We start from the raw sequence: 57,671 nt of genomic DNA, 5'->3' as shown, positions 1-57,671 counted from the left end.
GAGCGCCTCGACCATCTGCGAGATCTGCGGCTGACGGTTGATTTTCGCCATCCAATTGATCGATTCGAGCGTATTGTAGAGAAAATGCGGATTGATCTGCGCCTGAAGCGCCTTGAATTCGGTCTCCTTCACCAGCAGCCGGCTCTTGAAATTTTCGGTGATCAGCGCGTTGATGCGCTCGATCATGATGCGGAACGAACGATGCAGCAGCCCGACCTCGTCGCGCGGCACGCTGGCCGTATCCATCGACAGCAGGCTCGCTTCCTCGAAGTTGCCCCGTTCGGCGAGCCGCATGCGGGCGATCAGATCGTCGATCGGTCTGGTCATGCTGCGCGAGAATCGATAGCCCCACGCGATCACGACGACGAGAAGACCGACGAACACGAACACGACGAGCTCCTTGATGAAGATGATGCGCTCGAATATGCGATTGAACGGCGTCAGATTGAAGTACATCCAGCCGGAATTGCCCGATTCGATATGGGACACGAAATACCGCTCGCCGCCGTAGCTTCCTACGAAATATCCGCTTCCGCCGCGGCTGTCCTTTTCGTCCAGGCCGACGTCGGCAAACGCGGGATGAACGGGAAATACGACATCTGAGCCGGAACGAATGAGCAGCTCGCCCTCGGCAGGCGCATTCTCCCGCACGATCCGCTCGATATTAATGCGGATGACGAGCATGCCGAGCCGTTTGAGACTGAAGTCGGTGCCCTCGTACGAACGCACCTTCCTCGCCGTGACGAGCGCGCTGTCGCGCTCGTCCGGATACATCAGCACCTGCTCCCCCCTCGGCCCGGTCGGACCGGCTTAACAGATCCTCGACTTTGGCGTCGCTCAGCGCTTTGACGTTGCCTGCGGCATTCTCGTGACCGAGCGCGTCGTACAGCTGAATCGAGAGCAGGTACGGCTCCGTGCCGGTATAATTGAGCAGCCGGTCGACGAGATCGCGGCGCAGCAGCAGCCGGTCGTAATCGCCGGCCTCGGAGTTCGCGATCTTTTTCAGCAGCGACTGGACCTGCCCGTCCGCCGTCACGTTGTAGGAAATTTGCCGGATACGCTTCAGCTCCGCTTCGATGGCGGAGGAGGACAGATTAAGCACCTGCGACGATTTGGTATAAATCTGGCTGTCGTAGATCGAAAACGCATACTGCTGCACGAGCAGCGTCGCGGAGAAGGAAAGCGCCACGATGAGCGCGATCAGCAGGGACAGCTTGTTGCGTATCCGCATGTTGCGGTAAAAATCGAATCCGAACCGTTTGCGCATCGGGATACGCTCCTTCGCGGGACCGACTCATAAGGGGGGGCTCGCTCGCGATAATAAGAGCATGTCCCGTATCGGCCGTCAGCCTCCATTTTACTACATCCCGCGGCATCTTCGCCCCGCTGCGAATCCGGGGGAAACGTTCAAAATTCAGAGAAAATCCGCCGGCGATGGCGGCATGCGCGAGGATCGGCGTCATTCGCGCAAGGAGGTCGAATGCGAGTCGGACCGAATGTGTTTCTATGCGGGAGCTCCCGGGAGCGCTGGGCGCAACGCAGGCAGAATGTGTTTCTATGCGGGAACTCTTGGGAGAACTGGGCGCTGGGCTATCGAGCGGCATGCAAAAACGGGACGAAGCAGGAAAACGAACCCGCTTCATCCCGTCTTGCTAGGTAAACTTAAAGGTTGCCGACCGGCGCGACGCCGGCGAACGGAATCTCGCCGAACAGCGCGCGCACGAACGCTTCGTGGGACGCCGGCACGTTGCTGTAGGCATTGACGGCGACCGGAGCCATATCGAAATAGTCGGCGATGAGGTACGGCGAGCCGAATGAAGCCACGACCGTCTTATCTCTGCCCGCCGTCAGCGCGCTCCAGCAGGCGGAGGCTTCGTCTGCGCTGAAGGCGAGCGGGCCCATCGGATGGTGATGGCGCAGAATCGGCGCATAGACGATCAGGTCGACCCCGGGCTCCCGTTCGATCAGATCCTCGTACCAGACGTTGCGAATGAGCGTCGTCTCGATACCGCGACGTTCGAACGCTTCCTTGAGCGTGACCAGGTCGTCGTAGTCCGCCGTCGACGGGCTGATGCCGACGATGAGCGCCTTGCGAACCGCGCCCGGCGCCAGCGGCAGCAGGCCTTCCTCGTCGCGGACGAGCGTCAGGCCGCCTTCGGCCACGCTTTGCGCCGTGCGCGCCGCGAAGGCGGCGATATCCGCCTGTCCCGCAGGGGCCTTCACCTCATAGACGTGCCCGCCGCTAGCCGCGGACGCAGGCGCTTCGTCTCCGGCCGCCAGCACGCCGAAGCGACGCTTCATTCGCAGCACGCGCTCGACCGCATCGTCCAGCCGCTCCATCGTCAGCCCGCCCGTCTCGAGCGCCCTTTCGGCCGCCTCGAAGTACGTCAGCTCCGGCCAGAGCAGCATGTCCGTCCCGGCGTTCAGCGTGTGCAGATAGGCCTCGTTGCGCTCGTACCATTTCAGATAGCCGCCCATGATCAGCGCGTCGCTCACGATGACGCCCTTGAAGCCCATCTGCCGCTTCAGCAAGCCGTCGCTCAGCTCCGCCGACAACGTCGCGGGCAGGTAGCGGCCGCCGAGCGCCGTACGCGACTGGAAGGCGGGCAGCGAGATATGTCCCGTCATGATGGACGCGAGCCCTTCGTCGACGAGCGCCTGGAACACCGCCCCGTGCTGCGCGAGCCATTCCTCCCGGGACAGCGCGTTGACCGTCGTCGTCATATGTTGATCGCGATAGTCGACGCCGTCGCCGGGAAAATGCTTGGCCGCAGCCGCCAGCCCGTGATCCTGCATGCCCCGCACGACCGCCTTCAGCAGCGGAATCGCCCAAGAAGGCTTGTCGGAGATCGCCCGGATCGCCGTGATCGGGTTAAAGCGGTTGACGTTCAGGTCCGCGACCGGCGAAAAGGTCCAGTTCACGCCCGCGAGGCCCGCCTCGAGCGCCGTCGCCTTACCGTAGTCGTACGCGAGCTGCTCGCTGCGCGTTGCGCCCAGCGCCATCGGGAACGGCAGCTTCGTGAGGCCGGGAATCATGCTGCCGCAGCCATTCTCCAAATCCGATGCGAAAATGAGCGGGATTCGCGTCGCAGACCGGTACTGCTCGGTCGCTTCCTTCACCTGCTCGAAGCCGTCGCTCGTCATGACGTCCTTGATGATCTCCGCGCCGACGAAGAAGCCGCCGACCGGGTAGCGGTCCAAAAAGGCTTCCAGACTGCCGTGCTTTTCGATCTCCCGGGACCGACTGGACAGCAGGACGACCGTCTGGCCGATTTTCTCCCGAACGGACAAGTCCGCGAGCCGGACGTCGCGAAGCGCCGTATCGTTATTCGTATTCGCATGCATGTTGTTATCCCCTTCCAAGCCAGCAGGCCGGTCGCGCCGGCCGTCTGCGTTTTACTGCGTTCATCGCCAGTATGGTGTCTAGGGAGGGGCGTGCCTACTGTAAAATATCCATTTTGTTGCCTTGCGGACTGTCCATATTTAACTTTACTGTACGGAGGCGGACAGGGCCGTCCTACAGAATGACTCCGTCCTTGAAAATGGCGATCTCGCGGAAGCCGTTCCGCTCGTTGTTCGTCTGCTTCTCTCCCGAAGCCAGGTCGACGATCTGCGCGAGCAATTCGTCCCGCAGGGCATCCATGCTCATGCCTTCGATCAGACGGCCCGCGTTGAAGTCGATCCAGTTTTTCTTGCGATCCGCGAGCTGGGAGTTGGTGGCGATCTTCACGGTCGGCACCGGCCCGCCGAACGGCGTGCCGCGCCCGGTCGTGAACAGCACGACGTGCGCGCCGGCGGCGGACAGGGCGGTGACCGAGACGAGATCGTTGCCCGGCGCCTGCACGAGGTTCAGCCCCGGCTTGCGCGAAGGCTCGCCGTACGCCAGCACGTCGGTGACCGTCGCGTGGCCGCCCTTTTGCGTGCACCCGAGCGACTTCTCCTCGAGCGTCGTGATGCCCCCGTCCTTGTTGCCCGGGGACGGATTCTCGTAGATCTCCTGGCCGTGACGGATGAAGTAGTCCTTGAAGTCGTTGACCAGCTTCACGATGTCCCCCGAATACGGCCTCGTCGGCCGCGCGCTCCATGAGGATCGTCTCCGCGCCGAACATCTCCGGCACCTCGGTCAGCAGCGCCGTGCCGCCGACCGACGTGATGGCGTCGGCGACGCGGCCGACGAGCGGGTTCGCGGTGATGCCGGAGAAGCCGTCGGAGCCGCCGCATTTAAGCCCGATCCGCAGCTTCGACAGCGGCACGTCCGTCCGGACGAAGCGCTCCGCGTAATCGACCAGCTCGCCGATGAGCGACAGCCCTTCCTCGAGCTCGTCTTCGACCTCCTGGGACTTCATGAACTTCACGCGCTCGGGGCTGTAATCGCCGATGACCTTCTTGAACGCGTCGACCTGGTTGTTCTCGCAGCCGAGGCCGATGACGAGCACGCCGGCCGCGTTGCCGTGCCGCACGAGCGCGGCCAGCAGCTTCTGCGTCGCGGTCAGGTCGTCGCCGAGCTGGGAGCAGCCGTACGGATGCGGAAAGTGGAACACGCCGTCGATGCCGCGCCCCTCGAACTGCCGCGTCGCCAGGCGCGCGAGCGTCTCGCACGTCTTGTTGATGCAGCCGACGGTGTTCACGATCCAGATCTCGTTGCGGATGCCGACCTCGCCGTCATCGCGTACGTAGCCCTTAAAGGTCGACTGTCCGCCGGGAAACGACGCCGTCGATGCCGCCTCCGCGCCCGATTCGGCGGATTGCGGCTTGTACGCGTAGTCGAGCACCGCGCCGAGGCCGGTCTTGAGGTTATGCGTATGCACCCAGTCGCCGACCGCGATGTCTTCCTTCGCGATGCCGATCGAATAGCCGAACTTGTTCACGTGCTGGCCGGCCGCGACCGGCCGGATTAGCAGCTTGTGTCCGCGCGGCACGTCCCGCAGCGCTGTTGCCGCGCCTTCGCCGTCCGCGCCGTCCGACCAGTCCACGGTCTCGCCGGCGCGGATGTCGCGCAGCGCGATGGCCACCTGGTCGCGCGGATTCAGCACGACGGTGTCGCTCGCAGCGGCAGCCGCAACCGCCGTGCCGGCTGCCATGGCGCCGTCGACAACCGATCCGGCTGCCGCCGCGGCATCCATTCCGGCCGTCGTCGGCTGCCCCTTATCCCTTTCGCTCATGATCCGCTCGCCTCCATTTTCGTCAGCGCGCCGGTCAATGCCGCGCGCAGCCCTTCGATTTCGCCCAGATTCCGTCCCCACCAGTCGGTGCGTCCGAGGATATCCGCGACGAGCTCTTCCAGCGTCAGCTCTCCAAGCGCCAGCCGCGCCCAAAGTGCGGCCAGCTCCGTCAACGCGGACGCATCGTCCCGCAGCGCGACCGGACTGCCGTCCAGCCGGCTGCCCGCGAACCCGCCGTCCCCCGTCTCCCGCGCGCGGTACAGCCGCAGCAGCGAGGCGAACGCCTCCACGATGCGCGGCGGCAGCTCGCCGGTTCGCTCCGCATAAGCTTCAAGCGTCGGCAGCAGCCGCACTTTGAACTTGGACAGGCTGTTCAAGGCGATGTCGGCCAGCTTGTGGCGGACGTGCGGGTTCGCGAAGCGCTCCAGCACCTCGTCCGCATATCGGCGCATCTCGCCCTCCGGCAGCGGCACCGACGGCACGATCTCGTTCATGATCGCGTCGCGGATCAGCTCGCCGTAGACGGGGTGGCCCACCGCCTCGCCGACCGTCTCCAGCCCGTTCAGCAGACCGACGCTCGCCATCAGCGTGTGCGCGCCGTTCAGGATTCGAACCTTGCGCAGCTGGTACGGCCGCAGATCGTCCGTCCACAGGACGTTCAGCCCCGCTCGCGCCAGCGGCAGCCGCGCGTCCAGCGCGGCCTCACCCTCGATCGCCCACAGATGATACGGCTCCGCCGCATTCAGCAGCCTGTCTTCGGCGCCCTTCGCCCTGAAGACGCGCTCGGCCTCCTCGCCCGGATAACCGGTCACGATCCGGTCGACGAGATTGTTGAGGAAGCGGTTGTGCTCGCGGATCCACGCCTTGAACGCCTCGGGCAGTCCCCAGTCCTCCGCGTGCCGCAGCACGATGTCCCGCAGCTTGCCGCCGTTGTTTTCCACCAGCTCGCAAGGCAGCAGCAGCAGTCCCTTAGAGGGGTCGCCTCCGAACGTCTCGAAACGTCGGTGCAGCAGCGCCGTCAGCTTGCCCGGATACGACAGGATCGGCCGATCCGGCTGCCATTCGGACGCCTGGTAGACCAGGCCCGCCTCCGTCGTGTTCGAAATGACGACTTCAAGCGCCGGCTCCTCCCCGAGCGCCAGGAAGCGATCCCACTCCACGTACGGGTCGACCGTCAGCGCGAACGCCGTCACCAGGTCCAGCTCGTCGACCGGACGGCCGTCCCGCAGACCGCGAATCCATTGATAATACAGGCCGTCCTGCTCCCGCAGCTCGGCCAGCTTCGCCGCGCCCGAAGGACGGGGCTGGCAGACGGCCACGCCGCCTTCGAACAGCCCCTGCCGGTTGCAGCGGTCGATCATCCAGTCGGCGAAGCCCCGCAGGAAATTGCCTTCGCCGATTTGCAGCACCTTGACCGGGTAGGCCTTCATCCGGTCGTAGCGCGCCGCCGCTTCTCCGTCGATCGCCGCCCGGCTTCAGACGCGGCAGCCTCCCGCTGCCCGCGGCCGTGTCCGCCGCCACGCGAGCGCGCTCCGCGCCTGCGCCCCCGCTCATACGCCGCCCGCCGTCCGCGCGATCTCGATCCGCGCGGAATCGGCGCCGAAGCGGAAGTACGCTTCCGCGTTGCGGTAGCAGACGCCCTCGACGATCTCGCCGAGCAGCGCCCGATCGGCCGGCACGAGGCCCGACTCGACCCATTCGCCGAGCAGATTGCACAGAATGCGGCGGAAATACTCGTGCCGCGGATACGACAGGAAGCTTCGGGAGTCGGTCAGCATGCCGACGAAGCGGCTCAGGAGCCCCATGTTCGCGAGCGACTTCATCTGCGCGAGCATGCCGTCGATCGTATCGTTGAACCACCAGGCGGAGCCGAGCTGGATTTTGCCGGGAATGCCGTCGCCCTGGAAGCTGCCGATGATCGAGGCCAGCACGTCGTTGTCGCCGGCGTTCAGCGAATAGAGGATCGTGCGCGGCAGACCGCCCTGCTTCTCGATCCCGTCGAGCAGCTTGACGAGCGGACCCGCCAGCGCGCCCGCGTTGATCGAGTCGAAGCCGGTATCCGGGCCAAGGCGCTCGAACATCGCCGTATTGTTGTTGCGGTGCGCATGGATGTGCAGCTGCATCGTCCACCCGCGTTCGGCGTACTGACGGCCCAGGAACAGCAGCGTGAACGTCTTGTACTGCGCCTCCTCCAGCTCCGACACCGTCTCGCCGCGCAGCGCCTTCGCATAGATCGCCGCCGCCTGCTCCTGCGTCGCGTCGGCATGCATGACGGTATCGATCGCATGGTCGGACAGCAGGCAGCCGGTATCGTGGAAAAACTGCACGCGCTCGCCCAGCGCCGCAAGGAGCAGGCCGTAATCGGACAGCTCGTAGCCGCAAGCCTCGCGAAGGCGCGCCAGCCACGGGAGGAACGTCGCCCGGTTGATCTCCAGCGCCTTGTCCGGGCGGAACGACGGGCGCACCTGGAAGCCGTGGCGGTCCTCTTCGATCAGCTTGCGATGGTATTCGAGCGTGTCAGCCGGATCGTCGGTCGTGCAGACGACGCGGACGTTCGAGCCGCGCACGAGCTCCTGCGGCGTGAACCCGCCGCCCTGGATTTTGGCGTTCGCCTTTTCCCAGATGACCGGCGCGTTCTTCTCGTTGATCAGCTCGTCGATGCCGAACAGCCGCCGCAGCTCCAGATGCGACCAGTGGTAGAGCGGGTTGCCGATCGTCATCGGCACCGTCTTCGCGTAGGCCAGGAAGCGGTCGTAGTCGGAGACGCCTTCGCCGCCGGTGACGTACGGCTCCGGCATGCCGTTGGCGCGCATCGCCCGCCACTTGTAATGGTCCCCGTACAGCCATACCTCGGTCAGGTTCGCGAACGGTTTATTGTCGTAGATCGCCTTCGGATCGAGATGGCAATGGTAGTCGATGATCGGCATCGGCGCGGCGAACTGCTCGTAAAGCATCGCGGCCGTGTCGTTATTCAGCAGGAAGCGGTCGTCCATGAACGCTCTCACAGGTTAATCAACCTCCACTTATTAAAGTGCAATCGCTTTCCATCATGAGAATATCGCAAAAAAGGTTGGAAGTCTCCGCGATTTTTGCTTATATTATAAAAAATCAACTTATTTTGTTCATTGACGAACGATCGAACGCAGCTTGACGCGGAAAGGGGCTAGACGGGGATGTACGACGAAACGGACGCTTTGACCTACGGCGACGAAGAATCGGACTTTTATTACCACCGCATCCGGCGCACCCGCCCCTTCGAGCGGACGAATCACTATCACCGCACGTACGAGATTTATTACCTCGTCTCCGGCGAACGGCTCTACTTTATCAAAGAAGAGACGCACCACGTCGCCGCCGGCTCGCTCGTTTTCATCGACAAGCAGCAGGTGCACAAATCGTCGATGAAGGACTCGCACGCGCACGAGCGCGTCGTCATCAACTTCAGCGACGCTTTTCTCGGCATGGAGCGGCTGCCGCACTACGAGGAGCTGTTCCGCGTGTTCCGCGACGGCTCGCGCGTATTCCGTCTGTCGCCGTACGAGCAGGCCGGCGTGCTCGCGCTGCTGAACCGGATGGGCGCCGAGATCGCGGGCCGCCAGCCGGGCTTCGAGACCGGGCTGCGCCTGCTCCTCGCGGAGCTGCTGCTGCTCGCTTCCCGGCTGCCCGAGCCGGGCGGCGAAGCCGGGCAGGCGACGGCGCATCCGCTTCACAGCAAGATCGCGGACGTCGTCAGGCACCTCAACGCCCGCTACTCGGACAATGTGACCTTGCCGGAGCTGGCCGCCCGCTTTTACATGAGCCCCTCCCATCTCAGCCGCACCTTCAAAGCGGTGACCGGCTTTACGCTGGTCGGCTACCTGAACCTGATCCGCATCCGGGAGGCGCAGGCGCTGCTTCGCGAGACGAACCGCAAGATCATCGACATCGCGGCGGCGTGCGGCTTCGAGAGCGTCACGCACTTCGAGCGCACGTTCAAAAAGACGGCCAGGCTGACCCCGATGCAGTACCGCAAGCTGCACGACCCATCGCACGGCTAGACCTGTCGGAAATCCGCTCTCACCCGCGCCCCGCCTTCGTCCCGCCATATGGCGAAGACGCCTCCCCGCATGACCGGAGAGGCGCTCCTTCAGCACGATCGCTTTTAATAAAACTTCACGAGCTCGTCGACCTTGACCGCCTGTCCCGTACGGATCGACTTGTTCGCCGCGATGCCCGTCAAAATGGAGCGCGCACCGTCGACGTGGTTCGCCGCGCGATGGAATTCGTCCTCCACCGGCACGCCGAAAATGTCGTTCAGCAGCACCGGGTCGCCGCCCCCGTGTCCGCCCTCTCCCATTTCGAATTCGGCTTTGTACGGCTCGCCGAACATCGGGAAGACGAGGATCGTGACGCCCTGCACCGCGCCCTCGAGCGCCTTGTCCCCGCCCGAATTCACGTACGACTGCTCGACGATCTTCATCTCGATGCGGCCCTTCGTGCCGTTGAACGCGATCTGGTAGCCTTCCCAGGGCAAGTAAGCGTTCAGCGAATAAGTGAGCTGCGCTTTGTTCTTGTACTTCACGAGCACGCTCATCGTGTCCTCGATCGAGATGCCGTCGCCGAACACGCTCTGGTCGCGCCGGTAGCCGTCCTCCGGCTCGGCGTCGAGGTACATCGCCTTCAGGTGCGGATTGTCGTCGAGCGTCAGGGCGAACGGATCGCCGGCGGCGTTGGGATTGCCCGTCGCGCGCTCGTAGAACTTGGTGATGCCGCGCTTCTCCGCGTTTTCCCGGCCGTAGAAGAGCAGGTCGCCCATCGCGAACACGGTGTCCGGCTGCGAGCCGATCCAGAAGTTCACCAGGTCGAAGTGATGCGTGGATTTGTGCACGAGCAGGCCCCCCGCTGTTGCGCTTGTCCCGGTGCCAGCGGCGGAAATAGTCCGCGCCGTGCTGCGTATTGAGCAGCCATTCGAAGTGGATCGACGTGACGTCGCCGATGACGCCGCTCGCGATCAGCTCGCGCGCCTTCGTATGGTGAGGCGCGTAGCGGTAGTTAAACGTGACGCGCACGCTCCGTCCGGTCCGCTCCACCGCGTCGAGGATCTCCTGGCACTTCTCCTCGTCGACCGTCATCGGCTTCTCGGTAATGACGTCGCAGCCGAGCTCAAGCGCGCGGATAATATACGTATGGTGCGTCCGGTCCACGCTCGTCACGATGACGGCATCCGGCTTTTCCGTCTCGATCATCCGGTCGAACTCGTCGCTCTTATAGGTGCGCGCCGCCGGATAGTCGTACTTTTCCGTCAGCAGCTTGTTCGCGTAGTCCATGCGGGTCTGATTGATGTCGCAGAAGGCGAGCAGCTCGCTCGTCTCGCGGTAAGACGTGGCGATCGCCGAATAAAAAAACTCCGCTCTCCCCCCCTGCGCCTACCTGTACGTATGTCTTTTTTTGCCATCGCATCCATCTCTCCTCGTCTTAAACATTCCGAATGAAGAAAATGTACCGCAAAATGTGCTTATTCGCTCCGCAATTTATGTTATTATTTTTGAAAACCCGCTTTTCTTGTCCTCTTGGAGGCGATTGGCTTGAACTTGAGCAGCACGCTTCGATACGGAGATCCGCACGATCCTTTTTACGTAGAATACAACCGGAGAAAAGGCCACTATTCGATGGTGTCCGACCACATGCACGGTCAGCACGAGCTTTATTACCTGCTAGGCGGCGAACGCTTCTATTTCATCAAAGACCGCGCGTATCAGGTTCAGCCCGGCGATCTTGTCATCGTCCCCGGAGACGAGGTGCACAAGACGAGCGATACCGGGGTGCCCAACCACGAGCGCGTCGTGCTCTACTATGACGAACGTTACTTCGCGCAGTTTAGCGAGTCGGAGGCCGATCTGCTGCGCTCGCCGTTCCGCGGGACCCGTCGCCTGCTGAGGCTGGACGCGCCAGAGCGCCTGCGGGTCGAACAGCTGCTGTACGGCATGCTGCGCGAGATTCAGCATCGCGAGCCCGGCCGCGATCTGCCGATCCGCCACGCGGCCGCCGAGCTGCTGCTGTTCGCGGCCCGGCATGCGCGCGGCGCGGAGGCCGAAGCCGAAGCCGAGGCGTCGCCGTCGCCTACCGCGGCCAAGATGACCGAGGTCGCGCGGCATATCGCCGCGAATTTTCGCGAACCAATCACGCTGGACGAGCTGGGCGGCCGCTTCTATCTTAGCCCCAGCTATCTGAGCCGCACCTTCAAAAAGTGCACCGGCTTCGGCATCGCCGAATACGTCGGCATCACGCGGGTCAAGGAAGCGCAGCGCCTGCTCCGGGAGACGGACGCGCGCATCACCGAGGTTTCGGAAGAAGCGGGCTTCGATAATTTTTCCCACTTCGAGAAGGTGTTCAAAGCCTTTACCCGCATGACGCCCCGAAGCTACAGGGCCCAGTTCCGGCGTCGCGGATGAACGGGCTGGCGAAGGCAGGCAGCTCTATTCCTATCTTTCTGCAAGAAAGCTATAATTAATCGAAGACAGCGGCATACAAAGCATCAGACATCAGCCTGAACATCCATTGAACGATCATCCAGGCGCAAAGGCGGTCTTTATGAATATCACACAAAAAATTTGGGGCCTCGGCCTTGCGTTTCTGCTGCTCCTCGGAGGCCTGACGGCGATCGCCTCCGTCTATACGCACGGACCGATGCTGGCGCTCTCGATCGCGCTCGGCGCGCTCGGCCTTGCCGCCGGCGCCTACCTGATCGCCACCGTGCACCGCAGCATCTTCACGGGCATGCGGCGCATCTCCCGGATCGTCGACGATATGGCCGCGGGCAGAGCGGACGTTTCCGCGCACGACGATTCGGCGGACGACGAGTTCGGCCAGCTCGCGCGCCGCTTCCGGGAACTGGCCGTCTCGCTGCACCGCAAGACGGAGCAAGAGCGGCAAGCTGCGCGAAGACGCCGAAAACGAGATTTGGGTGAACGCCAACGTCTCCGAAATGGCCATCCTGCTTCAGGGCTCCGTGCAGGTGCAGGAAGCCTCCCGCATTTTCATGGGCAAGCTGGCCGGCGCGCTCGGCGCAAGCTGCGGGGCTTTGTACGTAAGACGCGACGCCGCGCTTCACTTCGCGGCGGGCTATGCGTACGACGATGCCGCTCAAAATCGCAAGCCCATCCCGCTCGGCGTCGGCCTGGTCGGACAGGTCGCGCTCGACAAGCAGCCGGTCGTCATGCGCGATCTGCCGGCGGACTACGTCAAGATCAGCTCGGGGCTTGGCGAGACGCCCCCCTCTTATCTGACGCTCGTGCCGATCCTTTACGAAAACGAAACCGTCGGCGTCGTCGAGCTGGCTTCCCTGCATGCGTTTTCCCAGCGCGAGCGGCAGTTGATCGACCGGGTGTCCGCGAACATGGGCATCCTGTTCAACACGCTCGCCGACATCGCGCGGATCGACGAGCTGCTGCGTCATACTCAACAGCAGAAGGAAGAACTCGAGACGCAGACGGAAGAGCTGCAGTCGCAGACCGAGGAGCTGTCCGCGCAGACCGAAGAGCTTCGCGCGCAGACCGAAGAGCTCGATGCGCAGGCCAGACAGATCAGCGAAGCCAACGAGACGCTTCGCACGGAAGTGCTGCTCACCTCGCGCCAGAAGGAAGAAATCGAGCAGCAAGCCGAGTCGCTCGCGCGGCAAAAGGAGGAGATCGAGCAGCAAGCGAATTCGCTCGCCGACCAGGCGGAGGAGCTCCGGGTGCAGGCGGACGATCTGCGCGCCTCCAACGAGCAGTTGCAGACGGAGATGACGCTTACCTCTCGGCAAAAAGAGGAGATCCAACAGCAGGCCGAAGAAATTATCAGGGCTGCCCAGTACAAGTCCGAATTTCTCGCCAACGTTTCCCACGAGCTGCGCACGCCGCTCAACAGCCTGCTGATCCTTTCGCAGATTCTCGCGGAGAACCGGGCCGGCAACCTTCAGCCCAAGCAGCTCGAATACGTCCATACGATCTTCTCGGCGGGCCGGGACCTGCTTCGCCTGATCGACGAGATTCTCGACCTGGCCAAGCTGGAGGCCGGCAAAATGACGGCCGTCTTCGAGACGGTCCAGGTCCAGGACGTCGTCGATCACGCTTACCGCACGTTCGATCAGGTCGCCCGCGGCAAAGGCGTCGAGCTTCGCATCCGTCTGGATTCCAGACTCCCTGCCTCCTTGCGGACCGACGGCCATCGGCTGCAGCAGATTTTGGCGAATCTGCTTTCGAACGCCTTCAAGTTCACGGAGAAGGGCGAGGTCTCGCTCACGGTCGGTCGAAGCGATGCGCATCCGGAAGGCATCTTCTTCGAGGTAAGGGATACCGGCATCGGCATCTCCAAAGAAAAGCTCGAAGGCATCTTCGAGGCGTTCCAGCAGGCGGACGGCACGACCAGCCGCAAATACGGCGGCACGGGGCTGGGCCTCAGCATCTGCCGCCAGCTCGCCTCGCTCTTGGGAGGACGAATCGAAGTCTCTTCGGAGCCCGGCAAAGGCAGCGTCTTCACCCTCCTCCTGTCCGAAACGGCAGAAACGGGGGCCTTCGCTCCCGAAGCGGAGCAGCCCTTCGAGCCGAAGGCTTCTGCTGCCGCTTCCGCCCAAGAGGAAGCTGCAGCCCCGACGCCGCGGCCCGAGACTGCGGCTACGGCACCTCCGGAACCTGCGCGGGAATCGGCATTCCCGCGAACGGAACCCGTCGCGTTCAAGACTTCTCAGCGTCCCGGCGCCGACATGGCCGATTTTTACGAATCGTTCGTGCCCGACATCTCGATCTCCAATCCGAAGCTGCTTCTGCAAGCCGTGATGGACGACGACCGGAACGACCTCCAGCCGGGAGACACGACGCTGCTCATCATCGAGGAGGAGGCATCGTTCGCGGCCATCTTGCTCGAGCTTGCGCGCAAGCGCGGCTTCAAGGCGATCGTCTCGCTGCAGGGCGACCAGGGGCTCGCGCTCGCCCACGCCTACAAGCCGGACGCGATCATCGTCGACGCGGACCTGCCCGTCCTCAACGGCTGGGCGATCATCAGCAGGCTTAAGAGCCGGCCCGAGCTGCGCCACATCCCCGTGCACGTCGTGTCCACGGCCGACGACAGCAAGCAGGGGCTGTCGATGGGCGCGCTGGACTTCTGGAAAAAGCCGACGGACCGCTCGGAGCTTGAGGCCGCGTTCCTCCGGATCGAATCGTACATTCGGCGTCCGGTCAAAAACCTGCTGATCGTCGAAGACAATGACGCGCTGCGTGCCAGCCTCGTCGCTTTTATCGCGCACCCCGACGTAAACGTGACCGCTGCCGCCTCGGGCAAGGAGGCGCTCGATCAACTGAACGCCCAGCACTTCGACTGCATGGTGCTCGATCTCGGCCTCGCCGATATCTCGGGCTTCGAGCTGCTGGAGCAGGTCAAGACGAACCGCAAGCTGCAGACGCTGCCGGTCATCATCTATACGGGCCGCGACCTGAGCAAGGAGGAAGAGCAGCGGCTGCGCCACTACGCGGAAAGCATCGTGCTCAAAAACGTCCAGTCGATGGAGCGTCTCTACGACGAGACCGCGCTGTACTTGCACCGCAAGCATGCCGACCTGCCGCCGGACAAGCAGCTTCTCATCGAGAAGCTGCATAATCCGGAAGCCGCCTTCGAGGGCAAGCAGATTCTGCTCGTGGACGACGACATGCGCAACATCTATGCGCTCTCCAGCGTGCTGGAGGGCTACAATATGGAGATCAGCTTCGCGCAAAACGGCAAGGAAGCGCTGCAGCACCTGAGCGTCCATCCCGGCGTCGACCTCGTATTCATGGATATCATGATGCCCGAAATGGACGGCTACGAGACGATGCGGCGCATCCGCCAGATGCCGCAGTTCGAGAACCTGGTCATCATCGCCCTGACGGCCAGAGCGATGGAGGGCGACCGCGTGAAGTGCCTGCGCGCCGGCGCGTCCGATTACATCGCCAAGCCGATCAACACGACCCAGCTCGTCACGCTGCTCAAAGCATGGCTCATCAAGTAGACCGCCGGAAGGAATGATTGCTGCATGGGACCTGACGTTCACATCCTTCTTGTCGACGACCGGCCGGACGAGTTTTTGTCCGCGCAAGCGATTTTGGCCGACTCTCCCTACACGCTCGTGTCCGCTTCATCGGGTGCGGAAGCGCTCAAGTGCTTGCTCAAAAACGACTTCGCCCTCATCATCATGGACGTGCTGATGCCGGACATGGACGGCTTCGAGACGGCGCGCCGCATCAAAACGCGTAAAAAAATCGCAGGATATCCCGATTATTTTCCTCACTTCGCTAACGTCCGAGCTGGACAACTATATGCAGGCCTATTCGTCGGGCGCGATCGACTTCATGACCAAACCCGTCCATCCTGAGGTGCTGAAAAGCAAAATCGACGGTTTCGTGCGACTCTATCTGACGCGGCTCGAGCTCGAGCGGCAGACCAACGAATTGGCCGCCAAAACGCAGGAGCTCGAGGCGAAGACGCAGGAGCTGGAAGCCAAAACGATCGAGCTCGAGTCCCAGGCGCGGCAGATGGAGGAAGCGAACCGCGAGCTGACGAAGATGAAGGAAACGGCGGAGACCGCCTCCCGGATCAAGTCGGGCTTTCTCGCGACGATGAGTCATGAGCTGCGCACGCCGCTGAACGGCATCATCGCGATGTCGGAGCTTCTCATGGAGTCGGAGCTTCCGCCGGCGGACCGCGACATGGTCGATATCATCCGGACGAGCGGCAACGCGCTTCTTTCGATTATCAGCCACATTCTCGACTTTTCCAAGATCGAGTCCGGCAAAATGGATCTGGAGCTCTCTCCGTTCAATCTGGAGAGCTGCATGAAGGAGACGGCGGACCTGTTCATCGCGATGCTTCGCGAAAAGGGGTTGACGCTGACGACCGAGATCGACCCCGCGATCCCGTCGCTGCTGTTCGGAGACCCCAACCGGCTTCGCCAGGTGCTCAACAACCTGATCGGCAATGCCGTCAAGTTCACGTCCGCAGGAGGCGTGCGCGTATATGCCCGGCTGCTGCGCAGACAGTGCGTCGAGCTGGAGCTTGAGTTTACCGTGGAGGATACCGGGCCGGGCATCCCGGAAGGGCAGTACCACAGGCTGTTCCAGCCTTTCTCCCAGCTCGAAGGAATGCAAGGCGGCAAAACCGGCGGCACGGGCCTCGGTCTGTCGATCTGCAAGACGCTGGTGGAGCTGATGGGCGGCCGGATCTACGTCAAAAAAGGATGTAGCCCGAGGCGCGATATTCGTATTTACGATCAAGGCGACCGCCGTCGAGACGGAATAAGCGGGCTCGGCAGCTCGCGCGCCCTTGACAATGCAGACGGTCTAGTCGAAGATGATCATAGGTTCATTCAAGGCGCGAAGCACGCGCCCTGCGTCGATCCGCGCTTATGCGCGGGACGGCGAAGGGCGCGTTTTTTTTGCGTTCAAGGACGCGCGGCGCCGTTCGGCGAATGGCGCGATTATGATATACTGGAGGCAAAAAGCAATGAAGAAACGGTTGAATCCGAAGAACGACTACCTGTTCAAGCGGTTGTTCGGCGAGGCCGACAGCAAGCCGCTGCTGATCGGGCTGCTGAATGCGGTCCTTCGCAGAGACGAAAGGGACGCGATCGCGGACCTCGTCGTGCTGGACGGCAAGCTGCTCACCAAGCGTCTCGTCGAAGACAAGGAAGGCGTGCTCGATATTCGCTGCGAGACGGCGAACCGGGAGCAGATCAACGTCGAGATGCAGGTCGGACGTTATCGGCATATGGAAAAGCGAAGCCTGTTTTATATGGGCCGGCTCCTCGCCGATTCGATTCGAGAAGGCGAGGATTACGGTCAGCTCAAGAAAACGATCTGCATCAACATGCTGGATTTTTCCTTCCTGCCCCTCGAGGGATTTCATCGCTCGTTTCATTTGTACGAGGATGCCGAACGGCGGTTCAGGCTGACGGACCTGATCGAGCTGCACTTTATCGAGTTTCCGAAGTTTCGCTCGGCGCCCTATGCCGTTGCGGACCCGCTGCACCGCTGGCTTAGGTTTCTGGACGAACGCACGACCCACGAACAATTGGAGGAGCTGATCGCCATGGATCCGACGATTCGAACGGCCGAAGAACGGCTGAGTCATCTCAGCGAGGACGATATGACCCGCATGCTGTACGAAGCAAGGGAAAAGGCGAATCGCGACCGAATCAGCTTTTTGAAGGACGCGCGGGAGCAGGGGCTGGAGGAAGGCAGGGAGTTGGGCATTGCGCAGGGCAAGGAGTTGGGCATTGCGCAAGGCAAGGAGTTGGGCATTGCGCAAGGCAGAGAACTAGGCATTGCACAAGGCAGAGTAGCCGTCGCGCGAAATCTGCTGAAAGCCGGCACCGACATCGCCGTCGTCAGCCAGCTGGCGGAGCTGCCCCTCGAACAGGTGCGGCTTCTAGCCGCACATCTGGAAGAATAGGCGAAACAGCAAATAGACGGACCGGCAATCGCCGGAGCCGTCTATTTTTGTTGGGTCTATGCTGCGGTTATTTCGAGATCAGTCCTTGCTTCAGCAGGTTCGACGCGATGACCGCCGCCATCTCGCGGGTGACCTTGGCCTTCGGATCGAACGCCGTGCCGGAGGTTCCCTTCAGCAGTCCCTTATCGTAGACAGCGCGGACCGACGCGAGCGCATAACCGGAGATCTGCCCTTGGTCGGAGAACGCGGTCTTCGATCCCGAACCGTCGAGCTTGAAGGCGCGGGCCAGCACGACCGCCAGATCCTGGCGGGAGATCGCGTCGTTCGGCTTGAACGATGTCGCCGTCACGCCGCCGATCAGTCCTTTGGACTTTGCCGTCATGACCGCATCGAAGTACCAGACGCCCGGCGCGACGTCAGCGAACGTCTGCTTGGCGCCCGAAGCCGGCGTCTCGCCGAGCAGGCGCAGGATCAGCGCCGCGAACTGCACGCGGGTCAGCTGCTGCTTCGGCGCGAACTTCAGCTCCGTCGCGCTAACGCCCTGAAGCCAGCCTGCCGCATAAGCTTCGCCCACCGCTTCGCTTGCCCAGGAAGAAATATCCGCCGCGTCGGCGAACGAATCGCCGCCAGCCTGTCCTGCGCCCACGGCTACCGTGCCGGCGTACTTAAGCACCAGCGGCGCGGCGCCATCGCGGTATCCCGTTACGGTGTATGCGAGTTCGCCGCCGGACAGTCCTTTAAAGGTTGCCGTGCCGTTCGCGTCGGTCTTCGCCGTCTGGCCGCCGATGGAGACTTGTACGCCTGCAGCCGGTCCGGTCACTTCCTTAAAGCTGCTGTCGTAATAGGTGTACTGCACGTTCACTGCCGTAGCGCCGCCCGCCGCGGCCTTTGCCGTGACCGACTTCACGAGGCCGCTATCAGCCCCGGACAGATACAGGTACAACTCGTCTCCCGCTTGAAGACGGAACTTCTCAAGCGAAGTGTCGATCGTCGCATAGGCGCCGCCCCGCTTGACCGCATACAGCCAGTAGACGCTCTGGTCGCCCTTGGCGTCGCCGATCGCGGACAGGAACTTGCCGTACTGCGGATCGTCCGTATAGCCGAGCTTCAGCTTGTTGCGATCGGCCATCTCAACCAACGCGTCCCACGCGTACACCGCCTGCGTAGCGCTAAGCGCCGCGAGCGGGCCGTTCAGCCCTTCGATGGCGACGCCGGTCGCGACCCATTGGCTGGCGGCGTTCACGTAGACCGAACGATGCGAAGCGGAGAACAGCTGGTACGCAGCCAGCGCCCGCAGCGCCTGCTCGGTGGCGAACGCCTTGTCCGACGCGGCGTCGGACAGCTGGTGCTTAAAGCCGCCGTCCGTATTTTTGAACGCCAGCAAGCGCTGGACCAGGTTCGATCCGCCCTTGGCGAACTTCGCGTCCGCCGGATCGATGCCGTAGGCGGCGAGGCCGACGATCGTCTGCGCGATCGCCTCGCTGTTGTCGTCGGCGAGGTTGGCGGACAGCCAAGCGACGGCCTTGTCGGCAGCTGCCGCTACCTCGGGGCGATCCTTGTACTTGCCGAGCGCGCTAAGCGCCATGCCGTACAAGTCTGGGACGGTAGAGCCGTCGATGCCGGAGACGATCGCCGCGGTCAGGTCGCCGCGCGTCCACGCGGTGCCGGCAGGCAGCTCGTAGTTGCCCGAATCGAGCGCGAGCAGCACGAAAATGTCGGCGTAAACGTTGGCGAAGGACGGATAGCTCGTCAGCTTCGCGATCAGGTCGTGGCCGCCGATGCTGCGCGCGTCGAGGCCGGTCGCATTCGCGACCAACGCGTAGCGCGCAAGCGCCGTCGGATCCGGCGATGCCTTGGCCCATTCGGTCTCTACGCCGGCGGCAAGCTTCGCCGCATAGTCGGCGGGTACAGCTTGGCCTGCGCGCGCGAAGCTGAAGGCCAGCCAGTCCGAGGAGACGCCGCCGTTCGCGTTGACGTAGCCGATCGCGGCTTGGATATCCGCCTGGACATTGACGGAAGCGACCGCGGCTGTCGTCGTGGCGCCGGCGCTCTCCGCATAGCTCTTGCCCGCGGGCAGCGCAGCCGACAGTCCGGCGAACGCCAGCGATACAGACAGCGCGAGCGAAGCCAGCGATTTGAAACGTTTGAAGCCCAACATGAGTCATACCCCTTTTCCGAAAAAAAATAATGAGTCCTCTTGACCCGCGCCGCGTAATCCGTACCGCATCAAAAAAAACCACTCCGCATGGGAGTGGTTCAAGATCGCAGCAAGACGCTGCGCCGCAGACTCGTCCGCCCGAAGAGCGGCATAGCTGGCACAGCCGGTCCCGCCGCTCACTCCGCGAAGCGGACGGGATACAGTCGGACCAAGGCAGGTCTCCTGGCTCTGCTTCATCGCGGCTCCGGCGCCTTCCCATTCGGCTGAACAGTGGCATCGCTCGGATCGCTCGGCATATACAGTGGCGGGACCGCGCCGGACTCTCACCGGACTTCCCTATTAAGCGGCATGGCAGCATGCGCGCGCCTGGTACGAGGATATGCAGTTATGCCCTAATGATAGCGGGTCGTCCGAGCTTTGTCTATGAAAAGGGTCACGAACCGTCGGGAAATCCGCTTCCGTACGCAGCCCCGCCCGAAAAGCCTATAAATGCCTGGCCGGAGTCTTGACTCGCGACCTCGTTGTAGCTATTATGGTTACAACGGATGCCAGATGCTGACGCATTCCCCATCTTCGTGCGCCCAGGCGTCGAGGTCATCGAATAAGAATTCCCAGGAGGTTGATTTTCTATGAAAATACTAGTGACCGGCGCAACGGGCCATTTCGGCTCCATTGTCGTAAAGACGCTGCTCGACCGCGTGCCCGCGGAGCGGATCGCCGTCAGCGTTCGCGACCCGCAAAAGGCGGCGGCATTGGCCGAGCGCGGCGTGGACGTTCGGCGCGGCGACTTCGACGATCCGGCTTCGCTTGAGCAAGCTTTTGCCGGCGTCGATCGACTGTTGATCGTATCGACCGACGGAGATACGCAAACCCGTATTCGCCAGCACGCGAACGCCGTTAAAGCGGCCCGCAACGCAGGCGTCGGCTTCATCGCCTATACCAGCGCCCCGAACGCTCAAGAGAGCGAGCTGTTCCTGGCGGAAGTGCACCGCGAAACGGAAAATGCCATTCGCGCGACGGGTATCCCGTTTGCCTTTTTGCGAAACAACTGGTACATCGAAAACGAAGCCGGCGCGATCCAGGGCATCGTCGCGGGCGCTCCGCTCGTCACGTCCGCCGGGGACGGCAAAGTCGGCTGGGCTCCGCGCAGCGACTATGCGGAGGCGGCCGCAGCCGTGCTTGCCGGCGCCGGACACGACAACAAGATTTACGAGCTAGGCGGTCCGTTGCGGTCGTACGCGGATCTGGCTAGCGTGGCATCCGAAGCGCTCGGACGCGCAGTTCCCGTGCAGCAGGTGGACGACGACGCTTATGCGGTCATTATGAAGAGCGCCGGCGTGCCGGAGTTCGCCCTGCCGATCGTCGTCGCGATCCAGCAGGCGATTCGCGCAGGCACGCTCGCCGTGGAGAGCGGCGATCTGGAGCAGCTGCTCGGTCGGCCCGTGACACCGCTGGTTCAAGCCGTGTCCGCGCTAACGGCGGCAAAATAAAAAAAGAACGGCCGTCAACGGGGTTGCTTCTCCGTTTTCGGCCGTTTTCGTTTTGTCAAAGCCGCCATGCCTTATGGAGAATCGACTCCGCTTCTTCAAGGACACGGTAAGATTACTGTCGAACGACTGTCTCACACCTGTCTCTCACCGTGGACAGCGGACAGACTCTCTGACCCACGTGAGCTCCGCGCCTGCTCGCATCTTCTACCACAACGTCCGGTCCGGCGCCTCCGTCTGCAGTCTGATTCTGAGCTATGCGCGAGTTGGACGACAGGGTCGCGCTCAAAGTGATAAGCTATAAGCAACCAAGCTTTGCTTATAAGGAGCGATCACTTATGAAAATCCATCGCGGCACGCTGCTCGGACCCCTCCTGCTTCTGGCCGGCCTCTTTTTGCTGTTCCGCGGCGATCTGCATTTGGGCACAGGCTCGATTTTCGCGTATTTCTGGCCAACGCTGTTCGTGCTCCCGCTCGGTATTTTTTTCCACTGGCTCTACTTCTCGGTGCTCGGCGGCAAAGGCGTCGGCGTGCTCGTCCCCGGCGGCGTACTGCTCACGGTGTACGGCGTCTGCCAGATCGCCATGCTGCTGGACAACTGGTCGATGATGTGGCCCGGCTTTATTCTCGCCCCTGCCGTCGGCCTGTTCGAACTGTACTGGTTCGGGGGCCGGAACAAGTGGCTGCTCATCCCGATCAACATTTTGACTTTCCTTTCACTTCTCTTCTTCGCCATCTTCTCGATCGGCTACGTGCTCTCGAAGCTGACGGGCGGCTCCTCCATTCTGGCCATCCTGCTGATCGGAGCTGGCGCGCTCGCCCTGATGTCCCGCAGGCGGGAATCGGTCTGACCGGCAAGCCGGGGCTGTTCGCGAAGAGCACGCCAAGACAGGCGAATCCGGCATGCGGATGATAGAGTGGAGTCAGAGAGGGGATGCGCATGGAGTGGCTTGAGCGAATGCGGCACGCGCTGGACCGGATGGAACGGATGGTGGAGGAGCCCTTCGACATGGCGGAGATCGCGCATGCGGCGTGCACCTCGCCCTATCATTTCCAACGGATGTTCCACATGCTGACGGGCATGACGGTCGCGGAATACATGCGCAAGCGCAAGCTGACGCTGGCGGCTCAGGAGCTCGCGATGGGCGCGGCCAAAGTGCTGGACGTGTCGCTGAAGTACGGCTACGACTCGCCGGAGTCGTTTGCGAAGGCATTCCGCAAAGCGCATGGCATCGCGCCATCGGAGGCCAAGGCCCAAGGCGCCTCGCTTAAGGCCTACCCGCGTATTTCCTTCCACCTGTCGTTGAAGGGAGACAAGGAAATGGATTATCGGATCGTCAAAAAAAGAAGCGTTCAAGGTCCTCGGCAAAATGATCCGGGTCGGCACCGAGAACGGGGAGAACACCCGGAGAATTCCCGCTTATTGGGGAGAATGCGCGGCCGACGGCACGCTCGCCAGATTAGCGGCTCTATCCCCCGGCAACCCGCTGCTCGGCATCTGCTCGATGCCGCCCGGCGAAGAACTGCTCACCTACTTGGTCGCGGTGGCGTGCGACGCGGAGGCGGAGACGCCGGAAGGCTTGCGTCTCGTGGACGGTGCCTCAGGCCACCTGGGCGGTATTCACCTCTGTCGGCCCCGTGACGCCTTCGATTCAGCGGTTATGGGAACGCATCTATAGCGAATGGTTCCCGTCCTGCGGCTACGAGCATGCCCCTGCACCGGAGCTGGAGGTGTACCTGGAGGGAGACACGAACGGGGAGGATTACCGCTGCGAGGTATGGATTCCCGTCATCGCGAGTCAGGCGTAGCACCCTCGGATTGACAAACCCTCCCGCGCGAGCGAAGATGGATTCAAGCAAGGCAAGCGGACGCGAAGCACGCGCCGCCGTTAACCCCGATTTTGCGGGTTTAACGGACGGCGCGTGCTTTTTTTTGCTTCCTCCATGCGCGCAAAAGGCTATGGTATACTGAGGGGAGAACGGGAACTTGAAGAAGCGATTGAATCCGAAAAACGATTATTTGTTCAAACGGCTGTTCGGAGAAGCCGACAGCAAGCCGCTGCTGATCGGGCTGCTGAACGCGATCCTGCTGCGGACCGACCATGCTGCGATCGCCGACCTGACCATCCTGGACGGCAAGCTGCTCACCAAACGGCTGATTGAAGACAAAGAAGGCGTGCTCGATATCCGATGCGAGACCGCAGACCGGGAGCAGATCAACGTCGAAATGCAGGTCGGGCGTTACCGGCACATGGAAAAGCGCAGCTTGTTTTACATGGGTCGCTTGCTCGCCGACTCCATCCGCGAAGGCGAGGATTACAGCCAGCTCAAAAAAGACGATCTGCATCAACATATTGGACTATTCCTTTCTGCCGCTCGAGCACTTCCATCACTCGTTTCAGCTTTACGCGGACAACGCCAGACAATATCGGCTTACCGATTTGATTGCGCTGCATTTTATCGAATGTCCCAAGTTTCGAGCCGGGCCGTATCGTCCCGATGACCCGCTGCATCGCTGGCTGCGGTTTTTGGACGAACGGACGACCGCAGATCAATTGGAGGAGTTGATCGAGATGGATCCGACGATACGCCATGCCGAAGAGCGTCTTGCTCACCTCAGCGAAGACGACATGACCAGAATGCTGTATGAAGCCCGGGAAAAAGCGCAGCGGGATCGGATCAGCTTCTTGAAGGACGCTTGGGAGGAAGGCCGGGAGACAGGATGGGAATCCGGACAGGAGTCGGCCAAAGCGGAAATCGCGCTTCATATGCTGCAGGAGGGGATGGACCTCCGTACGATCGCCAGGCTTACCGGACTGTCCCCGCAGCGCGTTCGGCAGCTTGCGGAACCCAAATAAGAAGAAAGGGGCCGTTCAACGCGGCCCCTTCGCTTTTTTTTAATTCGCCGCCGCGATTTGCTTGCTCCGCAGCTGCCCGCAGGCCGCATCGATGTCTGCGCCGTGCTCCAGCCGCACGCTGACGCTCACGCCGCGCTTTTTTGAGCGCGTCGTAGAAGCCCCTCACCGCCTCCTGCTCGCTGCGTTGGTACTGGCTGTGCTCGTCCACCGGGTTGTACGGGATCAGGTTCACGTTCACCTGGCTCCGCCGCACCTCGCCGATCAGACCGGCCAGCTCCTCGGCGTGCTCCCTGCGATCGTTCACGTCCCGCAGCAGAATATATTCCAGCGTGAGCCGCCGGTTCGTCCGCGCCAGATAATAATCGATCGCGTCCATCAGCTTCGCGATCGGAATGGCGCGGTTGATCTTCATGATGCTCGTGCGCAGCTCGTCGTTCGGCGCGTGAAGCGACACGGCCAGGTTCGTCTGCAGATCCGAGTCCGCGAACTCCCGCAGCTTGTTCGCCAGTCCGCTCGTGGACACGGTGATGTGACGCGGACCGATCGCCAGCCCCTTGTGATCCTTCATGACGCGGATGAAATCCGCCATGTTGTCGTAGTTGTCGAACGGCTCGCCGATGCCCATCACGACGATGTGGCTGACGCGCTCGCCGTCGCCGGCCTCGTCGAGATGCGCTTGAACCAACATGATCTGCTCCGCGATCTCGCCGGCGGACAGATCCCGGCTTTTGGCGAGCAGGCCGCTCGCGCAGAAGCTGCAGCCGATGTTGCAGCCGACCTGCGTCGTCACGCAGACGGACAGGCCGAACTTGTGCCGCATCAGCACCGTCTCGATGAGATTGCCGTCGGCCAGCCGGAACAAAAACTTCACGGTCCCGTCGGCGGACTGCTGCTTGACGTGCTCCGTCATGGTGCGCAGCGCGAACCCGTCATCGAGCAACGCAGCCAAGGCGGGCTCGAGCGCCGGCGTCGTCTCCCCCAAAGCTCGCAACCCGGCTTCTATACAGCTGCTCCCATACCCGGTCGGCGCGGGACTTCTTGAATCCGCGTTCGGCCAGCCAGGCGGCGAGCTTGTCGTACGGCAAGCCGTAGATCGATGGCTTGTTCATGATCAGTTACCTCTCTCCTAGCGGTTCAGCACGTTGTCTTCGAGCACCGCGTATTTGTCCCCGTATTCCTTGACGATATGCTGCTCGCCCCAATTGCACAAGGCATCCAAAATCGACTTCAGGCTCCAGCCGTAGGCGCTGAGCTCGTACTCGACGCGCGGAGGCACTTCGTTATATACGATCCGGTTGACGATGCCGTCGTCTTCGAGCTCGCGCAGCTGCTGCGTGAGCATCTTCTGCGTAATCGCGGGCATCAGGCGCTTGAGCTCGCTCGTGCGCTTCTTGCCGTGCGTCAGATGACACAGGATAACGCACTTCCACTTGCCGCCGATGACTTCGAGCGTCGCTTCTACGGAGATGTTGTATTTTTTGTCCATTGCGATCGATCTCCTTCCGCATGCCGCCACAGGTACTTTTTTAGTACCTATGTCACTTAAAAGTACGTACTGTCCTTTCGGACGACATTCATCCATAATAGCATTCACCGGCCGGGATATCTACTACGGGAGTGATGCTCCATATGACGCTAAACGCCAAGAAAAGCACCGCCGCGCTGCTCGCGCTCGCGGTCAGCGCATTCGCCATCGGCACGACCGAATTCATCAGCGTGGGGCTGCTGCCCTTAATCGCGGACGATCTTCATATAACCGAATCCATGGCGGGCCTGACGGTCACGCTATACGCGCTGGGCGTCATGGCGGGCGCGCCGATCCTGACCTCGCTCGCCGCCGGCGTGCCGCGCAAGACGCTGCTCCTCTGGATCATGACCGTCTTTATCGCGGGCAACATCCTTGCCTCCGCTTCCGGCGGCGTCGTCCTGCTGCTCGTCGCCCGCGTCCTTTCCGCCTTTGCGCACGGCGTCTTCATGTCCGTCGGCTCGACGATCGCGGCGGATCTCGTGCCGCGGGATCGCAGAGCCAGCGCGATCTCCACGATGTTCTCGGGCCTGACGATCGCGACCGTCACCGGCGTTCCCCTCGGCACGCTGCTTGGGCAGCATCTCGGCTGGCGTGCCGCCTTCGCGGCCATCGCGGCCGTCGGCATCGCGGCCTTCGCCGCCAACCTCGCCCTCGTTCCCTCGGGACTGCGCGGCGCCGCCCGGACGAAGCTGCGCGATCAGCTTCCGCTGCTGGGCAATCGCCGGCTGCTGCTCGCCTTTTCAATCACGGCGCTCGGCTACGGCGGAACCTTCGTCGTCTTCACTTATTTGTCCCCGCTTCTGCGGGATATAACCGGATTCGGCGAGTCGTCCATCGCCTTGATCCTGCTCTTCTACGGCATCGCCATCGCGGCCGGCAACGTCGTCGGCGGCAAAGCCGCCAACAAGCGCCCCGTGCCGGCGCTGCTCGTCATGTTCGCGCTGCAGGCCGTCGTCCTGCTGGCCCTGAACTTCGCAGCGCCTTACCGCGCGGCCGGTCTTGCGGCCGTTCTCCTCATGGGCTTGCTCGCCTTTATGAACGTGCCCGGGCTTCAGCTCTATGTCGTGATGCTGGCCGAGCGGCACGCCAAACATGCCGTCGACTTCGCTTCTTCGCTCAACATCGCGGCGTTTAACGCGGGTATCGCCATCGGCGCCTTTCTCGGCGGCATCGTCGTGGAGCGGCTCGGCGTCGCGCATACGCCGTGGGTCGGCGCCCTCATGGTCGCCGCCGCCGTGCTGCTCACGGCGGCAAGCCTGCGCCTCGAAAACGCGGAAGCCCGCGGGAACAACGATTCGCGAGCGCCGGCCGCTCCGGTCTCGACGAACTGAAAATTTTGCTAAGGGGGGAATCATTAAATCATGACCGCGCATACGGAACTTCAACATCTTCAAAATCTTCAAAGCACATTCCCGCTTGCCAACGGCTCCCGCATGCCCTGGCTCGGCCTCGGCGTATTTAAGGTGCCGGAAGGCGACGCAGCGGCAAGTGCCGTCAAGGAAGCGATCCGCCAGGGCTACCGCAGCATCGATACGGCAGCGATCTACGACAACGAGACGAGCGTCGGCGCAGGCATTCGGGAGGCGCTCGCCGAGACGGGCATTGCCCGCGAAGCGTTGTTCGTGACGTCGAAGGCGTGGAACGCGGACCTAGGCTACGAGGAGACGCTGGCCGCTTACGAGACGAGCCTGCGCAAGCTGGAACTCGATTACCTTGACCTTTACCTCATCCACTGGCCTGTCGCGGGGAAATACAAAGACGCTTGGCACGCGCTCGAAAAGCTGTATGCGGACGGCCGCGTGAAGGCGATCGGCGTCAGCAACTTCCACGTCCATCATCTCGAGGACCTCTTGCAAACCGCGAGCGTCGCGCCGATGGTCGATCAAGTCGAGCTGCATCCGCGGCTGCAGCAGCCCGAGCTGCGGGCTTACGCGGCCGGGCGCGGCATTCGCATCCAAGCTTGGTCGCCGCTCATGCAAGGCGGGCTGCTGGACGATCCGACGCTGACCGGGATTGCGCAAAGACATGGCAAGTCCGTCGCGCAGATTATTCTGCGCTGGGACCTCGAGCTTGGCGTGGCGACGATTCCCAAATCGACCCGCGCGCATCGAATCGCGGAAAACGCCGATGTCTTCGGCTTCTCGCTGACCGAGGAGGATCATCGCCTGATCGCCGCGATGGACCGCGGCGAGCGTGTCGGCCCCGATCCCGACGACTTTGACTTCTAAGCCCATAATCCAACGGCGCCGCGTCCCTTCCGGGAGCGGCGCCGTTCTCGTCTTGCCGGAGGCTCCGGCGGCTGCTTATATACGCTTCTCGCTTCTCGCTTTGCGCGCCCGATCGCCGTTCGGCGGTCAAGCGAGCGCCGAACGGCCAAGTCCCCGCTCCCACAGCGCCGAGCCTTCCCGGGTCATCTCCGGATCGGCCTGGCAAGCCCGCTCCCACGCCTCCACGCAAGCGGGCTCGAAGTGCGTCCCTTTGCTCGCGTTCAGAATGGCCATCGCGTCATCGTGCGACATCGCCCGCCGGTAAGCCCTGTTGCTCGTCAGCGCGTCGTATACGTCCGCGACCGCCACGATTCGGGCCATCCGCGGAATTTCTTCGCCGGCCAGCCGATCGGGGTAGCCTTCGCCATTCCACTTTTCGTGATGCGACCGGATGATGCCCAGCTCGTCCTCCATAAACCCGAGATTTCTGCACATCTCGTACCCTCTCACCGGATGCTCCTCGATGATCGCCCGCTCCTCCGACGTCAGCCGCCCCGGCTTGTTCAGCACCGCGTCGGGCGTCTCGATCTTGCCGACGTCGTGCACGATCGTGCCGCCGACGAGCGCGCGCAGCTGCTCCGGACCCAGCTGGAGCTGCTCCGCGATCTTGAGCGCGTACAGCGTGACGCGGAAGTTGTGGCCCGCCGTGTACGGGTCCTTGCTCTCCGTGGCGAGCATGAGCGCGCGGACGCTCGGCTGCAGCGCGTTCGTGATGCGCTCGACCGGGTCGGTCGTGAACAGCCCTTTGATGGCGCCTGCGAGCGAACGCTTGGAGGCGTACTGCCGGTAGAGTCCTGCCAGCACGACCAGCATCGCCGCCAGCAGCAGGAAGTGGTACAGCCACCAGCTGCCGCGCCATACGTCGCCTTGGGTCATGATGAGCTGGGCGGCGATCAGCCAGGCCGCGGCGTAGACGATCGCCAGCTCCAATGGAAACCGCGAGTATAGATACGACCGGTAATACCGGTAGCCCGTGACGATATTGACGGCGATGACGAACAACGTCGCCGAGCTGTTCAACGGATGGACGTCAAGACGGATGAATCCGACGATGTCCGGATGCAGCAGGCCGATCAGGCCGGCTAGCGACAGCAGCGCGGTCCAGAGCGGGAGCAGATAACGCTCGCGGCAGGATAAAAAGCGGATGAAAGGGTGATCGGAGCGCCAGGAGGACAGCCAAAGCCAGACGGTGGCGAAGATGACGCTGAGCGGAGCGCTGATCTTCGGCAACGCCGTGACGCCCAGCAGAAGATTCGGCGTGGACAGTCCGTGCACCATGAAAAGGACGGACAGCGAGATGAAGGATAACGCGAGAAAGCTGACTTTGATGTTGCGCACGCGCCGGCCGGCGACGGCAACGAACAAGGCCACGACGAGCGCGAGCAGCGCGACGGAGCTGACGATGTAAAAGTGCGCGCCCGGCAGCACGAATAAACCGTCCCACGCGGGATTTCTACTTAATATGACGAACGCGGCATACGGAAGAATCGAGGCGGCGAGCGGTCCAAGCAGCGAGCGTGCGTTCATCGGTTTATTTCTCCGTTTCTCCGATCTGGGACATAAGACCTGTCTCTCTCCATCTTAAATCACGAAGTTCAAAATGAAAATACTAGAATAAACGCATTGCGCATTAAAGTCCGCCGGGCGTACCGGAAGACTCGTCCAGCCGTCGCGCCGCATCCTCGATCCGCCGAAAGGCCTCGACCGCGTCCTCAAGCCTGCGCAAGCTTTCCCCCGCCGAAGACTGCGCTCTTTTTTGTTCCGGTGCCGATCTCCGCGATCCGGGCCGCGATCCCCTCGACCTCGCCGTTCGCGAGCTTGGCGGCTTCCTGGACCTGACCCGCCAGCTTGCGGACCTCCGAGGCGACGACCTCGAAGCTCCGTCCGAACTCTCCCGCCCGGGCCGCCTCGAGCGCCGCGTTCAGCGACAGCAGCTGCGTCTGCGCCGCCACCTCCCGGATGGCGCGCACGATGCCGCGGATCGAGACGGCTTGACGTTCCAACTGGCCCAGCCGTTCAAGATTGTCGAGCGAATCCGCCCGCATTTTGTGGATGGCGGCTTCGATCTCCCCCGCTTTTCCATACGCCCTCTCCCGCCCGATCGGACAGCTCCTGCGCCATGCGCTTCAGCTCCGCGGCCTGCCGGATCTCCGCCTGCTCGCGGGACGTGATATCCGTCGCCACTTTGACTACGGCTTCGAAATTCCCGTCCGCTCCCCGCACCGGCATATACGTCGCCTCCAGCCAGAGCAGGCTGCCGTTTTTGGCGACGCGCTGGATTTTTTGCTGAAAGGACTTGCCGTCCCGCAGGTTGGACCAAAATTCGCGATACGCCTCGCTGGCCGCGAACGCCGGCGTGCAAAATCGGCTGTGCTTTATTCCCCGGATTTCCGTCTCGCTGTATCCGAGCGCATCGGCGAAATTGCGGTTGGCCCGCAATACAGTCCCTTCCATATCGAATACGACCATCGCCAATGATCGCTCCATCGCTTCAAGCACGGCCTGCGCATGCAACGATTGCAATTGATCCTCGCCATACGTCCGCTCTGCCATCCTGTTTCAACCGTCCTTTATCGCCAATTTTATGTATATGTTTTGTATAGATTTTACTCTATTATTGTACATAATCTATACAAACAAATCAACAAATCGATCTTTAATATACCGGCATCTTTATTTTCCGGCTATAATCAAAGAAGTTTTGTATCATTTATGTATAATGTTGGCGGAGGTACGCCATGTACAGCATTCAGAAGGTTTCGGAGATGCTCGGCATTCCCGGCGTTACGCTTCGCGCCTGGGAAGCGCGCCACCGCATCGTTCATCCGCTCCGGAGCGCCGGCGGACATCGCCTTTACAGCGAAGAGGATGTCGCCGTGCTGAGACGGGTCAAGCTGATGATGGAAGAACAGGGCATGAAGATCGGAGAGATCGCGCACCTGCTGAAACGAGAAAGAGCCGCCGAGAAGACGGCCCCCTATCCGGCGGCGGTCCTCCCTCCCGTTTCAAACGCGTCCGAGCCGCAGGGGTCGGTCCGGATCGATGCGCATATCGCGGATCGCCTGTATCCTGCGCTGGTCTCCTTCAATACGGAAGAAGCCAATCAGGCCATCGATCTCGCGATGTCCTTGTACGGCTATGAAAATACGTTCCATCGCATTCTCGCGCCGCTGCTCGTCCGGATCGGCAACGACTGGGAGTCGGGGAATCTGGCCGTGGCCCAGGAGCATTTCGCCTCGCAGCTTATTCTGCAGCGGTTCATGCAGGTGTTCCGGTCGCTGCCCGTCGACCCGAGCATGCCGAGCGCGGTCGCTTTCTGCCCGCCGGGCGAGCACCACCAGCTCGGATTGCTTCTCTTCAGTCTCTATCTGCGCAAGCGCGGCGTCGACGTCATTTATCTGGGTCCGGATACGCCTTATGAAGGGCTTGACCGGATCATCGAAATGAAGGACGTGCGGGCGGCCGCGATATCCGTCACCGATCCGGCGCATATCTTAGCGCTCTCCGATTGGTTGGACCGGACGACCGGTCAATATCCGGGTTTTCACGTCCTGCTCGGCGGCCCGGGATTCGGTCCGCAAGGCGCCGACAGAAGACAGTGGGACCGCGTCAGCTACGAGGATCGCGTCGACTGGGAAGCGTGGTGCCTCGCCGTTTTCGCGACTAGGCAATAAGGCCCAACCGCGCTTGAACTTTTGCCCGACGATTTGGCGGATCTTACAGGAGTTTGGTTCATGCTGTCGAATTTTAAGTTGATAACAGGCAATTTTTCCCGCGTCATCTATTTCCAATGAATGCGGCACGCAAAATGGGGTGCAATATGAAAGCGGTTCGCTTAATCGCAGCGTTGGCGTATGCGGTCGTCATCGCCGCGCTGTTTATTATAGGGCCGAATAGAAGCTGGGCGGCTGCGACGGAAGCGAATATCGACCATTGGCTGGTCATGTGGATCCCCGACGGCGAGCAGCCCGGCGCGTCGCCTCCCGCAGACGGCGAATGGATCGAGGCGAAAGCCGGCTCGCCGCTGGTCGATCTGCCCGCCGGCGCCCAAGGCGCATGGATCCGTCTCCAGGTGCCGCCGACGGACGATTGGCAGCGGCCCGGATTGCTCGTCCGGCGATTATACGGACTCGAGCTGGCCGCCTTCAGGGAGGGCGAACTGCTTTTCGAATCGAAGCGCGACTTCGACTTTCACCTGAACCGGCTGCTGCTGCCGCTCGGCTCGTACGATCGAACGTCCAATATCGACGTCCGTATCCTTACGACAGGGACGCGCGCGGGATTCATCACGAACGCCCGCGTCGGCGAATTCGCGCCGCTCGAGGAGAGCTATATCCGCAGGGAACTGCCCGATCTGATGCTCGGAGGCTCGATCTCCTTCCTGGCGCTGATCATGCTCATCTGCTCGAGCTATCTCAACCGCAGGCAGCGGAGCTCCTGGATCTCGCTCTGCCTGATCGCGCTGACGATCGGCACGCTGATATCGGTCTACTCGCCGATGCTTTATATCTATTACAAGTCGTACGCCAATCTCTTTTTATCGTTGTTCGATCTGTCGATGTTCGTGCTCTTCCCCGCGCTCAGCTATTACGTCGACGAGGTGCTGGGGAACCGCTTCCGCTTCTTTACGAGATTCCGCAAGTGGCAGGCCGGCTTCTCCGTCTTTTGTTTTCTGGCCTTTATCGCCTACAAGGCGACGAACGAGCGTTATTACGACCTGTACTATCTGCTTACGAACCCGATTCTCGGTTCGCTGATTCTGGTGCAGCTTGCTGATCATTGCCGTGCTCTCCGTGATCAACGCGCTGCGCAAGAACAGGGACGCGATCATTTTATCCGCCTCCCTCTTCCTGCTCGCGCTATCCGGCGCCACGGATCTGATCCTCTATTATTCAAGCGGCAGAAGCTACATTCTATTCTTATGGAAAATCGGGGTCGTGCTGCTGATCGTCGGGCTCGTGATCATTCTGGCGCGACGGATATCCGCCGATTACCGGATGCTGCTCTCTTATTCCAAGCGTCTGGAGCTGTTCAACCACCGGCTGGAGCGGACGGAGAAGCTGAAGATCATCAGCGATCTGGCCGCATCGGTCGCGCACGAGGTCCGCAATCCGCTGCAGGTCACGCGAGGCTTCCTGCAGCTTCTCGCGGGCCGGGGAGACAGCGAGAGCAAAAAGCATTTTAACATCGCGGTAAGCGAGCTCGACCGCGCTTCGGGCATCATTACGGACTTTCTGACCTTCGCGAAGCCGGAGCTAGAGACCGTCTCTCCCCCTGAACCTGGCGGAGGAGCTGGCGCAGCTCGAGGTCATCATCGCCCCTCACGCGGCGATGCACGGCGGCAGGCTGCAGATTAACGCGGACCCGGGGCTGACCGTCATCGGCAGCTCGTCCAAGTTCAAGCAGGCGCTCATTAATCTGTTGAAGAACAGCATCGAAGCGTTCAAGGAGGACGGTTATATCGAGATCAATGCCTACGAGGAAGACGGCGAAGCGACGATCTGGATCAAGGATAACGGGGAAGGGATGGACGAAGCGCAAATCGCCAAGCTGGGCGTGCCGTATTTTTCGACCAAGTCGAAGGGGACCGGCCTCGGCACCATGGTCACCTTTCGCATCATCGAAGTCATGAAAGGGACCATCGAATTCAAGAGCCGCAAGGGGCAGGGAACCGAAGTGTTAATTCGGCTCCCGCTTGCCGGCGATGCAGCCGGCGAAGAGCCGGCTGCCGCAGACGTCTTACCAAACAACCTCGACGTTTGATTCGCCGCTGCCGAGATCCTCGGGATTGGGCGGAATGACCAGATAGTAGTGCGAAGCGGTCTCTTCGACGGTCGTCACTTGAATCTCCTGCGGCAGCGCGACGCCGAACGCGTCTTGGACCGCCGCCTTAGGATCGGCCAGCAGCTGTTGCTTGAATGCGGGATCTTCCCATGCTTTTTTTGATGACCTGGACTTTAAGCGTTTCGAGGGACATTCGATTCACGACCTTTTCCGTATGTTTGGGCCTATCCACCCATATCCTACCATACGCGTAGTCGATTCGTCCCTATAATTCTTTCATTTTTGATAAAAAATATGAAAAACCGCCACCGCTAGCCAATTTTTCCGTCGTATCCCGGGCGGATTGGACATCGCTCAAAATGCCCGCCACGATGTCCTGCTGAAATCGGGTCAGGCCGGGCGCGACGTTCGGCAGCGCCGACAATCGTTCGCCGTAGCCGAGCACGATGGACGCCAGCTGCTCCAGCGCGCCTTTGCGGTAAATCGCCTGCAGGACCAGTCGCTCCTGCAGCGGTTGATCGTCCGGCATCGCAAGGCTCTCGCGCCTGACCAAGGTCAAAAACGCGTTGCTGCGCTCCTCTTCGGGCAGGTCGTCCCGCCAGTCGGCCCAGTCGTCCGAAAGCTGCAGGGACGCGAGCGCCAACTCGACGGCCGCTTCCGCGGGGGCGATCTGCTCCGGAAGTCCCGCCGCCAGCAGGACCGCGGCCGCGCCGAGCTTCACCGGGGCCGATTTGCGCGCCAGCGCGCGGGGGTCGCGCGGATCCGCCCGCCGCAGTCCCTCCCCCGGAGACGGCCGTCGCCCATTCGGCCAGATACGTCCGGTAGCAGGACCACAAGGGGGGAGTCCGGCGGAAAGTGACGCCCGTACCGTTCCATGAACAAGGCGTGCAGCAGTTGGCCGGCCGCCAGGGACCTTCTGCCTTCCAGGCCTGCGCCGCCGCCGTCCATCGCGTCGTCTAGCAGAAAAAAATGCAGCATCGCATAAACGTTGCCCACCGCCAGATCGCGGCACATTGCAGGATCCGCTCCCGTCCGCTCTCCGATCCACGCAGGCAGCATAAAAGCGATATAGTTGGATTTGCGGTCCCGCCCCGTCGGATCGGCCCGCAGGACGAGCCCGCGGAGCAAATCGCCCATCGGCTCGGGGTATGCATTCGCACCCGCGGCGGCTTCCGCGAAGACGTCGGCGATCTCCCGGTCGACGTCAGGCTCGGCTTGTACGGTTTTCATGATGAAGCCTCCAGTATGTAGAGCACCCGTCTGCCGGCGTCGCGTCTGCGGGCATTCGGATCGGGTACGTTCGATTGCTTCTATCATACCTTACGAGGCGCTGAAATTCTGTAACCGCGCTCACATTTTTTAGAAATCGTATGCCATTTTTCCCATGACGATCGAACCCTTCATACGGGACTCGCGTCTCAATTCCAACGGAAGCGAGTGAACCGCGCGAGACGATACGGCAAGGTCGGCTGTCAGCCTCGCGCCGCCGCTTATCGAGGCATGCTTCGCCCTTCGCCGCTGCCGGACCGGTCTCTGCGCACGTATCCCGGCTCGATCGCAACCGGCTTGCAGCCCGGCGGCCAGTCGACGCGCGCGAGCGCCCGAGACCCGGCGACCAGGATCAGATTGTCCCCCCGCCTCTCCGCCCGGCGCCTCGGCAGACATCGCGGCCGCGTAGGGGAAAACCGCCTGAAGCGTCGCCAGCATCGAAGCGACGCGCTTGTCCCCGCTGCCTCGGCCGATGACGTTCAGCAGCATCGCGCCTCCGTCGCGCAGCCGGTCCCGCGCCAGCGCGTAAAATTCCAGCGTCGCCAAATGCGGCGGCGTTCCTTCGGCGGTAAACGCGTCTACGACGACGTAGTCGAAGCTGCCCGGCTCCGTCGCGGCGAGCAGCTCGCGGCCGTCGCCGATCGCGACGTTCGCATGCCGGCAGCCGAAGTATACGCGGCTCCATTCCGCGACCAGGGCATCGATCTCCGCCGCCTGAATCCGGTCGCTGCCGTAATGCCTCGCGATCGTCCCCGCCCCGTGCCCGATGACGAACGCCCGCCCGAAGGACGGGCGCATGGCGTCCATAAGGCCGACCAGCGCCGTCTGATAGGCCAGCACGATGCGCGAGGGCCGTCTGAGATCGATCGCGCCTTGCACGGCGCCGTCCGCGAATTGCAGGATGCGGAATTTGCCGAGTTCGCCGTACAGCTCCGTCGTATCGTAGATCTTCAGCTCTCCGTGCGGTCCCTTTTCGTGCGCCAGCAATTGCATCGCCTGCTCCCCCCGCTCTCGCTTCATTGCGGCATTCGTTCGCATGCCCTTCATTTTAAATTCATGGCCGCCGGTCCCAGAACCGCGATCAGGATGCGGTTGACGGCCCAGACGCCGAGCAGCGCGACTGCGCTTGCCGGTCTTCCCGCCGCATGCAGGGCGGCCGAGGCCGCGCCGAATACCGCCAGTTCGAGCGCCAGCTTCAAACCGCCGTTCAGCGGAACCGAAGCCTTGGGCGACAGAAACAGGCCCCAGAAGACGGCCGCCAGAACAGGCGTGCCGATGCCGAGCGTCCAGCGAAGCGCTGTCGCCGCGTCCGTCTTGAACCCCCCAATAGCCCAATGCGGCGAGCATCGCCAGCTCAAGCGCGAATCGCAGCGCGAGATTCGCCGCCTTTATCGCTTCCATCTGCGGTCAGCCTCCCCAATCAAAACTAATGATGTTAGTTTTAATATAGCCAATGCCGTCCGTTCAGTCAACCGCAATTGAAAAGCCCGTCGGCAAGAGACGCCTGGCTCTCGCGATCGGGCTTTTCGGACGATCCGTTACCTCACAGGCCCGGAGGCGCGTCGAACGTTCTGCCGCAGGAGGAGCAGAACTTCGCCTCGAGCGGAGCCGTCTTGCCGCAGACGCATTCCTTCTCGTCGGAAAGGGCGTTGATTTGCGCCTTGTTTTCCTGAATCTCCAGTTCAAGCGCGAGAATCCGATCGTATTTGGGCTGCAGCTCGTGGATCCCGGCTTCGACGCGCCGGCCGACGGCCGCCTCGAATACCAGCTGACCGATCTGCTGCTGGATCTCCTCGATCTCTTTGCGCTTCGAGCTGTTCTGAAGCTTGAGGCGATTCACGTCGACCAGAACCTTGGCTTTGTTGCCGGCGTCGTTCAGACCGGATTTGACTTTGTCCAAAAATCCCATTGTCACGGCCTCCTCTAATTTCGTTCGGACTTTCGTCCACTGCTGCCAGTATACTATATTTATGGAAAGACGAGACGACATATGACCGCGGCTTCGCCGCGATATCGACGGTTCCTCCCCGGCTTCGCGGCCCGCGGACACCGTTCGCCAATATCGCTGGGCCTCCGGCGGACTTCCTGATAAACTCAATATAGAGCGGGAGGAGGAACCTCTTTGGACAATGCATTCAAGAACTCGCCCTTGCCTTACGAACGATTGTACGATCTTTCGCCGGTCGGCACGGCTTTCCTCTCCCCAGACGCGTCCGTCTGGATCGGCGCCAACCCGTCTTTTTGCAGGATGGTCGGTTATGGCGAGGAAGAGCTCCAAGGCATCCCCTATAGGCGGTTGGCGGCCGACGCCGCCGGGGAGCGCGAGAGGCTTCTCGCGCCGCTTCTGGAGGGCGGCCTGCCCGGCCTTGCGTTAAACGAGACCTTCACGCGCAAAGACGGATCGTCCGTCGCCGCCCGTCTCCAGCTGTTCCCGATTCGAAGCGAAGGCGTGATCCGGTTCATCGGGGTTCAAGCGGAAGAGATCGTCAGGGCCGCGCCGAACGATGCGTTATCCGAGGAGGCGATCCTGCGGCTTGTGCTCGATCATGCGCAGGACCTCATCACCGTATCTACGCCCGACGGCATCACCCGCTACGTATCCCCGGCGATCAGGCCGTTATTGGGCTACGAGCCGGACGACCTCGTCGGCCGCAACAATATGGCGCTGTATCATCCGGACGACATCAGGCATCTACAATCGCAAACCTTCCGCGACGCCGACGTTTTCGAGTGCCGGGTGCGCCACCGGGACGGAAATTACCTGTGGTTCGAGACAACGTTCGAAGTGCTGCGGACCGCTGGCGGCGAGCTGGACAAGATCGTCGGCATCGGGCGAGACATCACTGCGCGCAAGAAGTTCGAGGAAAATCTGGCAGAGGCGCAGCGACTCGCCCGCATCGGCTCGTGGGATTGGGAGATCGCCGGCGGCCGGTTCTCTTGCTCCGACGAGATGCACCGCATGTTCGACGGCCGGATCGACCGGAACCGCATCGACCTCGATGCTTTTTTCGCCTGCCTGCATCCAGGCGACCGGGACCGCATTCAGGCGAATTTGCAGAAAGCGCTTCAGGGCGGCTTTCACGAGGCGGATTTTCGCATCTTGACCTCGAACGGGGATACGCGCCTGATTCATGCCCGAATCCAAGCGATCGTGAGGCCGGATACCGGAGAAGTCGACCGCTTGCTCGGCACGGTGCAGGACATCACAGAGCGCAGGCAGATGGAGGCGCAGCTCCGGGAGAGCGAGCAGCGCTACAAATCGCTGTTCGACTACAACCCCTCGGGCGTGTACTCGTTCGATCTGGAAGGCAACTTCACTTCGCTCAACGCAGGCTTAGAGAAGCTGCTCGGGTACACGCGCGAGGAGCTGATGCCGGGATCGTTCGTCCACCTCGTTTATCCGCCGGACCTGCCGCGCACGCAAGCCAACTTCAATCGCGCCGCGCAGGGAGAGCCGCACAACTACGAAGCCGTCGTCATTCACAAAAACGGCTCTCTGCTCGACTTGAACGTCACGAACGTGCCGATCTTCGTGGACGAGCGCGTCGTCGGCGTCTTCGGCATCGCCTACGACATCACCGAGCGCAAGCGACACCTGGAGCAAATCCAGAAGCTCAGCGACGAGCATGCGCTCATCCTGAGCTCGGTATCCGAGGGCATCTTCGGCGTCGACCGGGAAGGACGGGGCATCTTTCTGAATCCGCCCGGCGCCCGTATGCTGGGCTGCGAGCAGGAGCTGTTCGCCGGACGACCTTATGAAGAATCGGTTCACCATACGCGTGCGGACGGCAGCCGCTATGCCGAGGGCAAATCCCCCCGTTCATCTGACGATCCAGGACGGTCTGCCGCGCGCGGCGCGAGAGGAAGTGTTTTGGCGGACGGACGGATCGAGCTTCCTCGCGGATTATCGCGTGACGCCGATCACCGACCGCGGCGAGATCCGCGGCGCCGTCGTCGTGTGGCGGGACATCACGAGCGAAGTCGAGGTGCTGAAGGCGAAGGAGTCGGCCGAGCGCGCGGACCATGCCAAGTCGGAGTTTCTCGCGATCATGAGCCACGAGCTGCGGACGCCGATGAACGGCATCATGGGCATGACCGACCTGCTGCTCGACACCCCGCTCTCGGAGACGCAGCGCGAGTACGCGGACATCGTCATGAAGAGCAGCCGCAGCCTGCTGCGCATCCTGAACGACATCCTCGACTTCAGCAAGATCGAGGCCGGCAAGCTCGATCTCGAATGCGAGCCCGTCGACCCCGCCCAACTGCTCGAATCCGTCCGCGAGCTGTTCGCGGTCAAAGCGGACGAGAAGGGCATTGCGCTCGACATGCGCATCGAAGAAGGAGTCCCCGCCGCTTTCGGCGGCGACGCGGCCCGCATCCGGCAAGTGCTCGTCAATCTGGTGGGCAACGCGATCAAATTCACCGACGCCGGCAGCGTCTCCGTCAGGCTGTACCCGGCGCCAGGCGATGAGCTCGCGCCCGATAGGCTCGCGTTCGAAGTGTCGGACACGGGGATCGGCATCCCGGCGGACAAGCTGGACCGCTTGTTCCAATCCTTTTCGCAGCTTCATCCGGGAATCAACCGCAAGTACGGCGGCACAGGTCTGGGGCTGGCCATCTGCAAGCGTCTCGTCGAGCTGATGGGCGGCTGCATCGAGGCCCGCAGCGAGGAAGGCGCGGGCTCCCTGTTCCGGTTCACGCTGCCCGCTTCCCAGGATTCCTCGGCAGATGGCGGCAGCCAAAGGTAGCCGCTAAGCGCGTCTGAGCGCCGGATGCAGATCGACGGGGAAGGTCGGCGGGGAGGGTCGGCGGAACGATGGCGGAGCGCCGGTTAGAGCGGCAGGTCCCTCCGTTTGAACACCAGCACGGCCGCGCCGAACGCGGCGAGCCCGAGCGCGGCGAGCAGCGCGAAGCCGAGCGCGGGGAACGCCCCGCCGCCGACGATGTCGCCCGGCCGATAAAGGGAAAAGATCGAGAGGTCGCGCATCCAGGCGATGCCGGCGCCGAGCTTGCCCAGCAGGTCGAGGCTGTAAAAGCCGAAGACGATCGCGCCCGATAGGGCAAGCGCCCGCTTCTCGTCGCTCGACGCGGCGGAGACGAGGAATGCGATGCCGGCGACGGCGAAGAACATCAGGGAAAGCTGCCGCGTTCAGCAGGACGAAGCGGCCGCCGTCGAACGCGTATCGATCGCCCAGCAGCCATGCCTTGCCGGCAAAGCCCGCGAGCGTCGTCGCGCCCACGATAAGCAGCAGACCGGAGACCAGCACGCAGGCCTGGGTCAGCGCGATCCGAACCCGCGTCGTCGGCGTGGACAGCAAATAGGCCATGGAGCCGCGGTCGATCATCCGCGCCATGAGCTGCGTCGAGAGCTGAACGCTGACGATGGCGAGAATGAGCACGAGGATGAGGCCGTAATATTCGCCGGAGATGAACGCTTCGGCGCTGTCGAATCCGTTCAGGCTAAAGGCTTTGCCCACGCCCTCCGGCATCGTCGCGACGATGTCGTCGAGGGCTGTTGTATTTTTGGCGATGCCGGGGTACAGCCAGAACATGAGAAGAATGTAGAAGGCGGAGCCGAGCGCATAGTTCAGGAATCCCCTCAGATTCACCCGCATCATCTGTTTGTACAGCGCGCCGTTCATGCTTCCGTCCCCTTCCGGTCATAATATTCCATAAAAATGTCCTCAAGATTTTGCGTGAAAAGATCGATATTGCGGACGCGGCGCTTGGCCGTCTCCTCGGCGAAGCGCCGGTAGTCCCCCTTCACCGCGACCCGCACCCGGGCACCGTCGAGCGCCTCCGCGCCGAGACCGGACTTCGCGAAGGACGCCGCTTCTTCCGGGGACTCGAAGGTAACCTCGAACAGCTTGCGCTGCATCCGCTGCAGCTCGCGGATATCCGCGATCGTCACGATCGCGCCGTCCTTGATGATCGCCGCACGGTCGCACGTACGCTCGATCTCGGGGAAGCTGTGCGAGGACATCAGGATTGTCTTGCCTCTCGCCTTTTCCTCCAGCACGAGCTCGACGAACACCCGCTGCATGAGCGGATCGAGTCCCGACGTCGGCTCGTCCAGGATGACGACCTCGGGGTCGTGCATGAACGCCGCGACGATGCCTACCTTCTGCTTCATTCCCTTGGACATTTTGCGGATGGGCGTGTTCGCGTCGAATTGCAGCCGCTCGATCAGACGCTCCCTTCTCCCGCCGTCCCGCATCCGCTGCATGCCGGACAGAAAATCGAGGAATTCGCGCCCTGTCATCCCTTCGACGAAGGCGATCTCTCCCGGCAAATAACCGATTCCCGACTGCGCCTCACCCTGCCTGAGCCAGGCATCCATGCCGTTTACGGTCGCGCGTCCGCGGTCCGGCCTCAGAAAGCCCATGATATGCCGGATCGTGGTCGATTTTCCCGCACCGTTCGGTCCCAAAAAAACCGAACACTTCCCCCGCTCCGCACCGAGAAGGACACGTCCCGGATGCCCTTCCCGTTGTTGAAGGTCTTCGTCAGATGCTCTACCGTCAGCATATCTGCGCCTCCAGTCGAATAGTTATGAAATTTTTATCAAATAATATTTCATATGTTATACTAGACCCCGAAGATGACCGCGTCAACGATTTTATGAAATATATTATTTATTTTATTTCACCATTTTGTCCGATTCTGCGGAAAAGGGAGCGGCATGCGCATGAACGGGTTCGAGAAAAGAGCGCAGCAGATCAAAGAAAAAATCCGCGTCGCGACGCTGGACATTTTGCGGGACGCGGGTCCCGGCAAGCTGCGCATCGCCGATCTGTCCAAGCGGGCCGGCGTATCGCAGGTCACGATCTACAACTACTTCGGCAGCAAGGAGGCGCTGGTGCGGGACGCGTTCAAATCTTACGTGGACCGCGCCGTCGAAGCGTTCGAGGCTTACATGCGCGAAGGGCATTCGCTGCGCGAGCAGTTTTCCCATATCTTGCAGCTGGAAAAAGATTCGTATCGCGATTTTCCGCCGGGCCTGATCAAGCGAATGCTGGCGGACGACGAAGAATTAGCCGCGTATATCGAGACCGTCTACAAGGAAAAGACCATACCCTGGACCGTCCGCATCGTCGAAGACGGCAAAGCGGCCGGCGAGATCTCGGCGCGCGTCAGCACGGAGCACGTACTGGCCTTTATCCGGTTGTATATGAATCAATATCAAACGCTGTTGGAGATGGCGGAAAGCAGCCAGGACAAGGACGGCTTTCTCGAGGGGATGGTCCATATGTTCTTTTACGGAATTTGCGGAAAGGAATAGCGCGCGCCGCGATGGACGGGACCGATTGACGAACCGTCCTTCGTTAACGGATGATACTCCTATCGATCCATTCGGATGACGCAAGGCTAGGAAGGAGCCGTTCGAAATGAACCCCGTCAAAGTGATGATCGTGGACGACGAAGTGCTGGCCATCGACCATCTGAAGCATCTTGTCTCCTGGGAGGCGCTCGGCTACGAGATCGTCTGCACCGCGACGCGCCCGGCGCAAGTGCCCGAACTGGCCCGCAAGCATCGCCCGGACCTCGTGATCATGGACATCGTCATGCCCGGGCAGGACGGGCTGGCGCTCAGCAAGACCCTGTTGGCGGAAGGAACGGCGCTCAAAATCGTGCTGCTGACCTCGTACAAGGAATTCGAATACGCGAAGGAAGCCGTTCGGCTCGGCGTCGCCAGCTATTGGGTCAAGCACGAGATGGACGCCGATACCTTCAGCCGCGAGCTGGGCGGCCTGCGCGAGGAGATCGTTCAAGCCCGCAAGGCGCTGCGCAGCGGGCGGGACCGGCTGCTCGTCGATTGGCTCGGCGGGCGCGAACTGTCCGACGCCGGCTGGCGAACGGCCACGGACGGACGCTGCGACGGCTTCGACCGCTGGCAGCTCATCGTCCTCCGGCCCGATCGCCCGCCGTTCTCGCTGCCGGGGATGCCGGCGCCCCCGCCGCTCCCGGCCGCCTGGCCGGCTGCGGACGAGCCCGGTCTGCTGGCGGCGCTGCCCTTCCTGGAGGAGTACTTCGTGCTCCTCTACGGAGACGCGGCCGCCCGCGGCGAAGGACGCTTGCGCGAGACCGCCGAGGCGCGGGCGGCCGAGGCCATCGCCGCGCTGGAGCGTCATGCCGGCGGCACGGTCTCGGCCGCAAGCGCCTACGGGCTGGCGGACCGCGGCGCCGTGCCCGGCCGACTCGCCGAAGGCCTGAGACGGCTCGGGCTCGCCGTCTATTACGGGCCGCGGCAGCTGTTCAGGCTGAACGAGCCCTTGCCGGAGGCGACTGCTGCGGCCCCGTCCGCCCCCTTCGACTGGAGCGCGGGGCTTGCCTCGGTGCGCGGACTGTTGCAAGACGGCCGCTTCGCGGAAGCCGCGCTCGGACTGCCCGCCCTGTTCGCGCAGGCGCGCGCCGCGATGGACGTCTCGGGCCTGGCCGAGCTGTGCCGCCAGCTTGCCGCCGCGATCGCACGCTGCCGCGCGCAGCTCGGCCTGGCCGACGCCGCCGAGCCGCCGGACGCCGCGGGCTGGACTTCGCTTGCGGCGATCGAGGCCGCGTTCGCCGGCCGGATCGCCGCGCTCGAAGCGGCGGCCGGCGCGCCCGCCGCCTCGCGCAAGGTGCGCGCGGCCATCGCGTACCTGGAGCGGCATTACGCCGACCCGGAGATCGGCGCAGATGCGGTCGCCGGCCACCTGGGCATCAGCCGCGACCATCTTCGCCACGTCTTCAAGGAGGAGACCGGCCATACGGTGCTCGATCGCCTGACCGAGATCCGCATGGAACAAGCGAAGCGGCTGCTCGCGGACGGCGCGCTCAAAATCTACGAGATCGCGGAGCGCGTCGGCTATCGCAACGGCCAGTATTTCAGCCAGGTATTCCGCAAGCAGACGGGCATGAATCCGAACGAATACACGGAGAAACGCAGGTGATCGCCGCATGCGCATGAAGATCCGCACCAAGATTATGGCGAGCGCCGCGCTTGTCGTCTCGTTGTCGCTCGCCGTGAGCGGCTTCTTTATTTACGACTATGCCCGGAATATCATCCGCGATCAATCGATCAAGGACAGCCGGACGAAGCTCGCGCAAATTTCGTTTCAGCTGGGCAAAATACAAGAGCAGGTCGCCAAAACCGCCGAGTATATCGTGTCCGACGAGGAGATCGCGAGCCGGATCTACGCGCAGCCGGGCGACAGCATCGAGTCCGAATACTTCCGCAAGCAGGCGGTCCAGGAGAAGCTGGGCCGATTCGTCGCGCTCGGCAACTTCATCCTGAACGTGCTGATCGTGCCGCCCGGCGGGGAGACGTATTCCAACTTCAGCGGCTATGAGGATTACTTCGCCGACTATCTGAAGCAGGACTGGTTCGCCAAGCTGGGCAGCGAACGAAGCGCCTACAGCGAGCCGCATTCGTTTTTTTACATCAGCGGGCAGCGCCAGGTCGTCAGCTACGTGCTCAAATACCGGCCGATCGGCATCAATACGTCTGCGGACAGCTATCTGGTCATCGACGTCGCCTACTCGGAGCTGTCCAACGTCTTTCTCCAGACGGCGCGGGACTTCGAGCAGATCGAGCTGTACTCCGGCCAAGGCGCGCTGCTGTATGCCTCCAACGAAGAGCTGCCCGCTGCGGACCGCGCGTTCATGGCGAGCGCGCTCGCGCCTGACGCGGACTACGCGGAAGACGCCAGCCGCATCGCGCTCGCGGACGGCGGCATGAATTACGGCTGGCGCCAGACCGCCCTGCTTTCCAAGCAAACGCTTTTCGAAAAAATCAACCGGATTTTCTATTTTTACATCTTGATCATCCTCTGCGGCATCGTCGCGTCGACGGTCGTCATGCTCCCGATCATCGCGGGTCTCACCCGCCCGCTCATTCGCCTGACGAACGCGATGAAGCGCGTCGCCGTCGGCGATCTCGGCACGACGGTCGACATCCGCAGCGGGGACGAGCTGGAGATTCTGGGCGGCGGCTTCAACCGGATGGTCGGCGACCTGAAGGAGACGATCCAGGCCTCGGTCCGCAGCGAAGCCGACAAAAGGCAGATGCAGATCGACTTGCTCATGGCGCAGATCAATCCCCACTTTTTGTACAACGCGCTCAATACGGTCATTTACCTGTCCCACGCGGGGCGCAGCGCCGAAGCCGCGGAGGTGACCCAGGCGCTCATCGCGATCCTTCAGGATACGATCAAAACGGGGGGAAGGCGCCGTGCGAGCGCCGCTGGCCGATGAGAAGCGCATCGTCGAAAAGTATGCGGTCATCCAGCAGACCCGCTATCCGGGACGCTTCCGCCTGGTCTGGGAAGCCGACGAAGCGCTGCTCTCCCGTCCGGTCCCCCGCATGGCGCTGCAGCCGCTCGTGGAAAACGCGATCCTCCACGGCATCGTCCCCGCGGATATGGACACCGGCACGATCACGCTGCGCGCTTACCGGGACGGTCCCGACCTCTGCCTCGAGGTGGAGGACGACGGCCTCGGGATGACGCCGCCGGCGGCCGGCTGGCTGCCGCGCGGCGGCGCCGGACACGAACGGACGCGCGGCATCGGCCTGTCCAACATTCAAGAGCGGCTGCGCTCGCACTTCGGCGCCGGAGCGCGGCTCGAAGTCGAGAGCGAGCCGGGGCGCGGCACGCTCGTCCGCATCCGGCTGCCCTGGGCGGAGCCGGGCTCTTGAGGCATAACAGCAGGCCCTTTGCGCTTATCGGCACCGTTCGGATCGTCGCAGAGGCGGCGTTAGTTCCATTTCGCACTCATCGCCACCGCTGAGAGCGTCGTAGAGGCGGCGTTAGTGCCATTTCGCACTCATCGGCACCGTTCGGATCGTCGCAGAGGCGGCGTTAGTTCCATTTCGCACTCATCGCCACCGTTCAGAGCGTCGCAGAGGCGGCGTTAGTGCCATTTCGCACTCATCGCCACCGTTCAGAGCGTCGTAGAGGCGGCGTTAGTGCCATTTCGCACTCATCGCCACCGTTCAGAGCGTCGTAGAGGCGGCGTTAGTGCCATTTCGCACTCATCGCCACCGTTCAGAGCGTCGCAGAGGCGGCGTTAGTGCCATTTCGCGCTCATCGGCACCGTTCAGAGCGTCGCAGAGGCGGCGTTAGTGCCATTTCGCACTCATCGGCACCGTTCAGAGCGTCGCAGAGGCGGCGTTAGTGCCATTTCGCACTCATCGGCACCGTTCAGAGCGTCGCAGAGGCGGCGTTAGTGCCATTTCGCACTCATCGCCACCGTTGAGCGCATCGCAGAGGCGGCGTTAGTGCCATTTCGCACTTATCGGCGTTGTCCAGAGCGGCAGGCGGTTCCCACCGGAGATGCACGGTTTTTCCATGCAACTCCGCTCCCCGGCGGCGGTTCCCACGGGAGATGCACGGTTTTTCCGTGCATCTCCGCTCCCGGCGGCTCCCGGCGAAGCCTTCCCCCCGCCGAACCTCCGGATTTTATACAAAATCGCAGGTTTTCCGCATTATCCGCGCACGCTCCCCCCGGGTTACGATACTTATGCAAGCACTTACATCACAGTTCTATAGGGGGTCCATCCAAGTGACACACTTGCTCACGAAAAAACGCACGGCAGGCGCGCTCTCGCTGCTTCTGCTCTCCGGCGCGCTCGCGGCGTGCGGCGGCAACAACAATGAAAACGGCGGCGCCTCGCCGTCCGCTTCGTCTCCGGCGGCCAGCAGCGCTGGCGCCTCGTCTTCCGCGCCCGCGGCGAGCGCCGATCCGACGCAGCTCAGCGGCACGGTCAAGGTATGGGATTGGGACGAAGCGTTCCAGAAGGGCATGATCGCCGAGTTCAACAAGAAGTATCCGAACGTCAAGGTCGAAGTCACCGTCGTCAATCCGAACGACTACCTGCAGAAGCTGCAGAGCGGCATCGCCTCCGGCTCGGACGTGCCGGACGTCATTCTCGGCGAATCCGCCTACCGCGGCAAGCTGTTCGATCTCGGCGTGCTCGACAACCTCGAAGGCGCGCCGTACAACTTCGACAAGAGCACGGTGCTCGACTTCACCGTACCGTACATCTCGAACGGCAAGGGCGAGGTCATCGCGGTCGATCAGGCGATCACGCCGGCCGGCTTCGCCTACCGCCGCGACCTCGCCAAGCAATACTGGGGAACCGACGACCCTACCGAGCTGGAAAAGCTGATCTTCACCTGGGACGACTTCATCGCCAAGGGCAAGGAGCTGAAGGACAAGAGCGGCGGCAAGGTGCTCATGCTGCCCGGCCTCGGCGACGCATTCATCCCGCTGAAGGGGCAAAACTTCGCGCCTTACGTGAACGGCGCCGAGATCGATCTGACCGCCAAGGTCAAGGAACCGCTGGACCGCCTGTTCGAAATGCGCGACGCGGGCATCCTCGGCAAAAACGAGCTGTGGACGCCGGCCTGGTCGGCTTCGATGGCCAAGGGCGAGTTCATGTTCTACCCGATGGCGCCGTGGGGTCCGAAGTGGCATATCTCGGCCAACGATCCGGACGGCAAGGGACGCTGGGGTCTCGTCAAGGCGCCGGAGGGCGGCTTCACGCGCGGCGGCACCGCCGTCGGCATTTACAAGGACAGCAAAAACAAGGAAGCCGCCTGGGCGTTCGTACAGTACGCGTACCTGTCGGACGAAGGCGCCGCCTACAACTTCAAGACGTTCGGCAACATGACCGGCTCCAAGTCGTTTTACGTGACGCACAAGGATCTGATCGACGCGCCGGGACCGTACGACGAATTTTTCGGCGGCCAGAACCTCGCGAAGTACTTCATGGAAAAGATCGTGCCCGACATGAAGGGCGAGCCGCAGTCGAAGTACGACTCGGTCGTGGATGGCGTATTCAACGCGCTGTACCCGCTCTGGACGAAGGATACGTCGGTCACCGCGGACGCCGCGCTGCAGAAGTTCATCGCCGAGACGAAGAACAAGGCATCCGACGCGACCGTCAAGTAACCTACAGAATCGAGGGATGAACGTGAACGCGGAACAAAGCCTCGCACCGGCCGCCGCCACCTCCGCCGCATCCCGCAAACGCAGATGGGGGCCACATTTGTGGCCCTATCTTTTCGCGCTGCCGTTTGTGCTGGCTTATGCGGCTTTTCAACTGTACCCGGTCCTCTACTCCTTCGTGCTGAGCCTGCATGACTGGAACGGCATTAGCGAGAAAACCTATATCGGCTTCAAAAACTACGTCCAGCTGTGGACGAACGATCCGTTGTTCATCAAGTCGCTGTGGAACACGCTGATCATGATGCTCATGTTTATCCCCCTCACGCTGATCCTGGGTCTCGTGCTCGCTTACTGGACGTTTCAACTGACGCGGGGCAAGCGCCTGTTCCAGACGATCAACGTGCTGCCGTACATCACGACGCCCGTCGCGATCGGCTTTATCTTTTCCTACCTGTTCGACTGGCAGACCGGGCTCGTCAACCTGCTGCTGACGAAGCTTGGCTGGCTGCAAGAAGGATTTTACTGGCTGCAGGACCCTTGGGGCTCGCGCGCGATCATCGCTTTGATGGTCATCTGGCGCAACCTCGGCTACTTCATGATCATCTTCATGGCCGGCATGACGGTCATTCCGCAGGACGTGTACGAAGCGGCCAAAATGGACGGTTCGACGGGCCTGCATACGTTTCGCAAGATCACGATGCCGCTGCTGCGCAACATCACCGTGTTCCTCGTCGTGACCTCGGTCATCGGCGGCCTGCAGCTGTTCGACGAACCGAAGCTGCTGTACGGCGGCTGGTCGGGCTCCGCGCAGGTCGGCGGACCGGACAACACGGCGCTTACCGTCATTTGGAAATTCGTGGACGAATCGTTCATTTCCAATACGCGTTTCGGGTACGCCTCTTCGATCGCTTACTCGCTGTTCGTCATCATCGTGTTTTTCTCGATCTTGAGCTACCGCCTGACGGCGCCGAAGGAGGACAAGCGATGAACGCGGCAAAAACGGCAAAAACGCTCATGTGGATCTGTCTTGTCGTCATCTCGGCGCTGTCCCTGTTTCCCTTTTACATCATGATCGTCATGGGCACGCACTACAACGAGGACCTGTTCAAGGGCATCCCGATCGCGCCGGGCGGCTATCTGGCCGACAACCTGAAGACGGTCATGTCCGCCGACTTCATGGGGGTCTACCTCAACAGCCTGATCGTGTCCGTCGTGTCCGTCGTCCTGGCGACGCTGACGAGCACGCTCATCGGCTACGCGCTCGCGAAGTTCGAATTCCGCGGACGGAAGGCGCTGCAGACGTTCGTCGTCCTGACGATGATGGTCCCGACGCAGGTCGGCCTGATCGGCTATATTATCGAAATGCGCAACCTCGGCGTCGGCAATACGCTGTGGCCGGTCATCCTCGTGTGGGCGGCTTTCCCGTTCGGCGCGTTTTTCATGGTCCAGTTCATCCGCGACTCGATCCCTAACGACCTACTGGAGTGCGCGCGCATCGACGGTTGCTCGGAGCCGGGCATCTTCGTCCGGATCGTGCTGCCGATCATGAAGCCGGGCCTCGCGACGCTCGCCACGCTCGTCTTCCTGTGGTCGTGGAACAACTACCTGCTCCCGCTCGTGACGATCAACAAATCGGAATGGTACACGCTGCCGATCTTCATCTCGAACCTGGGCATCGTCCATCGCACCGACTACGCGGCGCGGATGCTCGCGCTGTCGCTGACGACCGTGCCGGTGCTGATCCTGTTCGTGCTCGGGTCGAAGACGTTCATGAAGGGCTTGACCGCGGGGGCGGTCAAGGGGTGACGAACCAGCTGCATTCCTGCGGCTGCGCCGAACGACCGGTCGGATTCGGCTCATTTATCGCAGCCGCGGGACGCTTGAATGCGAGTCTGCGGGAGGCCGCGCATACGCGGAGAATGCTTGAAGTTACTTTGTGGAACGGAGTGTAGCGGCAATGCGGATGAACGAACGACAGCTGCGGCTGGACGGACAATGGCGGTTCCTGCTCGATCGCGACGACAGGTATGCGGACGCGCCGCCGCCGGACGGCGCCTTCGGCGAAGACGCGATTCAGGTGCCCGGCTCCTGGGAGGAGCAGGGCTACGGAGACGCGCCGGCGTACGGCCAGATCGACACATGGACCAAGGTGCGCGAATACGAGGGCGCGGCATGGTACCGGACGACGTTCTGCGTCGGGGATGCGGAAAAGTCGGACTGGACCGGACAGGCGACGGAAGGCGCCTTGGAAACGAGCGCCGTCCATGCCGGCGTGCGGACGGGCGCTGCGGCGGACGCGGCCGGGGACGCGGCTCGGGCGACAGAGGCAGCCTGGGCGCTGACGATCGCGGGCGCGCGCTGGACGACCGAGGTATGGGTGAACGGCGCGTATGCGGGGAGGCGAGACAGCCTGTCCGCGCCGCATGTTTATCGGCTGCGCGGCGTCGTCCGGCATGGCGCGAACGAGCTCGCCATCCGCGTGGACAACCGGATGCGGCTGCCGCTGGCGGACAGCCACATCCATACGCGCCATACCGCCACGGCCTGGGGCGGCATCACGGGCGGCGTGCGGCTCGCGCGGCTCGCTCCAGCCCGGATCGAGACGGTCGCGATCGCGCCCGATCCGGCGGCGGGCATTTTCCGCTGCCGCGTGACGGCTAGCGGGGCGCTCGCGGCGGGCGACGCCGTCGTCGCGACGTTTCAAGCGCCGAACGGCGAGACGTTCCGCGCAGCCGCGGCGCTCGTCGAAGCGGCGAGCGGCCACGACGGGCTGGGCGACAGGCACGAAGGGCTGGGCGGTAGACACGAAGGGCTGGGCGGACTCGACGGCAGGCAAGACGGGCTGGGCGACAACGGAGCTCGCAGCCATGGAAAAGCGGATGCCGGCTTCGTCGCCGAGCTGATCTGCGCGGTCGGCGACGCGCCCGCGTTTTGGACCGACGCACGTCCGCAGCTATACGAGGCGGCGTTCGCGGTCGTGCGCGACGGCGAGACGCTGGACCGGACGGCAAGGCGGCCCGGCCTGCGGCGACTCGCGGCCGAAGGCAAGCGCCTGCTGCTGAACGGGCATCCGGTCTGGCTGCGCGGCTACGTCGATTGCTGCATTTTCCCGTTGACCGGGTACCCGGTGTGGGACAAGGATCATTACGATCGCCAATTCCGCATCGCCAAGTCTTACGGCTTCAACCATGTGCGGCTGCACGGCTGGACGGCTCCGGAGCCGTTCTGGGAAGCCGCCGACGAGGCGGGCATGCTCGTGCAGGCGGAGCTGCCGCATTGGTCGGCGCACTATCAGCCGCGCGAAGCCGAGCCGCCCGCCGACGTGGACGCCTTCCTCGAAGCGGAGCTTAGGCGCATCTATGATCAACTGAACGCGCATCCGTCCTTCGTCCTGTTCGCGATGGGCAACGAGCTCGTGAAAGACAACGGCCACCCCCCGGTTGAACGAGCTGGTGAGGCTGGCGCGAGAGCTGGATCCTTCGAGACTCGTCACGGACAACACCGGCTTCGGTCAGTTGCCGGAGCAGGATCGCGAGGGCGACTTTTTTATCCCCTCGTTCAACTGGCATACGCCGCTCAAGACCGAGGAGATCGCGATGCCCGCCACCGACCGCGACTTTTCCGCCGTCGCCAGGCTCAGCGCCAAGCCGGTCATCGGGCACGAGCACGCGCAGTTCGCGATGTACGCGCGCCCTTCGGAGAAGGTCAAGTACACGGGCGTCCTCCGGCCGACCTGGCTCGAGACGATCGAAGAGACGCTCGAGGCCAAAGGACTCGCGGCCCGCGTGCCCGAGTGGATCGAGGCGACCGGCGTCCATCAGACGCGCGCGCTCAAGGAAGCGATGGAGCGGGCGAGGCGTACGCCGGACGCGGCGGGCGTGCAGCTGCTGGACATTCGCGACTTTCCCGGGCAGGGCCATGCGACGACGGGGCTGCTCGATGCGTTCTGGGACAGCAAAGGGACGATCGAGCCGCAGCGCGCGCTGGATTTTAACGGGTCGACGGTGCTGCTCATGTCGTGCGCCGGGCGTACGTCGTTCGCGGGAGAACGCTTGCCCGTCCGCCTGCTCGTCTCGCATTACGGCGAAGCGCCGATCTTAAAAGGCCGCGTCGCTTGGCGGTTGTCCGCTGGCGAAGAGACGCTCGGCGCCGGGCGCCTCGAAGTCGCGGAGCTACGCGCCGGAGAGGTCGCGGAGATCGGCATCGTACAGGTCGGATGCGGCCAGGATCGCGCGGCCGCGCGCATCGTGCTCGAGGCCCGTTGGGAAAGCGACGATGCGTCGTTCGCGGACGGAACGATCCGCAACGCCTGGTCTTTCTGGTCGTTCCCGCGGCCCAAGCCCTCGAAGGCCGAAGAGACGGTGTGGACCAGCGTGCCCGCGCTCAAATCCGCGCTGTACGGCGCGATCCACGAGCCGAACGCGAGATTCGATCCGCGGCTCGATCCGGCGCGGCGCGGCGTTCGCCTCGCGATCGTCGAGCGTCTGACGACCAACGTGCTCCAGCATCTCGTCGCCGGCGGCCGCGTGCTGCTGCTCGCCGGCGAATCGGAGCTGTACGACGCCGTCATGACCAAGTATCTGCCCGTCTTCTGGAACTATCTCATGTTCTCCGAGCAGGCGGGCGGCACGATGGGCGCCATCGTTCGGGATCATCCGGCGCTCGGCGGCTTCCCGCACGACGGAAGATCCGACTGGCAGTGGTATCGCCTGCTGAACGGCACGCCCGCGATCTGCCTCGACGCCGTGCCGGGCGTCCGGCCCATCGTCGAGATCGTGGACAACTTCAACCGCGCCAAGCGCCTCGCCGCCATCCTCGAGGCGCGCGTCGGAGCCGGCCGGCTGCTCGTCTCCACGCTGGCTTGGCGGACGCCGGCCGACTTCAAGCGGCCCGAATCCGCCTATCTGTTCGGCGAACTGCTGGGCTACGCGCTCGGCGACCGCTTCGAGCCCGAAGCGACGCTGACCGTCGGTCAACTGCTCGGCATGGTGCGCCTGCGCGGCATCCATTCGTTCTTATAGCAACGGCGCAGCCATTGTCCCTTCTCGATCGGGCGGGACAAGGGCTGCGTTTCTTTTTGTCTGTCGTCCTGATTTTTCGTCGAGGCGGACGCTATTTTTCGCTCCATGACGCGATTGCTGCGCGTCCCGGCTTTTGTAAACGCGCGTTCGCTCTGGCGCTCCGCGCGCGAAAGCGTTATGATAGTGCCGTGAAAGCTACTTCAATCATAGGCAGGAGGCATTCGAAGTGAGAACGATTCAATTGGGGACAAGCTCGCTCGAGGTACCCGTAATCGCGGTCGGCTGCATGCGCATCAATTCGCTGGAGAAGGCGGAGGCCGAGCGCTTCGTTCAAACGTCGCTCGAAGCGGGCGCGAACTTTTTCGATCATGCCGACATCTATGGCGGAGGCGCCTGCGAGGAGATTTTCGCCGACGCCATTCATATGAACGACGACATCCGGGAGAAGATCGTCCTGCAATCCAAGTGCGGCATCCGCAAAGGTTCGTTCGACTTTTCCAAGGAACATATCCTGACTTCGGTCGACGGCATTCTGAAGCGTCTGAAGACCGACTACCTGGACATCCTGCTGCTCCATCGCCCCGACGCGCTGGTCGAGCCGGAAGAGGTCGCCGAAGCGTTCGACAAGCTGGAGAGCGCCGGCAAGGTTCGCCACTTCGGCGTGTCCAACCAGAAGCCGATGCAGATCGAGCTGCTGAAGAAATACGTCAAGCAACCGCTCGTGGCGAACCAGCTGCAGCTGAGCATCACGAACGCCAACATGATCTCGAACGGCGTCAACGTGAACATGGAAAACGACTCCGCGATCGACCGCGACGGCAGCATCCTGGACTATTGCCGCCTGAACGACATTACCGTTCAGCCGTGGTCGCCGTTCCAATACGGGTTCTTCAAGGGCGTATTCCTCGACAACGAAGAATTCCCCGAGCTGAACGCGAAGATCGACGAAGTCGCCAAGAAGTACGCGGTCAGCAACACGACGATCGCGATCGCCTGGCTGCTCCGCCATCCGGCGCGCATGCAGCCGGTCACCGGGACGATGAACGTCGAGCGCCTCCTCGACTGCGTCAAGGCTGGCGACGTCCAACTGACGCGCGAAGAGTGGTACGAGATTTATCGCGCGGCAGGCAATATTCTGCCTTAAGCCTTAAGGCGCTCCGCCCCGGCAGACGCGAATCATCGCCTGGCCGTTATAAGCTTCACGACAAAAAAAGGCGGGCCGCCGTATATCGGCGTCCGCCTTTTGCCGTTCAAAATTTACTTGACCGCGTTCAGACGCTCCTCGAGACGATCCCACGTCTCGGTGATGCCCTGCAGCATGCCCATGTCCATGACGGTCTTGAGCGCTTCCGCGGTCGCGTATTCGCCGCGATTGACCAGCTTCGTCTTGCCGCCCGCGTCGATGAACGCCAGCGTGACTTCAGTCGACGGCAGCGCTTCGTTCGTGTTGCCCTCGGCATCGGAGAAGTAGTCGACGTACACGATCTTTTCCCCTTCGACGATCTCCTTGTACACGCCTTTCCCCCACGACTCCATGCCGTAGAACTGACCCTGGTTCGGATCCTCGCACTTCATGCAATAATGCCACACGCCGCCCGGACGGAAATCGATGTTGCACACCGGCACTTCCCAGCCCCGCGGTCCCCACCAGCGCTTCAGATGCTCGGCTTCCTTGAACATGTTGAACACCAGCTCGCGCGGCGCGTCGAATACGCGCTCCAGCACCAGCACCCGATCGCCTTCTACTCTCGAAACCATCGCATTGTTGGACATTGAAAATTCCTCCTCGAATTTTATCGTTTATTTGGGGTCTTCCGTTCGTTCCTTGTCCTGCAGCTCCCGCAAGTAGTCGTCCAGCTTGTCGAACCGTTCCTCCATCAGTCGGCCGAAGGAACGCACCCACGTATCCAGCGCCCGGAACGGCTCGGGACGCAGCCGATAAATCCGCCGGTTGGCATCCGCCTTCGCTTCGACGATCCCGCTCTCCCCCCAGCACCTTCAAATGCTTGGAGGCTTGGGGCTGCCGCATGCCCAGCCGGTCCGCGATCTCGCCTACGGTGAGCGGGCCGTCGCGGAGCAGCTCGACGATCTGCATGCGGTTCGGCTCGGCCAGCGCGCCGAGCGCCGCCATGTCCATGCCCGGTCGATGTCCCGACATATCGTTCACCTCTTCAAATTGTGATTGTCCGGGAGTCTCATCCCCTCGCCTTCAGGTGATCTTTCTGATGAGACTAATATATACCATAAGGAATATTCCTGTAAAGGAATATTTAAAAGATTTTTGCTTCCTTTGGCGACGGAAGACTCGGGCGCTTTCCCGACCGACGGTATAGCGGCTGTCTCGAAGGCCTGTCTTCAGTTGCAGCAAACAGCCGGGCGAAAGCTCAAGAAGCCGCCTGCGGCCATTTTGCTTGCGCACCGGAGCATCGGAGCATCGGCGCATCGGAGCATCGGCGCATCGGCGCATCGGCGCATCGGCGCATAGCGGACGGACCGAGGATCCCTTATTTTCGTAGCTATCGCGATTTGCGGCCCGCTCGCGGACCCAGATGACGCTATTGCTGGATTGCCGGCCCTTATTAGCCCAGATCCGAGTAAGTAGCGTCCCTCCAGTCCAAAACGATCGCGATCGGGACCGTTTTTAAGAAATAGCGGCGCCTGTGTCCGATCCCCCTGCCTGACTCGCAATGAACCGGCTGAAATAAAAAAACGGGACGAAGCAGAACTTACGCCGCCTCATCCCGTCAAACGATTCGTTTTGTTTCGCGAGGCCGTTGCGTCGGCCTCTTGCCGTTTGCGGCGCCTCGGCGCTCCGCCGGCATGCTTCAGACGTCAGCCGACAGGCTTCAGGCGTCAGCCGACAAGGCTTTGGCCGACAGCTTGCCGAGCGACGCCTTGATCCGCAAAATCGCTTCCTTGAATTTGTCCGTATCCTTCATCGTGCCGTACATGATCCGCAGGAAGCCTTCGCCGTTCGAGCCGAACCAGGTGCCCGGCGATACGCCGACGTTGGCGTCCTTGACCAGGTAGTCGCGGATGCCGACCGAGGTGCCGAGCTTGGCGATGTTTACCCAGAAGAAGAAGCCGCCCTCGGGCAGCAGCACCTCGACGCCGGGAATCGCGTTCAGCTGCTCGTACCCGAACCGCCTGCGCTCGTCGAAGATCCGGTTCCACTCGTCCACGTAGGAGGGGGCCGTATCGGCAGCGGCGACGCCGTATTGGGCGAACGTATTGGTCGGTCCGACATAGTTGAACGTCGCGACCTTCAGGATGTCGATGACGGCCTTGGGCGCGACCATATAGGCGACGCGGTAGCCGGTGAGCCCGAGATCCTTGGACGTTCCGAACACGGAGATCGTCCGCTCGCGCATGCCCGGCAGCGTGGCGAAGGTGATGTAGTCGTTGCCTTCGTAGATGTTGCGCTCGAAGCTCTGGTCGACGACGACCGTCAGATCGTGCTTTTCCAAAAAAGGCGGCCAGCTGCTCAAGCACCTCGCGCTTGTAGACGGTGGTGGTCGGATTGTTCGGGTGCGTCAGCACGAGGCAGCGGGTATGCGGCGTGACGCGCTTCTCCAGCTCCTCGATGCGCAGCTGGAAGCCGTCCTCCATATACGTCGGCACGCTGACGCTGATCGCGCCCATCTGGTAGACGTCGTTGAAGTTCTCCGCGAAGCCGGGGTCGATGTTGAGCACCTCGTCCCCGTGATGCGGACGGATGCAGATGCGGATGCCGACGAACAGGCCGAACGCCGAGCTCGGCACGACGATCAGCTCATGCTCGGGATCGACGTCGAGCCCGTTGAATGCCTTCAGCTTTTTGACCAACACCTGCTTCAGCTCCGGCACCGCGTAGCTGTTGTCCAGCGCATAGTGCGTCTTGCCTTCGTCGAGCGCCCGCTTCGTCGCGTCGATGACGTGCGCGGGAATGCACGGATCGGGGAAAAAGGGGTCCGCGCCGACCAGCATGAGCTTGGTTGCCGGGTCCATGCCGTCGTAGGCCGAGAAGTCCGGCGATTTCAGTTTGAGCCAATTTTCGTCTATTTTCATGTTCGCTCTCGAACCTCCATATGTGTTACCTGTAATGGCAGGCCACGCGGTGGCCGCCGCCGATATCCTTGAAGGCGGGCTCCTCCAGCGCGCATCGCTCCGTCGCTTCGGGACAGCGCGTGCGGAACCGGCAGCCGCTCGGCGGATGAACGGGACTCGGCACGTCCCCCTGCAGGATGATGCGCTCCCGCTTGAGCGCCGCGTTCGGCTGCGGGATCGCCGACAGGAGCGCCTGCGTGTACGGATGCCGGGGATTGGCGTACAGCTCGCGCTTGTCCGCCAGCTCCACCATCTTCCCAAGGTACATCACGCCTACCCGGCTGCTGATATGCTTGACGACGCGCAGGTCGTGCGAGATGAACAGGTACGTCAGCTCCAGCTTCTGCTGGAGCTCCTTCATCAGGTTGACGACCTGCGCCTGAATGGAGACGTCGAGCGCCGATACCGGCTCGTCGCAGACGACGAACTTCGGACGGAGGGCGAGCGCCCGCGCGATGCCGATCCGCTGCCGCTGTCCGCCGCTGAATTCGTGCGGGTAGCGGCGGATATGCTCGGGGCGCAGGCCGACGACGGCCAGCAGCTCCTGAACCTTCTCCTCGCGTTCGCGGGCGGACAGCTTCTCGTGGGCCTTGAACGCCTCGCCGATGATGGCCGACACGGTCTTGCGCGGGTCGAGCGAGGCATACGGATCCTGGAAAATAATCTGCATCTCGCGCCGCAAG

The 57,671-nt window shown here is 62.4% G+C and carries 45 protein-coding genes, 13 pseudogenes and 1 riboswitch (2 of these 59 only partly in view); of the genes and pseudogenes, 32 read left to right on the top strand and 26 right to left on the bottom strand.

The window, feature by feature from the left end; translation table 11 throughout:
* The 6 genes and pseudogenes from OMP40_RS20505 to uxaC all read right to left on the bottom strand — a co-directional run.
* Window positions 1-774: the 5' portion of a sensor histidine kinase gene (locus OMP40_RS20505; protein WP_277534918.1), read on the bottom strand. 390 nt of this gene lie to the left of the window's left edge; only the first 774 of its 1,164 coding nucleotides appear in the window; the start codon lies at window positions 772-774; its stop codon lies off the left edge, out of view.
* Window positions 665-1,267, bottom strand: coding sequence for a hypothetical protein (locus tag OMP40_RS20500; RefSeq protein ID WP_277534129.1), 603 nt, complete (start codon window positions 1,265-1,267; stop codon window positions 665-667). Before OMP40_RS20500 ends, OMP40_RS20505 begins: the two co-directional genes overlap by 110 nt.
* 395 nt (window positions 1,268-1,662) lie before the next feature.
* The gene (locus tag OMP40_RS20495) at window positions 1,663-3,345 is read right to left on the bottom strand and encodes a glycoside hydrolase family 3 protein (RefSeq protein WP_277534127.1); all 1,683 of its coding nucleotides are present in this window, start codon (window positions 3,343-3,345) and stop codon (window positions 1,663-1,665) included.
* Between the two features lie 172 nt (window positions 3,346-3,517).
* A pseudogene (locus tag OMP40_RS20490) lies at window positions 3,518-5,081 on the bottom strand (UxaA family hydrolase).
* A gap of 77 nt (window positions 5,082-5,158) precedes the next feature.
* Window positions 5,159-6,592, bottom strand: a complete 1,434-nt coding sequence (locus tag OMP40_RS20485) for a tagaturonate reductase (RefSeq protein WP_277534126.1) — start codon at window positions 6,590-6,592, stop codon at window positions 5,159-5,161.
* 120 nt (window positions 6,593-6,712) lie between these two features.
* Window positions 6,713-8,167, bottom strand: a complete 1,455-nt coding sequence (uxaC, locus tag OMP40_RS20480; RefSeq protein ID WP_277534124.1) for a glucuronate isomerase — start codon at window positions 8,165-8,167, stop codon at window positions 6,713-6,715.
* A 168-nt stretch (window positions 8,168-8,335) separates the two neighbouring features.
* On the opposite strand from uxaC, the gene OMP40_RS20475 reads away from it, so the two are divergent.
* Entirely contained in the window at window positions 8,336-9,199 is an 864-nt protein-coding gene (locus tag OMP40_RS20475; protein ID WP_277534122.1) for an AraC family transcriptional regulator, read from the top strand.
* Between the two features lie 104 nt (window positions 9,200-9,303).
* Here OMP40_RS20475 and OMP40_RS20470 read toward each other — a convergent pair.
* Window positions 9,304-10,601, bottom strand: a pseudogene (locus OMP40_RS20470) (Gfo/Idh/MocA family protein).
* Between the two features lie 125 nt (window positions 10,602-10,726).
* Here OMP40_RS20470 and OMP40_RS20465 point away from each other — a divergent pair.
* From OMP40_RS20465 to OMP40_RS20440, 6 genes and pseudogenes are all read left to right on the top strand, one after another.
* A complete protein-coding gene (locus OMP40_RS20465; RefSeq protein WP_277534119.1) occupies window positions 10,727-11,593 on the top strand; it encodes an AraC family transcriptional regulator in 867 nt (288 codons plus the stop codon).
* Window positions 11,594-11,732: 139 nt separating this feature from the next.
* Window positions 11,733-11,990: pseudogene (locus OMP40_RS40265) on the top strand (hypothetical protein); the annotation flags it as partial.
* A gap of 115 nt (window positions 11,991-12,105) precedes the next feature.
* Window positions 12,106-15,162 (top strand): response regulator, encoded by a 3,057-nt coding sequence (locus OMP40_RS20455; RefSeq protein ID WP_277534115.1) that lies wholly within the window; start codon window positions 12,106-12,108, stop codon window positions 15,160-15,162.
* Window positions 15,163-15,186: 24 nt separating this feature from the next.
* A complete protein-coding gene (locus tag OMP40_RS20450) occupies window positions 15,187-15,525 on the top strand; it encodes a response regulator (protein ID WP_277534114.1) in 339 nt (112 codons plus the stop codon).
* Window positions 15,470-16,324: pseudogene (locus tag OMP40_RS40260) on the top strand (sensor histidine kinase); the annotation flags it as partial. The gene OMP40_RS20450 and the pseudogene OMP40_RS40260, both read left to right, overlap by 56 nt.
* Window positions 16,325-16,652: 328 nt before the next feature.
* A complete protein-coding gene (locus OMP40_RS20440) occupies window positions 16,653-17,600 on the top strand; it encodes an Rpn family recombination-promoting nuclease/putative transposase (RefSeq protein ID WP_277534113.1) in 948 nt (315 codons plus the stop codon).
* 67 nt (window positions 17,601-17,667) lie between these two features.
* Here OMP40_RS20440 and OMP40_RS20435 read toward each other — a convergent pair whose 3' ends face one another.
* Entirely contained in the window at window positions 17,668-19,758 is a 2,091-nt protein-coding gene (locus OMP40_RS20435) for an S-layer homology domain-containing protein (protein WP_277534111.1), read from the bottom strand.
* A 195-nt stretch (window positions 19,759-19,953) separates the two neighbouring features.
* A riboswitch (cobalamin riboswitch) is annotated at window positions 19,954-20,142 on the bottom strand.
* 245 nt (window positions 20,143-20,387) lie between these two features.
* Between OMP40_RS20435 and OMP40_RS20430 the strand changes: the two genes are divergently transcribed.
* The 5 genes and pseudogenes from OMP40_RS20430 (at window position 20,388) to OMP40_RS20410 (ending at window position 24,103) form a co-directional block, all read left to right on the top strand.
* Window positions 20,388-21,248, top strand: a complete 861-nt coding sequence (locus tag OMP40_RS20430) for an SDR family oxidoreductase (RefSeq protein WP_277534109.1) — start codon at window positions 20,388-20,390, stop codon at window positions 21,246-21,248.
* A gap of 341 nt (window positions 21,249-21,589) precedes the next feature.
* On the top strand, window positions 21,590-22,096 hold the full coding sequence (locus OMP40_RS20425) for a hypothetical protein (protein WP_277534916.1): 507 nt from the start codon (window positions 21,590-21,592) through the stop codon (window positions 22,094-22,096).
* Window positions 22,097-22,185: 89 nt separating this feature from the next.
* Window positions 22,186-23,054: pseudogene (locus OMP40_RS20420) on the top strand (AraC family transcriptional regulator).
* A gap of 178 nt (window positions 23,055-23,232) precedes the next feature.
* A pseudogene (locus OMP40_RS42025) lies at window positions 23,233-23,520 on the top strand (Rpn family recombination-promoting nuclease/putative transposase); the annotation flags it as partial.
* Window positions 23,521-23,599: 79 nt separating this feature from the next.
* Window positions 23,600-24,103, top strand: a complete 504-nt coding sequence (locus tag OMP40_RS20410; RefSeq protein ID WP_277534105.1) for an Rpn family recombination-promoting nuclease/putative transposase — start codon at window positions 23,600-23,602, stop codon at window positions 24,101-24,103.
* Between the two features lie 39 nt (window positions 24,104-24,142).
* On the opposite strand, the pseudogene rlmN reads toward OMP40_RS20410, so the two are convergent.
* Both rlmN and OMP40_RS20400 read right to left on the bottom strand, forming a co-directional pair.
* Window positions 24,143-25,212: pseudogene (rlmN, locus tag OMP40_RS20405) on the bottom strand (23S rRNA (adenine(2503)-C(2))-methyltransferase RlmN).
* Window positions 25,213-25,229: 17 nt separating this feature from the next.
* On the bottom strand, window positions 25,230-25,589 hold the full coding sequence (locus OMP40_RS20400; protein WP_277534103.1) for a winged helix-turn-helix transcriptional regulator: 360 nt from the start codon (window positions 25,587-25,589) through the stop codon (window positions 25,230-25,232).
* A gap of 143 nt (window positions 25,590-25,732) precedes the next feature.
* Here OMP40_RS20400 and OMP40_RS20395 point away from each other — a divergent pair, with 143 nt between their 5' ends.
* Window positions 25,733-26,962, top strand: coding sequence for an MFS transporter (locus OMP40_RS20395; protein WP_277534101.1), 1,230 nt, complete (start codon window positions 25,733-25,735; stop codon window positions 26,960-26,962).
* A 30-nt stretch (window positions 26,963-26,992) separates the two neighbouring features.
* Complete coding sequence (locus tag OMP40_RS20390) at window positions 26,993-27,859, top strand: aldo/keto reductase (protein WP_277534099.1); 867 nt, start codon at window positions 26,993-26,995, stop codon at window positions 27,857-27,859.
* 126 nt (window positions 27,860-27,985) lie between these two features.
* Here the strand turns inward: OMP40_RS20390 and OMP40_RS20385 are convergent, their stop codons facing one another.
* The 3 genes from OMP40_RS20385 to OMP40_RS20375 form a co-directional block, all read right to left on the bottom strand.
* A complete protein-coding gene (locus OMP40_RS20385) occupies window positions 27,986-29,425 on the bottom strand; it encodes an HD-GYP domain-containing protein (RefSeq protein ID WP_277534098.1) in 1,440 nt (479 codons plus the stop codon).
* A 185-nt stretch (window positions 29,426-29,610) separates the two neighbouring features.
* Window positions 29,611-29,943, bottom strand: a complete 333-nt coding sequence (locus tag OMP40_RS20380) for a methyl-accepting chemotaxis protein (RefSeq protein WP_277534097.1) — start codon at window positions 29,941-29,943, stop codon at window positions 29,611-29,613.
* Window positions 29,915-30,451, bottom strand: a complete 537-nt coding sequence (locus tag OMP40_RS20375; protein WP_277534095.1) for a PAS domain-containing protein — start codon at window positions 30,449-30,451, stop codon at window positions 29,915-29,917. Before OMP40_RS20375 ends, OMP40_RS20380 begins: the two co-directional genes overlap by 29 nt.
* Window positions 30,452-30,636: 185 nt before the next feature.
* Here OMP40_RS20375 and OMP40_RS20370 point away from each other — a divergent pair, with 185 nt between their 5' ends.
* The 4 genes from OMP40_RS20370 to OMP40_RS20360 all read left to right on the top strand — a co-directional run bounded on the left by OMP40_RS20370 (window position 30,637) and on the right by OMP40_RS20360 (window position 33,661).
* On the top strand, window positions 30,637-31,572 hold the full coding sequence (locus OMP40_RS20370) for a MerR family transcriptional regulator (protein ID WP_277534093.1): 936 nt from the start codon (window positions 30,637-30,639) through the stop codon (window positions 31,570-31,572).
* A 146-nt stretch (window positions 31,573-31,718) separates the two neighbouring features.
* Window positions 31,719-33,083 (top strand): hypothetical protein, encoded by a 1,365-nt coding sequence (locus tag OMP40_RS20365; protein WP_277534092.1) that lies wholly within the window; start codon window positions 31,719-31,721, stop codon window positions 33,081-33,083.
* The gene (locus OMP40_RS42020) at window positions 32,965-33,255 is read left to right on the top strand and encodes a histidine kinase dimerization/phospho-acceptor domain-containing protein (RefSeq protein WP_420872024.1); all 291 of its coding nucleotides are present in this window, start codon (window positions 32,965-32,967) and stop codon (window positions 33,253-33,255) included. Before OMP40_RS20365 ends, OMP40_RS42020 begins: the two co-directional genes overlap by 119 nt.
* Entirely contained in the window at window positions 33,230-33,661 is a 432-nt protein-coding gene (locus OMP40_RS20360; protein WP_277534090.1) for a sensor histidine kinase, read from the top strand. Before OMP40_RS42020 ends, OMP40_RS20360 begins: the two co-directional genes overlap by 26 nt.
* On the opposite strand, the gene OMP40_RS20355 is transcribed toward OMP40_RS20360, so the two are convergent.
* From OMP40_RS20355 to OMP40_RS20330, 6 genes are all read right to left on the bottom strand, one after another.
* Window positions 33,638-33,880, bottom strand: coding sequence for an NHLP leader peptide family RiPP precursor (locus tag OMP40_RS20355; RefSeq protein WP_277534914.1), 243 nt, complete (start codon window positions 33,878-33,880; stop codon window positions 33,638-33,640). The two genes, OMP40_RS20360 and OMP40_RS20355, sit on opposite strands and share 24 nt — an antisense overlap.
* Before the next feature lie 67 nt (window positions 33,881-33,947).
* A complete protein-coding gene (locus tag OMP40_RS20350; RefSeq protein WP_277534089.1) occupies window positions 33,948-34,403 on the bottom strand; it encodes a hypothetical protein in 456 nt (151 codons plus the stop codon).
* A complete protein-coding gene (locus OMP40_RS20345; protein ID WP_277534087.1) occupies window positions 34,400-34,912 on the bottom strand; it encodes a hypothetical protein in 513 nt (170 codons plus the stop codon). The genes OMP40_RS20350 and OMP40_RS20345 overlap by 4 nt, the downstream gene beginning before the upstream one ends.
* A gap of 129 nt (window positions 34,913-35,041) precedes the next feature.
* Window positions 35,042-35,944 (bottom strand): spermidine synthase, encoded by a 903-nt coding sequence (locus tag OMP40_RS20340; protein ID WP_277534086.1) that lies wholly within the window; start codon window positions 35,942-35,944, stop codon window positions 35,042-35,044.
* A gap of 50 nt (window positions 35,945-35,994) precedes the next feature.
* A complete protein-coding gene (locus OMP40_RS20335; protein WP_277534084.1) occupies window positions 35,995-36,309 on the bottom strand; it encodes a YrdB family protein in 315 nt (104 codons plus the stop codon).
* Window positions 36,310-36,494: 185 nt separating this feature from the next.
* A complete protein-coding gene (locus OMP40_RS20330) occupies window positions 36,495-36,860 on the bottom strand; it encodes a zinc ribbon domain-containing protein (RefSeq protein ID WP_277534083.1) in 366 nt (121 codons plus the stop codon).
* A gap of 213 nt (window positions 36,861-37,073) precedes the next feature.
* Between OMP40_RS20330 and OMP40_RS42015 the strand changes: the two are divergent.
* From OMP40_RS42015 to OMP40_RS20320, 3 genes and pseudogenes are all read left to right on the top strand, one after another.
* Window positions 37,074-38,537, top strand: a pseudogene (locus tag OMP40_RS42015) (PAS domain S-box protein); the annotation flags it as partial.
* A gap of 169 nt (window positions 38,538-38,706) precedes the next feature.
* Window positions 38,707-39,114: pseudogene (locus OMP40_RS42010) on the top strand (histidine kinase dimerization/phospho-acceptor domain-containing protein); the annotation flags it as partial.
* 222 nt (window positions 39,115-39,336) lie between these two features.
* A complete protein-coding gene (locus OMP40_RS20320; RefSeq protein WP_277534079.1) occupies window positions 39,337-39,699 on the top strand; it encodes an ATP-binding protein in 363 nt (120 codons plus the stop codon).
* An 83-nt stretch (window positions 39,700-39,782) separates the two neighbouring features.
* Here the strand turns inward: OMP40_RS20320 and OMP40_RS20315 are convergent, their stop codons facing one another.
* On the bottom strand, window positions 39,783-40,082 hold the full coding sequence (locus OMP40_RS20315; protein WP_277534077.1) for a hypothetical protein: 300 nt from the start codon (window positions 40,080-40,082) through the stop codon (window positions 39,783-39,785).
* Here OMP40_RS20315 and OMP40_RS20310 point away from each other — a divergent pair.
* Window positions 40,060-40,617, top strand: coding sequence for a hypothetical protein (locus OMP40_RS20310; RefSeq protein ID WP_277534075.1), 558 nt, complete (start codon window positions 40,060-40,062; stop codon window positions 40,615-40,617). The genes OMP40_RS20315 and OMP40_RS20310 overlap by 23 nt on opposite strands.
* Here the strand turns inward: OMP40_RS20310 and OMP40_RS20305 are convergent.
* Window positions 40,590-41,479 (bottom strand): annotated as a pseudogene (locus tag OMP40_RS20305) (ABC transporter ATP-binding protein). The gene OMP40_RS20310 and the pseudogene OMP40_RS20305 overlap by 28 nt on opposite strands.
* A 160-nt stretch (window positions 41,480-41,639) precedes the next feature.
* On the opposite strand from OMP40_RS20305, the gene OMP40_RS20300 reads away from it, so the two are divergent.
* The 10 genes from OMP40_RS20300 to OMP40_RS20255 all read left to right on the top strand — a co-directional run bounded on the left by OMP40_RS20300 (window position 41,640) and on the right by OMP40_RS20255 (window position 54,046).
* Entirely contained in the window at window positions 41,640-42,233 is a 594-nt protein-coding gene (locus OMP40_RS20300) for a TetR/AcrR family transcriptional regulator (RefSeq protein ID WP_277534074.1), read from the top strand.
* 106 nt (window positions 42,234-42,339) lie between these two features.
* Window positions 42,340-43,881: a helix-turn-helix domain-containing protein gene (locus OMP40_RS20295; protein WP_277534072.1), complete on the top strand. Its 1,542-nt coding sequence runs from the start codon at window positions 42,340-42,342 to the stop codon at window positions 43,879-43,881.
* Window positions 43,882-43,888: 7 nt separating this feature from the next.
* Window positions 43,889-45,184 carry a sensor histidine kinase gene (locus OMP40_RS20290; protein ID WP_277534071.1) on the top strand — a complete coding sequence of 432 codons (1,296 nt, stop codon included), beginning with the start codon at window positions 43,889-43,891 and terminating at the stop codon, window positions 45,182-45,184.
* Window positions 45,162-45,626 (top strand): sensor histidine kinase, encoded by a 465-nt coding sequence (locus OMP40_RS20285; protein WP_277534069.1) that lies wholly within the window; start codon window positions 45,162-45,164, stop codon window positions 45,624-45,626. The genes OMP40_RS20290 and OMP40_RS20285 overlap by 23 nt, the downstream gene beginning before the upstream one ends.
* Before the next feature lie 866 nt (window positions 45,627-46,492).
* Window positions 46,493-47,884, top strand: a complete 1,392-nt coding sequence (locus tag OMP40_RS20280; RefSeq protein ID WP_277534067.1) for an ABC transporter substrate-binding protein — start codon at window positions 46,493-46,495, stop codon at window positions 47,882-47,884.
* A gap of 22 nt (window positions 47,885-47,906) precedes the next feature.
* A complete protein-coding gene (locus tag OMP40_RS20275; protein WP_277534065.1) occupies window positions 47,907-48,869 on the top strand; it encodes a carbohydrate ABC transporter permease in 963 nt (320 codons plus the stop codon).
* Complete coding sequence (locus tag OMP40_RS20270) at window positions 48,866-49,687, top strand: carbohydrate ABC transporter permease (RefSeq protein ID WP_277534063.1); 822 nt, start codon at window positions 48,866-48,868, stop codon at window positions 49,685-49,687. The genes OMP40_RS20275 and OMP40_RS20270 overlap by 4 nt, the downstream gene beginning before the upstream one ends.
* 157 nt (window positions 49,688-49,844) lie before the next feature.
* Window positions 49,845-51,875 (top strand): glycoside hydrolase family 2 protein, encoded by a 2,031-nt coding sequence (locus OMP40_RS20265; protein WP_277534062.1) that lies wholly within the window; start codon window positions 49,845-49,847, stop codon window positions 51,873-51,875.
* A complete protein-coding gene (locus OMP40_RS20260) occupies window positions 51,760-52,902 on the top strand; it encodes a hypothetical protein (protein ID WP_277534061.1) in 1,143 nt (380 codons plus the stop codon). Before OMP40_RS20265 ends, OMP40_RS20260 begins: the two co-directional genes overlap by 116 nt.
* Before the next feature lie 226 nt (window positions 52,903-53,128).
* Entirely contained in the window at window positions 53,129-54,046 is a 918-nt protein-coding gene (locus OMP40_RS20255) for an aldo/keto reductase (protein ID WP_277534059.1), read from the top strand.
* Between the two features lie 113 nt (window positions 54,047-54,159).
* On the opposite strand, the gene OMP40_RS20250 is transcribed toward OMP40_RS20255, so the two are convergent.
* The 5 genes and pseudogenes from OMP40_RS20250 to OMP40_RS20225 form a co-directional block, all read right to left on the bottom strand.
* Entirely contained in the window at window positions 54,160-54,675 is a 516-nt protein-coding gene (locus OMP40_RS20250) for an SRPBCC domain-containing protein (RefSeq protein WP_277534057.1), read from the bottom strand.
* A 27-nt stretch (window positions 54,676-54,702) separates the two neighbouring features.
* Window positions 54,703-55,060 (bottom strand): annotated as a pseudogene (locus tag OMP40_RS20245) (ArsR/SmtB family transcription factor).
* Between the two features lie 688 nt (window positions 55,061-55,748).
* Window positions 55,749-56,390, bottom strand: a complete 642-nt coding sequence (locus OMP40_RS20240; RefSeq protein ID WP_277534056.1) for a pyridoxal phosphate-dependent aminotransferase — start codon at window positions 56,388-56,390, stop codon at window positions 55,749-55,751.
* A 40-nt stretch (window positions 56,391-56,430) separates the two neighbouring features.
* Window positions 56,431-56,868: pseudogene (locus tag OMP40_RS42005) on the bottom strand (aminotransferase class I/II-fold pyridoxal phosphate-dependent enzyme); the annotation flags it as partial.
* Between the two features lie 106 nt (window positions 56,869-56,974).
* Window positions 56,975-57,671, bottom strand: a pseudogene (locus OMP40_RS20225) (ABC transporter ATP-binding protein); it runs 274 nt beyond the window's last position.

The sequence above is a fragment of the Cohnella rhizosphaerae genome (assembly GCF_029525575.1).
Lineage (GTDB): Bacteria > Bacillota > Bacilli > Paenibacillales > Paenibacillaceae > Cohnella > Cohnella rhizosphaerae.
Note: the sequence above shows the minus strand (reverse complement) of the source record. Positions and strands in the feature narration are given on the sequence as shown.

What these genes read in the sequence shown, in the direction of transcription:
- OMP40_RS20340 (WP_277534086.1), bottom strand. Translation starts at nt 35,944, where the DNA reads ATGCAATTGCTGGCGCACGAAAAGGGACCGCACGGAGAGCTGAAGATC.
- OMP40_RS20290 (WP_277534071.1), top strand. Translation starts at nt 43,889, where the DNA reads ATGCGCATGAAGATCCGCACCAAGATTATGGCGAGCGCCGCGCTTGTC.
- OMP40_RS20485 (WP_277534126.1), bottom strand. Translation starts at nt 6,592, where the DNA reads ATGAAGGCCTACCCGGTCAAGGTGCTGCAAATCGGCGAAGGCAATTTC.
- OMP40_RS20360 (WP_277534090.1), top strand. Translation starts at nt 33,230, where the DNA reads ATGCACGGCGGCAGGCTGCAGATTAACGCGGACCCGGGGCTGACCGTC.
- OMP40_RS20380 (WP_277534097.1), bottom strand. Translation starts at nt 29,943, where the DNA reads ATGCGGGCGGATTCGCTCGACAATCTTGAACGGCTGGGCCAGTTGGAA.
- OMP40_RS20375 (WP_277534095.1), bottom strand. Translation starts at nt 30,451, where the DNA reads ATGGCAGAGCGGACGTATGGCGAGGATCAATTGCAATCGTTGCATGCG.
- OMP40_RS20495 (WP_277534127.1), bottom strand. Translation starts at nt 3,345, where the DNA reads ATGCATGCGAATACGAATAACGATACGGCGCTTCGCGACGTCCGGCTC.
- OMP40_RS20435 (WP_277534111.1), bottom strand. Translation starts at nt 19,758, where the DNA reads ATGTTGGGCTTCAAACGTTTCAAATCGCTGGCTTCGCTCGCGCTGTCT.
- OMP40_RS20315 (WP_277534077.1), bottom strand. Translation starts at nt 40,082, where the DNA reads ATGTTCTTCGCCGTCGCCGGCATCGCATTCCTCGTCTCCGCCGCGTCG.
- OMP40_RS20270 (WP_277534063.1), top strand. Translation starts at nt 48,866, where the DNA reads ATGAACGCGGCAAAAACGGCAAAAACGCTCATGTGGATCTGTCTTGTC.
- OMP40_RS20365 (WP_277534092.1), top strand. Translation starts at nt 31,719, where the DNA reads ATGAAAGCGGTTCGCTTAATCGCAGCGTTGGCGTATGCGGTCGTCATC.
- OMP40_RS20395 (WP_277534101.1), top strand. Translation starts at nt 25,733, where the DNA reads ATGACGCTAAACGCCAAGAAAAGCACCGCCGCGCTGCTCGCGCTCGCG.
- OMP40_RS20370 (WP_277534093.1), top strand. Translation starts at nt 30,637, where the DNA reads ATGTACAGCATTCAGAAGGTTTCGGAGATGCTCGGCATTCCCGGCGTT.
- OMP40_RS20475 (WP_277534122.1), top strand. Translation starts at nt 8,336, where the DNA reads ATGTACGACGAAACGGACGCTTTGACCTACGGCGACGAAGAATCGGAC.
- OMP40_RS20250 (WP_277534057.1), bottom strand. Translation starts at nt 54,675, where the DNA reads ATGTCCAACAATGCGATGGTTTCGAGAGTAGAAGGCGATCGGGTGCTG.
- OMP40_RS20450 (WP_277534114.1), top strand. Translation starts at nt 15,187, where the DNA reads ATGGGACCTGACGTTCACATCCTTCTTGTCGACGACCGGCCGGACGAG.
- OMP40_RS20330 (WP_277534083.1), bottom strand. Translation starts at nt 36,860, where the DNA reads ATGGGATTTTTGGACAAAGTCAAATCCGGTCTGAACGACGCCGGCAAC.
- OMP40_RS20400 (WP_277534103.1), bottom strand. Translation starts at nt 25,589, where the DNA reads ATGGACAAAAAATACAACATCTCCGTAGAAGCGACGCTCGAAGTCATC.
- OMP40_RS20390 (WP_277534099.1), top strand. Translation starts at nt 26,993, where the DNA reads ATGACCGCGCATACGGAACTTCAACATCTTCAAAATCTTCAAAGCACA.
- OMP40_RS20265 (WP_277534062.1), top strand. Translation starts at nt 49,845, where the DNA reads ATGAACGAACGACAGCTGCGGCTGGACGGACAATGGCGGTTCCTGCTC.
- OMP40_RS20440 (WP_277534113.1), top strand. Translation starts at nt 16,653, where the DNA reads ATGAAGAAACGGTTGAATCCGAAGAACGACTACCTGTTCAAGCGGTTG.
- OMP40_RS20500 (WP_277534129.1), bottom strand. Translation starts at nt 1,267, where the DNA reads ATGCGCAAACGGTTCGGATTCGATTTTTACCGCAACATGCGGATACGC.
- OMP40_RS20300 (WP_277534074.1), top strand. Translation starts at nt 41,640, where the DNA reads ATGAACGGGTTCGAGAAAAGAGCGCAGCAGATCAAAGAAAAAATCCGC.
- OMP40_RS20385 (WP_277534098.1), bottom strand. Translation starts at nt 29,425, where the DNA reads ATGAACGCACGCTCGCTGCTTGGACCGCTCGCCGCCTCGATTCTTCCG.
- OMP40_RS20295 (WP_277534072.1), top strand. Translation starts at nt 42,340, where the DNA reads ATGAACCCCGTCAAAGTGATGATCGTGGACGACGAAGTGCTGGCCATC.
- OMP40_RS20310 (WP_277534075.1), top strand. Translation starts at nt 40,060, where the DNA reads ATGCCGGCGACGGCGAAGAACATCAGGGAAAGCTGCCGCGTTCAGCAG.
- OMP40_RS20430 (WP_277534109.1), top strand. Translation starts at nt 20,388, where the DNA reads ATGAAAATACTAGTGACCGGCGCAACGGGCCATTTCGGCTCCATTGTC.
- OMP40_RS20345 (WP_277534087.1), bottom strand. Translation starts at nt 34,912, where the DNA reads ATGAAAACCGTACAAGCCGAGCCTGACGTCGACCGGGAGATCGCCGAC.